Annotated in this window: 56 protein-coding genes, 1 tRNA gene and 5 pseudogenes (1 of these 62 only partly in view); 47 read left to right on the top strand and 15 right to left on the bottom strand. The window is 69.3% G+C overall.

Annotation, left to right across the window (positions count from 1 at the left end; translation table 11 throughout):
- The 9 genes and pseudogenes from ACIDOCELLA78_RS98815 to ACIDOCELLA78_RS98855 form a co-directional block, all read left to right on the top strand.
- A partial coding sequence (locus ACIDOCELLA78_RS98815) for a hypothetical protein (RefSeq protein WP_201727692.1) occupies window positions 1-221 on the top strand: 221 nt, incomplete at its 5' end.
- Window positions 222-519: 298 nt separating this feature from the next.
- The gene (locus ACIDOCELLA78_RS98820) at window positions 520-906 is read left to right on the top strand and encodes a sigma-70 family RNA polymerase sigma factor (protein WP_249675009.1); all 387 of its coding nucleotides are present in this window, start codon (window positions 520-522) and stop codon (window positions 904-906) included.
- Entirely contained in the window at window positions 903-1328 is a 426-nt protein-coding gene (locus ACIDOCELLA78_RS98825; protein ID WP_201727693.1) for a hypothetical protein, read from the top strand. Before ACIDOCELLA78_RS98820 ends, ACIDOCELLA78_RS98825 begins: the two co-directional genes overlap by 4 nt.
- Window positions 1325-2167: a periplasmic heavy metal sensor gene (locus ACIDOCELLA78_RS98830; protein ID WP_249675011.1), complete on the top strand. Its 843-nt coding sequence runs from the start codon at window positions 1325-1327 to the stop codon at window positions 2165-2167. Before ACIDOCELLA78_RS98825 ends, ACIDOCELLA78_RS98830 begins: the two co-directional genes overlap by 4 nt.
- 13 nt (window positions 2168-2180) lie before the next feature.
- On the top strand, window positions 2181-3608 hold the full coding sequence (locus ACIDOCELLA78_RS98835; RefSeq protein WP_307850851.1) for a DUF1800 domain-containing protein: 1428 nt from the start codon (window positions 2181-2183) through the stop codon (window positions 3606-3608).
- Window positions 3609-3613: 5 nt separating this feature from the next.
- Entirely contained in the window at window positions 3614-4831 is a 1218-nt protein-coding gene (locus tag ACIDOCELLA78_RS98840; protein ID WP_201727810.1) for a DUF1501 domain-containing protein, read from the top strand.
- A 64-nt stretch (window positions 4832-4895) separates the two neighbouring features.
- Window positions 4896-5216, top strand: a pseudogene (locus ACIDOCELLA78_RS98845) (deoxyribodipyrimidine photo-lyase); the annotation flags it as partial.
- 365 nt (window positions 5217-5581) lie between these two features.
- Window positions 5582-6439, top strand: coding sequence for an FAD-binding domain-containing protein (locus ACIDOCELLA78_RS98850; protein ID WP_249675012.1), 858 nt, complete (start codon window positions 5582-5584; stop codon window positions 6437-6439).
- Window positions 6440-6839: 400 nt separating this feature from the next.
- On the top strand, window positions 6840-9386 hold the full coding sequence (locus ACIDOCELLA78_RS98855) for a glycosyltransferase (RefSeq protein WP_201727695.1): 2547 nt from the start codon (window positions 6840-6842) through the stop codon (window positions 9384-9386).
- Here the strand turns inward: ACIDOCELLA78_RS98855 and ACIDOCELLA78_RS98860 are convergent.
- The 4 genes from ACIDOCELLA78_RS98860 to bchE all read right to left on the bottom strand — a co-directional run bounded on the left by ACIDOCELLA78_RS98860 (window position 9329) and on the right by bchE (window position 12806).
- Complete coding sequence (locus ACIDOCELLA78_RS98860) at window positions 9329-9472, bottom strand: FAD-dependent oxidoreductase (RefSeq protein ID WP_201727696.1); 144 nt, start codon at window positions 9470-9472, stop codon at window positions 9329-9331. The two genes, ACIDOCELLA78_RS98855 and ACIDOCELLA78_RS98860, sit on opposite strands and share 58 nt — an antisense overlap.
- The gene (locus ACIDOCELLA78_RS98865; protein WP_201727697.1) at window positions 9451-10536 is read right to left on the bottom strand and encodes an NAD(P)/FAD-dependent oxidoreductase; all 1086 of its coding nucleotides are present in this window, start codon (window positions 10534-10536) and stop codon (window positions 9451-9453) included. The genes ACIDOCELLA78_RS98860 and ACIDOCELLA78_RS98865 overlap by 22 nt, the downstream gene beginning before the upstream one ends.
- Before the next feature lie 109 nt (window positions 10537-10645).
- Window positions 10646-11155 carry a bacteriochlorophyll 4-vinyl reductase gene (gene bchJ, locus ACIDOCELLA78_RS98870; RefSeq protein WP_283770810.1) on the bottom strand — a complete coding sequence of 170 codons (510 nt, stop codon included), beginning with the start codon at window positions 11153-11155 and terminating at the stop codon, window positions 10646-10648.
- A gap of 88 nt (window positions 11156-11243) precedes the next feature.
- The gene (gene bchE / locus ACIDOCELLA78_RS98875; protein ID WP_201727699.1) at window positions 11244-12806 is read right to left on the bottom strand and encodes a magnesium-protoporphyrin IX monomethyl ester anaerobic oxidative cyclase; all 1563 of its coding nucleotides are present in this window, start codon (window positions 12804-12806) and stop codon (window positions 11244-11246) included.
- A 507-nt stretch (window positions 12807-13313) separates the two neighbouring features.
- Here bchE and ACIDOCELLA78_RS98880 point away from each other — a divergent pair.
- The 4 genes from ACIDOCELLA78_RS98880 to ACIDOCELLA78_RS98895 are packed head-to-tail and all read left to right on the top strand — an operon-like array spanning window position 13314 to window position 19082.
- The gene (locus ACIDOCELLA78_RS98880) at window positions 13314-13748 is read left to right on the top strand and encodes a MerR family DNA-binding transcriptional regulator (RefSeq protein WP_174502954.1); all 435 of its coding nucleotides are present in this window, start codon (window positions 13314-13316) and stop codon (window positions 13746-13748) included.
- A 24-nt stretch (window positions 13749-13772) separates the two neighbouring features.
- Window positions 13773-14909: a thiolase family protein gene (locus ACIDOCELLA78_RS98885; RefSeq protein ID WP_201727700.1), complete on the top strand. Its 1137-nt coding sequence runs from the start codon at window positions 13773-13775 to the stop codon at window positions 14907-14909.
- Entirely contained in the window at window positions 14909-17269 is a 2361-nt protein-coding gene (locus ACIDOCELLA78_RS98890) for a 3-hydroxyacyl-CoA dehydrogenase/enoyl-CoA hydratase family protein (RefSeq protein ID WP_201727701.1), read from the top strand. The genes ACIDOCELLA78_RS98885 and ACIDOCELLA78_RS98890 overlap by 1 nt, the downstream gene beginning before the upstream one ends.
- 22 nt (window positions 17270-17291) lie before the next feature.
- On the top strand, window positions 17292-19082 hold the full coding sequence (locus ACIDOCELLA78_RS98895; RefSeq protein WP_201727702.1) for an acyl-CoA dehydrogenase C-terminal domain-containing protein: 1791 nt from the start codon (window positions 17292-17294) through the stop codon (window positions 19080-19082).
- A 62-nt stretch (window positions 19083-19144) separates the two neighbouring features.
- Here the strand turns inward: ACIDOCELLA78_RS98895 and ACIDOCELLA78_RS98900 are convergent, their stop codons facing one another.
- Both ACIDOCELLA78_RS98900 and ACIDOCELLA78_RS98905 read right to left on the bottom strand, forming a co-directional pair.
- Complete coding sequence (locus tag ACIDOCELLA78_RS98900; protein WP_201727703.1) at window positions 19145-19858, bottom strand: ABC transporter permease subunit; 714 nt, start codon at window positions 19856-19858, stop codon at window positions 19145-19147.
- 35 nt (window positions 19859-19893) lie between these two features.
- Window positions 19894-20808 (bottom strand): extracellular solute-binding protein, encoded by a 915-nt coding sequence (locus ACIDOCELLA78_RS98905; RefSeq protein ID WP_201727704.1) that lies wholly within the window; start codon window positions 20806-20808, stop codon window positions 19894-19896.
- A 116-nt stretch (window positions 20809-20924) separates the two neighbouring features.
- Here ACIDOCELLA78_RS98905 and ACIDOCELLA78_RS98910 point away from each other — a divergent pair, with 116 nt between their 5' ends.
- From ACIDOCELLA78_RS98910 to lnt, 10 genes are all read left to right on the top strand, one after another.
- A complete protein-coding gene (locus ACIDOCELLA78_RS98910; RefSeq protein ID WP_201727705.1) occupies window positions 20925-21302 on the top strand; it encodes a winged helix-turn-helix domain-containing protein in 378 nt (125 codons plus the stop codon).
- A gap of 120 nt (window positions 21303-21422) precedes the next feature.
- Complete coding sequence (locus ACIDOCELLA78_RS98915; protein WP_201727706.1) at window positions 21423-21902, top strand: TspO/MBR family protein; 480 nt, start codon at window positions 21423-21425, stop codon at window positions 21900-21902.
- A gap of 214 nt (window positions 21903-22116) precedes the next feature.
- Window positions 22117-22740, top strand: coding sequence for an ankyrin repeat domain-containing protein (locus ACIDOCELLA78_RS98920; RefSeq protein WP_201727707.1), 624 nt, complete (start codon window positions 22117-22119; stop codon window positions 22738-22740).
- A gap of 143 nt (window positions 22741-22883) precedes the next feature.
- Complete coding sequence (locus ACIDOCELLA78_RS98925; protein ID WP_201727708.1) at window positions 22884-23435, top strand: acetate uptake transporter; 552 nt, start codon at window positions 22884-22886, stop codon at window positions 23433-23435.
- Window positions 23436-23710: 275 nt separating this feature from the next.
- Window positions 23711-23938, top strand: coding sequence for a twin-arginine translocase TatA/TatE family subunit (locus ACIDOCELLA78_RS98930; RefSeq protein ID WP_201727709.1), 228 nt, complete (start codon window positions 23711-23713; stop codon window positions 23936-23938).
- 10 nt (window positions 23939-23948) lie between these two features.
- Window positions 23949-24209 carry a twin-arginine translocase TatA/TatE family subunit gene (gene tatA / locus ACIDOCELLA78_RS98935; RefSeq protein WP_201727710.1) on the top strand — a complete coding sequence of 87 codons (261 nt, stop codon included), beginning with the start codon at window positions 23949-23951 and terminating at the stop codon, window positions 24207-24209.
- Window positions 24210-24233: 24 nt separating this feature from the next.
- Complete coding sequence (locus ACIDOCELLA78_RS98940) at window positions 24234-24866, top strand: methylthioribulose 1-phosphate dehydratase (protein WP_374223220.1); 633 nt, start codon at window positions 24234-24236, stop codon at window positions 24864-24866.
- Window positions 24863-25405: an acireductone dioxygenase gene (locus tag ACIDOCELLA78_RS98945; RefSeq protein WP_201727712.1), complete on the top strand. Its 543-nt coding sequence runs from the start codon at window positions 24863-24865 to the stop codon at window positions 25403-25405. The genes ACIDOCELLA78_RS98940 and ACIDOCELLA78_RS98945 overlap by 4 nt, the downstream gene beginning before the upstream one ends.
- Window positions 25406-25482: 77 nt before the next feature.
- Window positions 25483-26118, top strand: a complete 636-nt coding sequence (gene mtnC, locus ACIDOCELLA78_RS98950; protein ID WP_249675015.1) for an acireductone synthase — start codon at window positions 25483-25485, stop codon at window positions 26116-26118.
- Between the two features lie 12 nt (window positions 26119-26130).
- On the top strand, window positions 26131-27636 hold the full coding sequence (lnt, locus tag ACIDOCELLA78_RS98955; RefSeq protein WP_249675017.1) for an apolipoprotein N-acyltransferase: 1506 nt from the start codon (window positions 26131-26133) through the stop codon (window positions 27634-27636).
- A gap of 36 nt (window positions 27637-27672) precedes the next feature.
- Here lnt and ACIDOCELLA78_RS98960 read toward each other — a convergent pair whose 3' ends face one another.
- Window positions 27673-27891 (bottom strand): hypothetical protein, encoded by a 219-nt coding sequence (locus tag ACIDOCELLA78_RS98960; protein WP_201727713.1) that lies wholly within the window; start codon window positions 27889-27891, stop codon window positions 27673-27675.
- Between the two features lie 68 nt (window positions 27892-27959).
- Here ACIDOCELLA78_RS98960 and ACIDOCELLA78_RS98965 point away from each other — a divergent pair, with 68 nt between their 5' ends.
- From ACIDOCELLA78_RS98965 to ACIDOCELLA78_RS99010, 10 genes and pseudogenes are all read left to right on the top strand, one after another.
- A complete protein-coding gene (locus ACIDOCELLA78_RS98965) occupies window positions 27960-28445 on the top strand; it encodes a helix-turn-helix domain-containing protein (RefSeq protein WP_201727714.1) in 486 nt (161 codons plus the stop codon).
- A 64-nt stretch (window positions 28446-28509) separates the two neighbouring features.
- Window positions 28510-29180: pseudogene (gene rpe / locus ACIDOCELLA78_RS98970) on the top strand (ribulose-phosphate 3-epimerase).
- 13 nt (window positions 29181-29193) lie between these two features.
- A complete protein-coding gene (locus tag ACIDOCELLA78_RS98975; protein WP_249675019.1) occupies window positions 29194-30648 on the top strand; it encodes a heparinase II/III family protein in 1455 nt (484 codons plus the stop codon).
- Entirely contained in the window at window positions 30645-30767 is a 123-nt protein-coding gene (locus ACIDOCELLA78_RS98980; protein WP_283770804.1) for a hypothetical protein, read from the top strand. Before ACIDOCELLA78_RS98975 ends, ACIDOCELLA78_RS98980 begins: the two co-directional genes overlap by 4 nt.
- 4 nt (window positions 30768-30771) lie before the next feature.
- A pseudogene (galE, locus tag ACIDOCELLA78_RS98985) lies at window positions 30772-31769 on the top strand (UDP-glucose 4-epimerase GalE).
- A gap of 7 nt (window positions 31770-31776) precedes the next feature.
- Complete coding sequence (locus ACIDOCELLA78_RS98990; protein ID WP_249675021.1) at window positions 31777-32250, top strand: glycosyltransferase; 474 nt, start codon at window positions 31777-31779, stop codon at window positions 32248-32250.
- On the top strand, window positions 32226-32900 hold the full coding sequence (locus ACIDOCELLA78_RS98995) for a glycosyltransferase (RefSeq protein ID WP_249675023.1): 675 nt from the start codon (window positions 32226-32228) through the stop codon (window positions 32898-32900). The genes ACIDOCELLA78_RS98990 and ACIDOCELLA78_RS98995 overlap by 25 nt, the downstream gene beginning before the upstream one ends.
- 11 nt (window positions 32901-32911) lie before the next feature.
- Complete coding sequence (locus ACIDOCELLA78_RS99000) at window positions 32912-33379, top strand: CreA family protein (protein ID WP_201727715.1); 468 nt, start codon at window positions 32912-32914, stop codon at window positions 33377-33379.
- Window positions 33380-33394: 15 nt separating this feature from the next.
- Complete coding sequence (purH, locus tag ACIDOCELLA78_RS99005) at window positions 33395-34936, top strand: bifunctional phosphoribosylaminoimidazolecarboxamide formyltransferase/IMP cyclohydrolase (RefSeq protein ID WP_201727716.1); 1542 nt, start codon at window positions 33395-33397, stop codon at window positions 34934-34936.
- A 5-nt stretch (window positions 34937-34941) separates the two neighbouring features.
- Complete coding sequence (locus ACIDOCELLA78_RS99010) at window positions 34942-35499, top strand: carboxymuconolactone decarboxylase family protein (protein ID WP_201727717.1); 558 nt, start codon at window positions 34942-34944, stop codon at window positions 35497-35499.
- 39 nt (window positions 35500-35538) lie between these two features.
- Here the strand turns inward: ACIDOCELLA78_RS99010 and parE are convergent, their stop codons facing one another.
- From parE to aroA, 3 genes and pseudogenes are all read right to left on the bottom strand, one after another.
- The gene (gene parE, locus ACIDOCELLA78_RS99015; protein ID WP_201727718.1) at window positions 35539-37500 is read right to left on the bottom strand and encodes a DNA topoisomerase IV subunit B; all 1962 of its coding nucleotides are present in this window, start codon (window positions 37498-37500) and stop codon (window positions 35539-35541) included.
- Between the two features lie 25 nt (window positions 37501-37525).
- Entirely contained in the window at window positions 37526-38164 is a 639-nt protein-coding gene (locus ACIDOCELLA78_RS99020; RefSeq protein WP_201727719.1) for a d(CMP) kinase, read from the bottom strand.
- Window positions 38161-39497, bottom strand: a pseudogene (aroA, locus tag ACIDOCELLA78_RS99025) (3-phosphoshikimate 1-carboxyvinyltransferase). Before aroA ends, ACIDOCELLA78_RS99020 begins: the two are co-directional and overlap by 4 nt.
- 139 nt (window positions 39498-39636) lie before the next feature.
- Between aroA and ACIDOCELLA78_RS99030 the strand changes: the two are divergent.
- The 9 genes and pseudogenes from ACIDOCELLA78_RS99030 (at window position 39637) to rpmG (ending at window position 47510) form a co-directional block, all read left to right on the top strand.
- On the top strand, window positions 39637-39960 hold the full coding sequence (locus tag ACIDOCELLA78_RS99030) for a TIGR02300 family protein (RefSeq protein WP_201727720.1): 324 nt from the start codon (window positions 39637-39639) through the stop codon (window positions 39958-39960).
- Window positions 39961-40448: 488 nt separating this feature from the next.
- Window positions 40449-41572: pseudogene (locus tag ACIDOCELLA78_RS99035) on the top strand (CaiB/BaiF CoA transferase family protein).
- A gap of 14 nt (window positions 41573-41586) precedes the next feature.
- The gene (locus ACIDOCELLA78_RS99040) at window positions 41587-42426 is read left to right on the top strand and encodes an alpha/beta fold hydrolase (RefSeq protein WP_201727721.1); all 840 of its coding nucleotides are present in this window, start codon (window positions 41587-41589) and stop codon (window positions 42424-42426) included.
- Entirely contained in the window at window positions 42426-43277 is an 852-nt protein-coding gene (locus tag ACIDOCELLA78_RS99045; RefSeq protein WP_201727722.1) for a YihY/virulence factor BrkB family protein, read from the top strand. Before ACIDOCELLA78_RS99040 ends, ACIDOCELLA78_RS99045 begins: the two co-directional genes overlap by 1 nt.
- 185 nt (window positions 43278-43462) lie before the next feature.
- A complete protein-coding gene (gene rnr, locus ACIDOCELLA78_RS99050) occupies window positions 43463-45700 on the top strand; it encodes a ribonuclease R (RefSeq protein ID WP_201727723.1) in 2238 nt (745 codons plus the stop codon).
- The gene (locus ACIDOCELLA78_RS99055; protein WP_249675025.1) at window positions 45697-46242 is read left to right on the top strand and encodes a hypothetical protein; all 546 of its coding nucleotides are present in this window, start codon (window positions 45697-45699) and stop codon (window positions 46240-46242) included. The genes rnr and ACIDOCELLA78_RS99055 overlap by 4 nt, the downstream gene beginning before the upstream one ends.
- Window positions 46243-46265: 23 nt before the next feature.
- Window positions 46266-46877, top strand: a complete 612-nt coding sequence (locus ACIDOCELLA78_RS99060; RefSeq protein ID WP_283770807.1) for a S41 family peptidase — start codon at window positions 46266-46268, stop codon at window positions 46875-46877.
- Entirely contained in the window at window positions 46774-47226 is a 453-nt protein-coding gene (locus ACIDOCELLA78_RS99065) for a S41 family peptidase (RefSeq protein WP_283770808.1), read from the top strand. The genes ACIDOCELLA78_RS99060 and ACIDOCELLA78_RS99065 overlap by 104 nt, the downstream gene beginning before the upstream one ends.
- A gap of 116 nt (window positions 47227-47342) precedes the next feature.
- Window positions 47343-47510: a 50S ribosomal protein L33 gene (gene rpmG / locus ACIDOCELLA78_RS99070; RefSeq protein ID WP_007424241.1), complete on the top strand. Its 168-nt coding sequence runs from the start codon at window positions 47343-47345 to the stop codon at window positions 47508-47510.
- A gap of 103 nt (window positions 47511-47613) precedes the next feature.
- On the opposite strand, the gene lpxB is transcribed toward rpmG, so the two are convergent.
- From lpxB to ACIDOCELLA78_RS99090, 4 genes are read right to left on the bottom strand one after another with little or no spacing between them, the layout of a single operon-like run.
- Window positions 47614-48753 (bottom strand): lipid-A-disaccharide synthase, encoded by a 1140-nt coding sequence (gene lpxB / locus ACIDOCELLA78_RS99075; protein WP_201727724.1) that lies wholly within the window; start codon window positions 48751-48753, stop codon window positions 47614-47616.
- Entirely contained in the window at window positions 48750-49625 is an 876-nt protein-coding gene (locus tag ACIDOCELLA78_RS99080) for a carbon-nitrogen hydrolase family protein (RefSeq protein ID WP_201727812.1), read from the bottom strand. The genes lpxB and ACIDOCELLA78_RS99080 overlap by 4 nt, the downstream gene beginning before the upstream one ends.
- Window positions 49622-50272, bottom strand: a complete 651-nt coding sequence (locus ACIDOCELLA78_RS99085; RefSeq protein ID WP_249675028.1) for a GNAT family N-acetyltransferase — start codon at window positions 50270-50272, stop codon at window positions 49622-49624. Before ACIDOCELLA78_RS99085 ends, ACIDOCELLA78_RS99080 begins: the two co-directional genes overlap by 4 nt.
- Window positions 50232-51941: a cytochrome c gene (locus ACIDOCELLA78_RS99090; protein ID WP_249675030.1), complete on the bottom strand. Its 1710-nt coding sequence runs from the start codon at window positions 51939-51941 to the stop codon at window positions 50232-50234. Before ACIDOCELLA78_RS99090 ends, ACIDOCELLA78_RS99085 begins: the two co-directional genes overlap by 41 nt.
- Before the next feature lie 185 nt (window positions 51942-52126).
- Between ACIDOCELLA78_RS99090 and ACIDOCELLA78_RS99095 the strand changes: the two genes are divergently transcribed.
- From ACIDOCELLA78_RS99095 to ACIDOCELLA78_RS99115, 5 genes are all read left to right on the top strand, one after another.
- Window positions 52127-52202 (top strand) — tRNA-Lys (locus ACIDOCELLA78_RS99095).
- Between the two features lie 98 nt (window positions 52203-52300).
- Complete coding sequence (locus ACIDOCELLA78_RS99100) at window positions 52301-52645, top strand: SH3-like domain-containing protein (RefSeq protein ID WP_201727726.1); 345 nt, start codon at window positions 52301-52303, stop codon at window positions 52643-52645.
- Window positions 52642-52926 carry an SH3-like domain-containing protein gene (locus tag ACIDOCELLA78_RS99105; RefSeq protein WP_201727727.1) on the top strand — a complete coding sequence of 95 codons (285 nt, stop codon included), beginning with the start codon at window positions 52642-52644 and terminating at the stop codon, window positions 52924-52926. The genes ACIDOCELLA78_RS99100 and ACIDOCELLA78_RS99105 overlap by 4 nt, the downstream gene beginning before the upstream one ends.
- Entirely contained in the window at window positions 52923-53516 is a 594-nt protein-coding gene (locus ACIDOCELLA78_RS99110; RefSeq protein WP_201727728.1) for a nitrile hydratase subunit alpha, read from the top strand. Before ACIDOCELLA78_RS99105 ends, ACIDOCELLA78_RS99110 begins: the two co-directional genes overlap by 4 nt.
- A 22-nt stretch (window positions 53517-53538) precedes the next feature.
- Complete coding sequence (locus ACIDOCELLA78_RS99115; RefSeq protein ID WP_201727729.1) at window positions 53539-54603, top strand: oxidoreductase; 1065 nt, start codon at window positions 53539-53541, stop codon at window positions 54601-54603.
- 100 nt (window positions 54604-54703) lie between these two features.
- Here the strand turns inward: ACIDOCELLA78_RS99115 and ACIDOCELLA78_RS99120 are convergent, their stop codons facing one another.
- Window positions 54704-54831, bottom strand: the 3' portion of a protein-coding gene (locus tag ACIDOCELLA78_RS99120) for an Lrp/AsnC family transcriptional regulator (protein ID WP_201727730.1). 319 nt of this gene lie beyond the right edge of the window; only the last 128 of its 447 coding nucleotides appear in the window; its start codon lies beyond the right edge, outside the window — the gene reads right to left on this strand; it ends in the stop codon at window positions 54704-54706.

The raw sequence follows: 54831 nt of genomic DNA on the forward strand, positions 1-54831 counted from the left end.
GATGGCATGGCGATGGCGCTGCACGGGGCGCGGCGCGCCGCCGAGGCGGTGCTGGCCGGCAGGACGCCGTGGCCCATCACCGCCGCCTCGCCGGCGAGCTTGGCGGGCAGATCCGCCTCGCCTCGCTGCTCTATCGCGCGCAGCGCCCGGCGATCGGCCAGCGTCTGCTGTTCGCCGCCCTCGCCGCGCGCCGGCCGGGCTCGGGCCGCTGGTGCGGCTGACCCGGGTGCGGGCGCGGTGAAAAAACCCGGCGCGCCGGCGACGGAAACCCGCCGCCCGCGCGTTGAACGGACCGGATGCCGACCGGATGGCCGGTCGGCGCGGCAACCGGCGCAGGGTGGGCTTCCGCGAGGACATGACAGACCCGGAGGGCGACCCGGATGCGCCGCTGCTGGCGAGGATCGGCATGGGTGAGGAGGCGGCGTTCCGCACGCTGATGGCGCACAAGCTGCCGCGCGTGCACGGCTCGCGCTGCGGCTGCTGCGCGATCCGGCGCTGGCCGACGATATCGCGCAGGAGGTGTTCCTGCGGGTCTGGCGGCAGGCGCGGGCGTGGCGGCCGGGGGCGGCGCGGTTCGACACCTGGCTGCACCGCGTCGCGCTCAATTTGTGCATGGACCGGCTGCGGCGGCGGCGGGAGGTGGCCGTCGCCGATCCGCCGGAACAGGCCGATCCGGCGCCGGGGGCGGATTTCATGCTCGCGCGCGACGCCGAAAGCCGGCGCGTGGAGCGCGCGGTCGCCGGACTGCCTGCCCGCCAGCGCGAGGCGCTGGTGATGCAGGTGTATCAGGGATTGTCGAATATCGAGGCCGCCGCGGCGCTGGGCATCAGCGTCGAGGCGCTGGAAAGCCTGCTCGCCCGCGCCCGCCGCGCCCTGCGCCAACAGCTCGAGGATCTGCGACCATGACGCCCGAACGCTTCGCCGCCCTGGCCGCCGCCTATGGCGGCGCGATCGACCGCTGGCCCGAGGCCGAGCGCGCGGCGGCGCGGGCCTTTCGCGACGCCCACCCCGAGGCGGAGGCGGTTCTCGCCGCCGAGGCGGCGCTGGATGCAGCGCTGGCGCGCTGGGCGGTGCCCGCGCCGGGCGCCGCGCTGGCCGGGCGGATCGCCCGCGACGCGGCACGGCGGCGGCAGGCGCCGCGGCGCCTGCGGCTGTGGCTGGCCGGACTCGGCCTCGCCGGCGCGCTGGCCGGCGGCGGGGCGATCGGCGCCGTGCTGGTCGCCCGCCTGGTGCCGGCGGGCGGGGCGGGCTGTTCGCAATCCCTCACCGTGCTCGGCGCGCCGGTGCCATCCTGCGGCGATGCCGCCAACTGGAGTGATACGCTGTGACCACCAGAAGCTTGCAGATCGGCCTCGTCGCCTCGCTGCTCGTCAACGCCCTCATGATCGGCGCCTTTGGCGGCGGGCTCGCGGTGCTGTCGCGCCGGGGCGGCTGGCACAGGCCGCCGCATCACGGCTCCGGCCCGATCCAGACCGCCGGCCACGCCCTGCGCCCGGCCGACCGCGCCCGCTTCCGCGCCGCGATGCTCGCGGTGATCCGCGACAATCGCGACCTGATCCGCGATGCGCGGCGCAGCCGCCAGCAGGCGGGGGCGCTGTTCATCCGCCCCGAATTCGACCGCGCCGCGATCGCGTCCCTGCTGGCCAGGGCGCGGCGGGATCGCGGCGAGCTGCTGGCGAGGCTCGACAACGCGGCGCTGCGCTTCGCCGCCACCCTGCCGCGCGGCGAGCGGCGGAAACTGGCGCGCGGCCTTGCCGAACATGGCGAGTTGCAACGGCGGGGCGGGGCGTTTGCTCCCCGCCGCGAGGCGGTATTTCTGCTCCCCCGCCGCATGGCGGTATTTCTGCTCCCCCGCCGCAGGAGCAAAAATCCCTGCCGCCGCCGGGCTGAAGGGGCGACGGATATTCGGTGCCCGCGCGTTGAACGGGAAACAGGCCCCGCGCGGTCGACGCGCCACAGATCATCGAGGATCTCACCCATGCTGTCTCGCACGTTCCGTTTTACGCCCCCTCAGGATGTACGGCCGGGCCGGGCCGCGCGGATCGCGCGGCGGGCGGTGGCCGCGATCCTGCTCGCCGGACTCGCCGGCGGGCTTGCGGGATGCGTGGTCTATCCCGCCGGACCGCGCCATGGCTGGTGCTACTGGCACCCCTATCGCTGCCGCTGAGCGGGTGACGGCGATGACCCTCGCATCCGCCCAGGCGACAAGCCTGACGCCTTCGCAGGCATCAAGCCTGACGCCTTCGCAGGCATCAAGTCTGACGCCCTCGCAGGCATCAAGTCTGACGCCCTCGCAGGCGATGATCCGCTTCGGCCTGGGCGGGCGGCCGGACCAGGCGCCGCCGGCCGATCCGCGCGCCTGGCTGCTCGGCCAGCTCGACGGGCCGGACCCGGCGCTGGCGACGCCGGAATTCGCCGCCCTGCCGAGCGGGGCCGCGGCGCTCGCAGCGCTGCGCGAGGACCGGATGAGGCGCAAGCGGCTCGCCCGCGAGGGGGGTTCGCTCAAGGAGCATTTCAAGCCGCGCGGCCGGGAGATGTTCCGCGCCGATGCCGCCGCCCAGCTCAGCTGGGCGCTGCGCACCGACGCGCCGTTCCGCGAGCGGCTGGTCTGGTTCTGGGCGAATCATTTCACCGTGTCGATGCGTCAGGGCGGCACCGCGGCGCTGATCGGCCCGTTCCTGCGCGAGGCGATCCGCCCGCATGTGACCGGCCGGTTCACCGACATGGTGCTGGCGGTGGAGCGGCATCCGGCGATGCTGCTCTATCTCGGCAATGCCGGGTCGGTCGGGCCGGACAGCCGGGTCGGGGCGCGGCGGCATCGCGGGCTCAACGAGAATCTCGGCCGCGAGTGCATGGAGCTGCATACGGTGAGCCTGCGCGCGGGCTACAGCCAGCAGGACGTCATCGCCATGGCGAAGCTGCTCACCGGATGGTCGGTCGACCCGCGGGCGGAGCCGACCGGGTTCCGCTTTCATCCCTTCGCCCATGAGCCGGGGCCGCAGACGCTGATGGGACGCAGCTTTCCGCCGGGCGAGGCGGGCGGCATCGCGGCGCTGCGCTTTCTCTCGACCTATCACACCACCTGGACGGCGCTGGCGACCAAGCTGGTGCGGCATTTCGTGGCCGACCAGCCGCCGGCGGCGGCGGTCGCGCATGTCGCCGGCGTGCTGGCCGGCACGCAGGGCGATTTGCGGGCGGCGGCGGCGGCGCTGGTCGACCTGCCGGAGGCCTGGACGCCGGGGACCAAGATCAAGACGCCGGTCGAGTATTTCCTCTCGGTCGGCCGCGCGCTCGGCGAGACCGAGGCGAAGGTGCCGGCGGCGCTGGGGATGCTGCGCCGGCTCGGCCAGCCGCTCTGGGCGGCGCCGCTGCCCGATGGATGGTCCGATCTCGGCGGCGACTGGAGCGGGCCGGACGCGGTGCTGGCGCGGATCGACTTCGCCTATACCATGGCCGGGCGCAGCCACGACCGCGCGCCCGCCGCCATCGCCACCGCCGCCCTCGGCGCGCGGCTGCGCCCGCAGACGCTGGCGGCGGTGAGCGCCGCCGGCTCGCCGCGCGAGGCGCTGGCGCTGCTGTTCGCCTCTCCCGAATTTCTCAGACGGTGACCGACATGAATCTCTCCCGCCGCGCGACGCTGCTGGGCCTCGCGACCGTCGCGACCCTGGGCCGGACCCGGCTCGCCCTCGCCGCCGCGCCGACGCAGGCGCGCTTCGTCGTTGTGTTGTTGCGCGGCGCGCTCGACGGGATGGAGGCCGTCATTCCCCATGGCGACCCCGATCTCGCGCGGCTGCGGCCGGGGCTGATCCCGCCGGCATCGGCGCGGCACGATCTCGGCGGGTTCTACGCGCTGCACCCGGCGCTGGCGCGGTTCCACGCGCTCTATGCCGCGGGCGAATTGCTGCCGGTGCACGCGATCGCCGGCCCGTATCGGACGCGCAGCCATTTCGAGGCGCAGGACCTGTTGCAGACCGGCGTCGGGCAGATCGGCATGAATTCGGGCTGGCTCAACCGGCTGATCGGGGAATTGCCGGCGGATGGCGATCCGGGCGGAATCGGGCTGGCGGCGGGGATCGGCACGCCGCTGATCCTGCGCGGGGCGGAACCGGTGGGCGCCTATGCGCCGGTCGGGTTCGCGCAGCCGGATCGCGGGCTGTACGCGGCGATCGGCAAGCTCAACGCGGGCGATCCGGTATTCGGCCCGGCGATCGCCCGTGGGCTTGGCGCCCGGCGGTTCGACGCCGCGACCTTCGCCGCCGGGCCGGCGCCGGACATGGACGAGGCGGGGATGCGGGTGCCGGCGGGGCCCGCGCGCCCGGCCGGGGGCTACGGGTTTCCCGAACTGGCGGCGCGGGTGGGCACGCTGCTCGCCGCCGCCGACGGGCCGCGGATCGCGGCGTTCCAGCTCGAAGGCTGGGACACGCATGTCAACCAGATGCAACTGCTGCCCTTCCCGCTCGCCGGCCTCGATCGCGGGGTGGCGGCGCTGAAGGTGGCGCTGGGCGCGGCCTGGGCGAAGACCTGCGTGCTGGTGATCACCGAATTCGGCCGCACCGCGCGGATCAACGGCACGCGCGGGACCGATCATGGCACCGGGACGGTCGCGTTTCTCGCCGGCGGCGCGGTGCAAGGCGGGCGGGTGCTGGCGACCTGGCCGGGGCTGAAGGAGCGGCAGCTGTTCCAGAACCGCGATCTCGCGCCGACGGCCGATCTCCGCGCGCTGGCCAAGGGGGTGCTGGCGGCGCAGTTCGGACTGGGGGGCGCGGCGCTCGGGCGGATTTTCCCCGACAGCGCGGCGGTGGCGCCGATGGGCGGGCTGCTGCGCGCCTGATCCGCCCGCGTCCTCGCGCCGCCCGCGCCTTGTCCGATCGGCGCGGGCGACCATTTCGGGCGGCATGGGAGACGAAATCTCGGTTGTCTGGTTCAAGCGCGACCTGCGGCTCGCCGATCACGCGGCGCTGAGCGCGGCGGCGCGCGCGGGGGCGGTGCTGCCGCTGGTGATCGTCGAGCCGGACTATTGGCGGCTGGCGGATGTCTCGCACCGGCACTACGCGTTTCTTGCCGGCTGCATCGAGGATCTGGCGGCGGCGATCGCGGCGGCGGGCGGGCGGCTGCTGGTGCGCGTCGGCCCGGCGGTCGAGGTGCTGGAGGCGCTGCGCCGGCGGCTCGGCGGGTTCAGCCTGTGGTCGCACGAGGAGACCGGCAATCGCTGGACCCATGCGCGCGACCGGGCGGTGCGGCGCTGGGCGCGCGGGCAGGGGGTGACGTGGACGGAGCTGCGCAATTTCGGCGTGATCCGCGGCCCGGCGCTGAACCGCGACCGCTGGGCGGCGCAGTGGGACCGGATGATGGCGGCACCTTCGTTGCCGCCGCCGCGCGGCATCGCCTGGGCGACGCCGCCGGAGGGGGTGGCGGCAGCTTGTGTTCCGGCGGCGGCGGCGCTCGGCCTCGCGCCGGACGGGTTGCGGCACGGGCAGGCGCCGGGGCGGGCGGCGGCGCTGGAGACACTCGGCTCGTTCCTCGCGCGCCGGGGCGAGGATTATACACGGGCGATGTCTTCGCCGGTGTCGGGCGAGGCGGCGTGCTCGCGGCTGTCGCCCTATCTGGCCTATGGCTGTCTCTCGATCCGCGAGGCGGCGCAGGCGGCCTGGCGGCGGCAGCGCGAGGTGCCGGCGGCCAGCCGCTGGGGGCGGCGCTGCGCTCGTTCATCGCCCGGCTGCACTGGCATTGCCATTTCATCCAGAAGCTTGAGGCCGAGCCGGAGGCGGAGTGGCGGCCTTTCGCGCGGGTATATGAGGGGATGCGGCCGCCGGCCGATCCGGCGCGCCTCGCCGCCTGGGCGGAGGGGCGGACGGGTTATCCCTTCGTCGATGCGGCGATGCGCTATCTCGCGGCGCATGGATGGATCAATTTCCGCATGCGGGCGATGCTGATGTCGTTCGCGAGCCATGACCTGTTCCTGCCCTGGCAGGAGAGCGGCCTGGTGCTGGCGCGGCTGTTCACCGATTACGAGCCGGGAATTCACTGGCCGCAATGCCAGATGCAGTCCGGCGAGACCGGGATCAACACGGTGCGGGTGTATTCGCCGGTCAAGCAGGGACACGACCAGGATGCCGCCGGCGGGTTCATCCGGCTGCACGTGCCGGAGCTGGCGGCGGTGGCGGGGGCGCTGGTGCACGAGCCCTGGCGGCTCGACGCCGCCGAGCGGGCGCGGCTCTGCCCGGATTATCCGGCGCGGATCGTGATCCATGAGGAGGCGGCGCGGGCGGCGAAGGCGGCGCTGTTCGCGCGGCGGCGGCTCGTGGAGGCGCAGCGCGAGGCGGATGCGGTGCAGCTTCGCCACGGCTCGCGCCGGGGACGGGCCCGGACGCCGCCGCGCCGCGCCGCCGCCGCGCCGGGGCAGCTCGCGCTCGATCTGGACGGGGCCGCCGGCGCCTGACGGGCGTGACCCGCCTGTTCGCACGAGATCGGTTCGCACGAGATCGGTTCGCCTGAGGGGCGCGGCGCGGTTTTCGTCCCGCGGCGCAGGATGATGCTCGACAGGGCGGGGCTGGACGCGGCATAGTGCGTCCCTGTTAATAACAAAACGTATTCAAATATTAACTTATTAATTGGACGATATGCAAAAAAGACAAAATCATAACGAAAATATTTCATCTTTATCGAAGAAAAGACAAAAGATTTCGCCACGCGCGGCAAGCGGCGACGCTGGCGGGGCGACGCCGGACCGGCGCCCGGCCGGCGATATCGGGGCGGACGCTAACGGTGGGCCGTCGCCGCCGCCCGGCGACGATGCGTCGCTGCAACCGATCGGGTATCTGGAGCGATGCGATCACGAAATGATTTCCGGCTGGATCTGGGACCCGGCGCGGCCGGGCGAGCCGGTGGATGTCGATCTCGTCGAGGGAGGGGTGATGCTGTTCCGGGTGCGGGCGGATCTCTATCGGCCGGATCTGGAGGAGGTGGGGTATGGTGACGGGCGGCACGGGTTCGCGTTCACGGGGCTCGACATGGTGCTGCCGCATTCGCGGCATCTGGTGAGTCTGCGGCGGGCCTCGGACGGGCTCGATCTGCTGGCGTCGCCGCACTGGATCGTGCGGTCGCCGCCGCGTCTCGACGAGCCGGCGCTGCGGTTCATGACCGAGGCCTTCGTGCAGGCCTCGCTCGCCGCGCGCGCGCCGGAGGAGCTTTCCGGCGGGATCGGCTTTCTGCTCAGGCTGCTGAACCAGTGCATCAACGCGCATGACCGGCTGGCCGGGGCGGCGGGGCGGACGGCGGCGGCGATGCGCGAGGGGCTGGTGCCGCGGGACGAGCTCGACGGGCGGACCGGCGGGATCATCGACGCGCTGAGCCGGGCCTATCCGCTGCTGACCCTGGGACAGGCGGGCGCAGCGGAGACGGCGCCGGAGGTGTCGGTGATCATTCCGGCGCACGATCATTTCGACCATACCTATCGCTGCCTGGAGTCGATCAGGGACCATTTCCCGCGCCGCTCGTGCGAGATCGTCATCGTCGACGACTGTTCGACCGACGAGACCCTGCTCTGCACGCTGGTGTTCGCCGGGCCGGTGCGGGTGGTGCGCACGCCGCAGCAGCTCGGCTTCGTGGGCGCCTGCAATGCCGGCGCGCGCGAGGCGCGGGGGCGCTATCTGCTGTTTCTCAACAACGACACGCTGGTCCGCGAGGGGTGGCTGGACGCGCTGGTGGACACGTTCGAGCTGGTGCCGGGCGTCGGCATCGCCGGGTCGCGGCTGCTGGCCGAGGATGGCACGTTGCAGGAGGCGGGCGGGATCATCTGGCGTCTCGGCGACGGGTGGAACTGGGGCCGCGGGGAAGACCCGGCGGAGCCGCGCTTCCTGCATCTGCGCGACGCCGACTGGGTGTCCGGCGCGGCGCTGATGGTCGAGCGGGCGCTGTTCGAGACGCTGGGCGGGTTCGACAGCCATTACGCGCCGGCCTATTACGAGGATGTCGACCTCGCCTTCCGGGTTCGCCAGCTCGGCCGGCGGGTGGTGGTGCAGCCGGCCTCGGAGGTGGTGCATCTCGAAGGCGTCAGCAATGGCGTCGATGTCGCCGGCGGCGGGCTCAAGCGCTACCAGCTCGTCAACCAGCGGAAGTTCCAGGCGCGCTGGAGGGATGTTCTGGCCGGGCACCGGTTCAACGGCGAGAGCCCCGATCTGGAGGCCGAGCGGCAGGTGCGCCGGCGGGCCTATTTCATCGACGATACCGTGCCGACACCCGACCTCGACGCCGGATCGAACGCGGCGGTCGCGCATATGCGCGCCTTGCAGGCGCTCGGCTACAAGGTGACGTTCATGCCGGCGGACAACATGGAGGATCATCAGCCCTATACCGCCAGCCTCAGGAAAATCGGCATCGAGTGCCTGCACGCGCCCTATGCGCGGTCGGTCGAGCAGGTGTTCCGCGATGCGCTGGTGGCGCCCGACCTCGTTTATATCCATCGCTACTCGAACGCCGCCAAATACGCGATGCTGACGCGGCGTTATTTTCCGAAATGCCGCATCGTCTACAGCGTCGCCGATCTGCATTTCCTCCGCCTCGAACGCCAGGCCGCGGTGGCGCCGGGCGATCCGCACACGGTGGGGCTGGTGGCGCAGAAGGCGGGAGAGCTTGCGGTGATGCGGGTGGTGGACGCGGTGATCGTCCATTCCTCGGCCGAGGCGCGGCTGCTCGGCGAGCTGGTGCCCGAGATCGCCACGCATGTGGTGCCATGGGCGGTCCGGCCGCGCCCGACGCCGGCGCCGTTCGCACAGCGCGCGGGGATCGTCTTTGTCGGCGGTTTCCAGCATCCGCCCAATGTCGATGCCGTGCGGCACTATGCCGACGACATCCTGCCCGCCCTTCGTGCCCGGCTGCCGGCGGCGACGAGCAGCATCGTCGGCAGCCGGATGCCCGAGGCGATCGCCCGGCTGCACGAGCGGGGGCTGGCGATGGTGGGGTATGTGCCCGATCTGGCCGATGTGCTGCACCGGGCGCGCTGCACCGTGGCGCCGCTGCGCTTCGGCGCCGGGATCAAGGGCAAGGTGCTGGAGAGTTTCGCGCACGGGCTGCCCTGCGTGATGAGTCCGGTTGCCGCCGAGGGGCTCGACCTGCCGGCGCCGCTGGACTGGCTGGTGGCCGGGACGGCGGCGGATTTCGCCGCCAAGATCGTCCGCGTGCATGAGGACGAGGCGTTGAACCAGTGTCTCGCGGAGGCCGGTCTTGCCTTTGTCGCCGCGCGATACAGCGAGGCGGCGACGCGCGCGGCGCTGGCCGGCGCGGTGGATCGTGACGCGGCCGAGGCGGCGGCGGCGGCAGACCCGCCCGCTCAGCCGGCGGCGAGACGGGCGAGGACGGCGGCGGCGGCGTCGAGCCCGGAGAGATAGGCGGCCTCGACCTTTCCCTGCGACGTCCAGTCACCGCAGAGGGCGAGGCCGCCTTCGGCGTCGATCAGGTCGGGCCGCGCCGCCACGGCCGGGGCGTTGGCGTAGCGCCAGCGATGCAGGTCGAGATGCACCGGCGCGAGGGCTGGCCGAGGCAGGCGGCGAGAGCGTCCAGCATGGCGGCGCGGATGGTTGCCGGATCGTCCTCGAGATGCGCGTCCGCCCAGGCATTGCGGGAGATCGCGACCAGGCCCGGCCCGCCCTCGTGCCCCGGCCGCGCGGCGCAGAGGGAGATCCAGCTCAGCGCGCCGTCGCGCACCAGCGCGGCATCGAAGCCGGGATCGAGCGGTGCTGCGAGGCCGAGCATCAGCGAGAAGGCGCCCTGCATCCGCGCCGAAGCGGCGGTGGCGTGCAGGGGCGAGGCGGCGGGCAGCAGGGCGGCGGCCTGCGGCGCCGGCACCGCCACGATGACGAAGGCGAAGGGGCCGAACCGCTCGCCGGCCTCGCTCTCCAGCGCCCAGCCCGCCGGCATCCGGTGCAGCGCCGCGATGCGACAGGACTGCCGGACGTCGAGCCCCGCGGCCCAGTGCGCGGTGAGGCGGCTCATCCGGCCGACCGGGACGTAATGCGCCGGGGTTTCGCCCCAGTCGCGCCGGTGGGTGATGGCGGCGGCCTCGATTTCGGCGAAGCGGCAGGCCCAGGGTGTTACGATTCCCGCGGCGCGCAGCCGGGCGAGCTCGGCAAGGAAGCGCGGGTCGCGGGCGGTGAAGAACGGGGCGCCGAAATCGAAGGCGAAGCCCTCGCGGCGGCGATGCGCGAGGCGGCCGCCGGGACCGCGCGCCTTGTCGAACACGGTGACGGCGCAGGCGCCGGCGAGCGCGCGGGCGGCGGCGAGGCCGGCGGCGCCCGCGCCGATGACGGCGACGGCCGGGCGGGTGCCGGCGCCCATGACGGTTTCGGCCGGGCGGGTGCCGGCGCCCATGACGGTTTCGGCCGGGCGGGTGCCGGCGCCCATGACGGTTTCGGCCGGGCGGGTGCCGGCGCCCATGACGGTTTCGGCCGGGCGGGTGCCGGCGCCCATGACGGTTTCGGCCGGGCGGGTGCCGGCGCCGATGACGGTTTCGGCCGGGCGGGTGGTGGAACTGTCGGTCACGTCGTCATCTCCTGCGGTCCGCGCGGCGGTGCGCGGCCGGGTGGGGATTGATTCTGGGCAGCGCCGGTAGAGCATCATCCGCGCCGGCGGTCCACCGGCCGGCGGCGGATCAGCCGCGCCCGATGGTGAAGACGCAGGACGGCGCGCCGGCGGCGCGGCAGGCGGTTTCGCGGACAAGCAGGCGGCGGTCCACCAGCGCCTGGAACAGCACGGCGAACGTGCCGGCGTGAAAGTCGCAGCCGGGGCCGCAGGCGCCGGGTGGGGCGATGGGGTTGGCGGTCAGCGTCAGGCGAAGTCCGCCGCGCCAGGTGGCGCCGAGCCCCTCCGGCATGCCGAAGGTCCAGGCGTGGCGGCGGATGGCGGCGACCAGCAGGCGGGCGGCGAGCGGCGCCGGGGCGGCGCGGAGCGCGAGGCGGACCGGGCGCGGAATCCGGTGCGCGAGGAGATAGCGCCCGGTCGCCTCGCCGGCGGCGCGCAGCACCGCGCCGCCCGGCCCGGCGCCGAGGCAGGCGCGCACCGCGCGGTGCAAAGCGAGCACCTCGGCGGCGGGGACCATCGTGGCCGGCGGGTGGGCGAGGCGGTTTTCGGCCCCGCCGCCCGCGCGACCCGGGCGATGCAGGCCGGACCGCCGGAGGCGGCGAGGGCGGCGAAGACCTGGAGGATCGCGTTTGGCCCGATCAGCGGCCCTGAGGGGTCGGCGCGCGCGGTCAGGGGGGCGGCTCCGCCGCTTCGCGCGTCTTGCGGCGCTGCCGCCCGTTGTCGTGCATGGTGCGCCATTCGACCTGTGCCGCGCCGGCGCGGTCGCGCGCGCCGTCGAAATGGAAATCGACCTTGCGCTTCGATTGCGGCCCCCAGTAGCCGACCCGGCCGAGATCGTAGAATTTCCGCTCGAAGCCGGATTTCATGAACGCCTTGAGGCAGCCGAGCAGGTAGCGCCTTCGCGCGCCGGAGCCGGCCCAGGGGTAGGAGAAGAACGCCTTGCGCATGTAGAAGCGGCGGTAATTGTGCATCACCCGGTCGAGCAGTTCGGCGCGGTCCATCGCCGCGGGCTTGATGATCGGGGTGACGAAATTGTATTTCTCGTAGTCGAACACCTCGACCTTGTCGGCCAGGTCGCGGAACAGGTCGGAGAAGGGCCAGGGCGTGTACATCGACCAGTTGGCGAGATCGGGCGCCCAGTCGCGCGCCATGCGGTAGGTTTCCTCCAGCGTTTCGCGGGTTTCGTTTTCGAGCCCGACGATGAACTGCGCCTCGACCACGATGCCGGCGGCGCGCAGCAGGGCGATCGCCTTGCGGTTCTGCTCGATCGTGGTTTCCTTGTTGAACCGGTCGAGCTTCATCTGCGCCGCCGCCTCGGTGCCGAGGGAGACGTGGATGAGCCCGGCGCGGCGGTAGAGCGGCAGCAGCGCCTCGTCGCGCAGGATGTCGGTGACGCGGGTGTTGATGCCCCAGAGCAGGCCGACATCGCGCGCGATCAGCTCCTCGCAGAAGGCGACGAATTTCCTGCGGTTGATGGTCGGTTCCTCGTCGGCGAGGATGAAGAAGCCGACGCCGTGCTCATCGCGCAGGCGGACGATTTCATCGACCACCTTCGCCGGGTCGCGGTAGCGGTAGTCGCGCCAGAATTTCCATTGCGAGCAGAAGGAGCAGGTGAAGGGGCAGCCGCGCGCCATGTTGGGGATGGCGACACGGGTGCCGAGCGGGATGTAGCGGTAGCGGTCCCACGCGAGGATGCTCCAGTCGGGGGCGAGGGCGTCGAGATCCTTCACTGTGGGGGCGGCTTCGGTGGCGACGACCTTGCCGCCCTCGCGGAAGGCGATGCCGCGAATGGCGTGGCGGGTGGCGGCGAAATCGCCGGCGGCGACGGCGCGGGCGAGATCGACGATGATCCCCTCGCCCTCGCCGCGGACGATCACGTCGATCCAGGGGGCTTCGGCGAGAACCTGGCCATACATGAAGGTGGCGTGCACGCCGCCGAGAACCGTGAGCGCGCCGGGATGTTCCTCGCGCGCGATTTCCAGCAGGCGTTCGGCCTTGTAGATCGAGGGGGTGATCGCGGTGGCGCCGACGATGTCCGGCCGTTCGGCGCGGAGGATGTCGCGCAGCGCGTCGTCCGACAGGTCGTTGGTCATCGCGTCGATGAAGCGGAGATCGGTGAAGCCGGCGGATTTCAGCGCGCCGGCGATATAGGCGGCCCAGGCGGGCGGCCAGTTTCCGGCGATCTCGGCACCGCCTGAATGATAGTTCGGATGCACCAGCAGGATTCGCATCCCGTCCTCCTCTCCGCTTGATGTGTCAAGTTATAGTGACAATTCGACATGTCACTTTGATCTCGATCAAGGGGGAGGGCGGATCGGTCAGGCTGCCGGAAATTCGCGCCGGGTTTCGTCTCCGCTCGGCGTTTTCAGGGCAGATCGGGATATCGCGGGGTGGTCATGGTCGCGTCGCCTGACCGGCTGTGCTGCGGTGGCGATGCCGGACGGGGCATCGCTGTCCTCCGCCCGGGTTGATATGACATTTTCGTGATCGGATTGTTCATTCTGCGGTCGTATCGTGCGCTGTGTAGCACGAATGGCGGGAATTCGGCCGGGATGCCGTCGCTTTTTTGCGCGCGACCCGGGTGGAAAGCCTCGACAACGTATAGAGCATGCCCTATACGTAATGATTATTCGGTTACCGTTAAAGATGGAAACGGGTCATTCATGGTATTGTCCGCGACCGCCCTTCATCATTCGACAGGACGACCAATGACCACACGAACTACCACGGGCCCGGCCATGGCCGCGTTGCATGAGCGTCACCAGCGCGAGGACGAGGCCGCCGGCCAGCAGGGGGATGCGCTCTATTCGGTCAGTCAGCTCGCCCGGCAGCTTGGCGTGACGGCGCGCACCATCCGCTTCTATGAGGACAAGGGGCTGGTGAATCCGAGTCGCGCCGGCACCACCCGGGTCTACACGTCGCGCGACCGCGCCAGGCTGATGCTGATCCTGCGCGGCAAGCGGCTTGGTTTTTCGTTACGCGAGATCAAGGATTATCTCGATCTCTACGATGTCGATCCGACACAGCACGCGCAGCTGCGTCAGCTTCTCGCGGCGGTGCGCAAGCGCATCGCCAAGCTGCAGGAACAGCGCGCGGCGCTCGAGCAGAGCCTCGCCGAGCTGGCCGATATCGAGCGGCAGTCGGAAAACGCCCTGAAACTGTCGACCAAGTAAGACTTGCACAGGAGTCCGAGATCCATGTCCAGCGCCGTCATCGCCGCCTATGCCCGTTCGCCGTTCGCCCTTGCCCGGAAAGGCGGGCTTGCGCGGGTCAGGCCCGACGAGATGGCCGCCGCCGTCGTTCGTGAGCTGGTGGCGCGCAGCGGCGTCGCGGCGGAGGACATCGAGGATCTGATCGTCGGCTGCGCGTTTCCCGAGGCGGAGCAGGGGCTGAACGTGGCCCGCCTGATCGGGCTGATGGCCGACCTGCCGATCGGCGTCGCCGGCGCCACGGTCAACCGGTTCTGCGGCTCGTCGATGTATTCGATCCACATGGCGGCGGGCGCGATCGCGATGGGCGCGGGCGAGGCGTTCATCGCCGCGGGGATCGAGAGCATGACCAGGGTGCCGATGGGCGGGTTCAACCCGATGCCCTCGCCGGCGCTGTATGGCAAGATGCCGGCCGCCTACATGGGCATGGGCGAGACGGCCGAGAACGTCGCGAAGCGCTGGCGGATTTCGCGCGAGGCGCAGGAGGAATTCGCCCTCGCCAGCCACGTCAAGGCGGCGGCGGCGCAGATGGCGGGGAGGCTGGCCGGGGAGATCGTGCCGATCGCGCTGTCCGGCGCCACCGTGTCCGAGGATGGCTGCATCCGCCACGACGCCTCGCGCGAAGGCCTGGCCGGGCTGAAGCCCGCCTTCGATGCCGAGGGCAGCGTCACCGCCGGAACCTCCTCGCCGCTGACCGATGGCGCGTCCGCCGTGCTGGTCTGCTCGGAGGCGTATGCCGCGCGGCACGGCCTCGCGCCGCTCGCGCGGATCCGCTCGGTCGCGGTGGCCGGCTGCGCGCCGGACATCATGGGCATGGGGCCGGTCGCGGCGTCGCGCAAGGCGCTGGCCCGCGCCGGCATCGAGGCCTCGGCGCTCGACGTGGTCGAACTCAACGAGGCCTTCGCCTCGCAGGCGCTCGCGTGCATCGGCGAACTCGGCCTCGATCCGGCGCGGGTCAATCTCGATGGCGGGGCCATCGCGCTCGGCCATCCGCTCGGGGCGACCGGGGCGCGCATCACCGGCAAGGCGGCGCAACTGCTCGGCCGCGAAGGCGGCAAGTTCGCGCTCGCGACCCAGTGCATCGGCGGCGGGCAGGGCATCGCGACGGTTCTGGAGGCGCTCTGATGGGCGCGATCCAGTCCGTCGCCGTCATCGGCGCCGGCGTGATGGGGGCGGCGATCGCGGCCCAGATCGCCAATGCCGGCATCAAGGTGCGCCTGCTCGACATCGTGCCGAAGGAGGGGGATGACCGCAACGCGATCGCGAGGCGGGCGATCGAGCGGTTGAAGACCACGCAACCGGCGCCGCTGATGTCCTCCCGCGCCGCGCGGCTGATCACGCCGGGCAATACCGAGGACGATTTCGCCGCCCTCGCCGAATGCGACTGGATCGTCGAGGCGGTGATCGAGCGGCTCGACATCAAGCAGGCGCTCTATCGCCGCCTGGCCGAAGTGCGCAAGCCGGGTTCGGTGGTGTCATCCAACACCTCCACCATTCCGCTCGGCGAGCTGATGACGGACATGCCGGAAAGTCTCCGGCCCGATTTCGTGATCACCCATTTCTTCAACCCGCCGCGCTACATGCGGCTGCTGGAACTGGTGAGCGGCCCGGCGACGAGCGCGGACGCCATCGCCCGCGTCACCGAATTCTGCGATGTCGCGCTCGGCAAGTCGGTGATTCCCTGCCGCGACACGCCGGGCTTCATCGCCAACCGCATCGGCACCTACTGGATCCAGACGGCGCTCGCGCTCGCGCTCGAGATGGGGATCGAGATCGAGGAGGCGGATGCGATCATGGGCAGGCCGATGGGGTTTCCCTCGACCGGCGTGTTCGGGCTGATGGATCTGGTGGGCATCGATCTCGGGCCGCACGTCAACGCCTCGCTCGCCCGGCTGCTGCCGAAGACCGACGCGTTCCACCGGATGAACCGCGAGGCGCCGTTCCTCGCGACGATGATCGCCGAGGGCTATACCGGCAAGAAGGGGAAGGGCGGCTTCTACCGCTCGACCGGGCGCGGACGGGAGCGGGTGAAGGAGACCCTCTCGCTCGCCGCGGCGGCGCAGGGGCGGCTGGAATGGCGGCCCTCCATCCGCCCCGACATCGCCGAGGTGAAGGACGCGAAGACGGATCTCAAGCGCCTCGTCGGCGCCAAGTCGAATTACGGGCACTATGCCTGGGGCGTGCTCGGCCGCGTGCTGGCCTATGCGGCCTCGCTGATTCCCGAGATCGGTGACGACATCGCCGCCGTCGATGCCGCGATGCGGCTCGGCTATACGTGGAAATACGGCCCGTTCGAGCTGATCGACCGGCTCGGCGCCGACTGGGTGGCGTCGCGCCTCGCCGACCTTGACGAGCCGGTCCCGCCGCTGCTGGCGAAACTCGGCGCGGGCGCGTTCTATCGCGAGGATGGCGCCACGCTGCTGCGGTTCACGCCCGATGGCGGCTATCGGGCCGTCGCGCGCGCGCCCGGCGTGCTGCTGCTGGAGGATGCGAAGCGCGGCCGCAAGCCGGTGCTGTCGAACAAGTCGGCCTCGGTCTGGGACATCGGCGATGGCGTGCTCTGCGTCGAGTTCCATTCGATCATGAACGCGATCGATGGCGACACTCTCGCCCTGCTCGGCAAGACCATCGCGCTGGTGCAGAAATCCCACAAGGCGATGGTGATCTACAGCGAGAACCTGCGCGCCGGGCCGGGCAAGGAGAATTTCTCGGTCGGCGCCAATCTCGGCCTTGCGATGTTCGCCGCCAATCTGCGGATGTGGGGCAAGATCGAGGGTACGGTGAAGGAGGGGCAGAAGATATTGCAGGCGCTGCGCGAGGCGCCGTTCCCGGTGGTCGGCGCGCCTTCCGGCCGGGCGCTGGGCGGCGGCTGCGAGATCCTGCTGCATTGCGACGCCGTTCAGGCCCATGCCGAGACCTATATGGGGCTCGTCGAGGTCGGCGTCGGCCTCGTGCCGGGCTGGGGCGGGTGCGCCGCCATGCTGGCGCGCTGGCAGGGGGCGAAGGATGCGCCGCGCGGCCCGATGCCGGCGGTCGCCAAGGTGTTCGAGATGATTTCCACCGCGAAGGTCGCGACCTCGGCCGCCGAGGCGAGGGAGCTGAAATTCCTCCGCCCCGGCGATGGCATCACCATGAACCGCGAGCGCGTGCTGGCCGATGCCAAGGCCCGGGCGCTCGCCATGGTGGCGGGGTATGCGCCGCCCGAGCCGGACACGCTGCAACTGCCCGGCGCGACCGGCCGCGTCGCGCTCGGCATGGCGGTGGAGGACTTCCGCAAGAAGGGGGTCGCGACACCGCATGACGTGACGGTGTCGACCCATCTTGCCCGCGTGCTCACCGGCGGCGATACCGACATGCTCGATCCGGTGCCGGCCGGCGCGGTGAAGGACCTCGAACGCGAGGCGTTCATGGCGCTGTTCCGCACCAGGGAAAGCCAGGCGCGGATCAAGCACATCCTGGATACCGGCAAACCCCTGCGCAACTGAACCGAGACAAGGGAGATACGACATGCCCGTCTACAAGGCGCCGCTCAACGACATGCGCTTCGTGCTGCACGAGCTGTATGACAGCTCCGCCATCGCCGAACTGCCCGGCAATGCCGATTTCACCCCCGAACTGATCGACAGCGTGCTGGAAGAGGCCGCGAAGATCAGCGAGCAGGTGCTGTTCCCGCTCAACCAGGTGGGCGACCGCGAGGGGTGCTCGTATGAAAACGGCGTCGTCCGCACGCCGAGCGGCTATCGCGAGGCCTATCGCACCTTCTGCGAGGGCGGCTGGACCGCGATTTCCTCCGACCCGGATTATGGCGGGCAGGGCATGCCGCTGACCGCGGCGATGATGGTCGAGGAGATGTTCTGCTCGGCCAATGTCGCTTTCGGCCTGTATCCGGGGCTGAGCCACGGCGCCTATGTCGCGCTGAAGCATTCGGGGTCGGACGAGCAGAAGAAGGCCTGGCTGCCCAACCTCGTCTCCGGCAAGTGGACCGGCACGATGTGCCTGACCGAGCCGCATTGCGGCACCGATCTCGGCATGCTCCGCACCAAGGCGGCGCCGAACGGGGATGGCAGCTACAGCATTACCGGCAACAAGATCTTCATCAGCGCCGGCGAGCACGATCTTGCGGAAAACATCATCCATCTCGTGCTCGCCCGGCTGCCGGACGCGCCGGCCGGGGTGAAGGGCATCTCGATGTTCCTGGTGCCCAAGTTCCTGCCGCGCGAGGATGGCACGCTCGGCCCGCGCAACGGCATGCAGTGCACCGCGATCGAGCACAAGATGGGGCTGAACGGCTCCGCCACCTGTGCGATGAGCTTTGACGGCGCGACCGGCTGGCTGGTCGGCGAGCCGAACAAGGGCCTCGCCGCGATGTTCAAGATGATGAATACCGAGCGCCTGTCGGTCGGTATCCAGGGGCTCGGCATCGCCGAGGTCGCGTATCAGAACGCCGTGGCCTATGCGCGCGAGCGCATTCAGGGCCGCTCGCTGACGGGCGCCAAGGCGCCGGAGAAGCAGGCGGACCCGATTCTCGTCCATCCCGATGTGCGGCGGATGCTGCTGACCAGCCGCGCCTATATCGAGGGGTGCCGGGCGCTGGCCGGATGGGTCGCGCGGGAGCTGGAAATCCTCGAGAAATCGGATGACGACGAGGCGCGGCAGGTGGCCGACGATTTCGCCTCGCTGATGACGCCGGTGGTCAAGGCGATGTTCACCGACCTTGGCTTCGAGATCGCCTCGCTTGCGGTGCAGACCTATGGCGGCCATGGCTATATCCGCGATCACGGCATCGAGCAGTATGTGCGCGACGCGCGGATCGCGATGCTCTACGAGGGCACCAACGGCATCCAGGCGCTCGACCTCGTCGGCCGCAAGCTGCCGCAGGATGGCGGCAGGTTGCTGACCCGCTTCCTCGATCCGGTGCTCGAATTCATCGACGCGCATCAGGATAACGACGCCCTCGCCGAATTCCTGCCCGCGCTGTCGCAGGCGCTGGAGCATGTGCAGGAAGCGACCGGGGTCATCATGGAAGGTGCGATGGCCAATCGCGACGAGGTGGGGGCGGCGTCGGTCGACTATCTCCGCCTGTTCGGCCTCGCCTCGCTCGCCTTCGTCTGGGCCCGCATGGTCGCGGTGGCGGCCCCCAAGGCCGGGGACGATGGCGAGGGCGCGCAATTCTACCGCGCCAAGGTGCGGACCGCGAAATTCTTCATGGACCGTCTGCTGCCGCAGACCGGCGCGCTGCTCGCCGCGATCCGCTCGGGGGCCGCGACGATGATGGAATTCGAAGACGCCGCGTTCTGATCCGCTCGCTGCCGCCCGGTCAGCCGGCCGGGCGGCGGCAGAGCGCGGTCAGCGCATCATTCTCAGCGTTTCGAGCCCCGCCGCAGCAGCCAGAGCGGCAAAGGCAGGGCGGCCAGCAGGAACACCCAGAGCAGCGGGAACGTGGCGGAAAGCCCGCCGTCTTCAAGGTCCACCCAGAGCCGTACCGGCATGCCCTGCGGGAAATAGGCGAAGATCAGCACGATGCCGAGCTCGCCCACCCCGCGCACCCAGGCCAGCGCGAGGGCGGCGCCGAGACCGTCGCGCGCCATCGGCAGGGTGATGTGGCGGAAGATCTGCCGGCGGGAGACGCCGAGGGTGAGCGCGGATTCGGCGAGTTCGGCGGGGATTTCGGCAAACGCGCCGCGCGCCGCGATCACGAAGGTCGGCAGTCCGGCATAGATCCCCGCGATCAGCAGCGCCGGCGGGTTGTTGGAGATGATCCCGCCGACGCGTTCGAGCAGGATGCCGACCGGGCCGATCGGTCCGTAGAATGCCGCGAGCAGGATGCCGAGAGCGAGCGGCGGGGTGAGCAAGGGCAGCAGCAGGAAGAGCTGCGCGGCATCGCGAACCCGGCCCTTGCTGGCGGCGAGCCAGTAGGCCAGCGGCGTGCCGAGCAGGGCGATGACGGCCAGCGCGGCCAGCCCATAGGCCAGCGAGACAACGACGGAGCCGCCATCCGTGGGGGACAGGAAGAAACGGCGCCAGTCGGTCATGCCGACGAGGCCGGCAAACGGCGCCGCCAGCAGCAGCAGCACGAAGCCGCGCAGCAGGGCGCCGAGGCGCGCTGCGGTCAGACCGGTCCGCCGAGCGGCGGATTGTAGCCGTATCGTGCGAACAGTTCCTGTCCCTTGCGGCTTTGCAGCAGTGAAACGAATGCCTGCCCCGCCGCGGGGTTGCGGGCGGTGCGCGGCACGCAGGCATAGAAGACGAGCGGCTGCGTGTGCAAGGTCTGGCTGTGGCCCTTGACCTTCAGCGTGATCGCGGCGCGGGAATACCAGTCCGCCGCCATCGACGGATCGCTGAGGTTGATCTGCCGGGGCAGCTTCAGGAACGGCAGCTTGAGCGACTTCACGGCGCTTTCGTAGCCGATCGTGGCGTCCACCGCGCCGCTGTCGATCCGCGAGAGCAGCGAGGGTTCGGGGAAGATCTGCGCGGGGTTCACCGGTTTGCCGAGCACGCGCCGGATCAGCTCCGGCTTGTGGTAGTAGCGCTGGGCGAGATCGAAGGTGAACAGCACGTTGCGGCCCTGCGGGTCGGTGCGCGGATCGGTGCGGCCGAAGCGCAGGCCGGGTTTTTCAAGGATGTCGAACCAGCGGGCGTCGGCGCCGGCCGCTTCGAAATCGGCGCGGAAGCGGGAGTGGGGCGACCAGGCCAGCACCATCGCGGTGCTGGCGACCGGCTGGGCGTGATCGACCAGCCCGGCCTTCTGGAGAATCTCGATCGGGCCGCGCGTGATCGAGATGAACGCGTCCGCCTGGAGCGTTTTCGCGGCGATGAGATGGGCGAGGCCGAACGCGCCCCGCCCGATGCCATGAAACCGGTCGCCGGTCTGGGCCGTGAACGCGGGGCCGATGGCGTGGTCCATGAGCAGGCCCATCGAGCCGGCATAGGCGATCGTGGCCGTCTGGCCGGCGGCCGCCGCGGCGATGGGACAAAGCGAGGCGGCGCCCGCAAGCGTGGTGAACATCCTTCGGGACAGTGTCATGCGGGATTTCTCCGTGATCGGGGGCGGCTGAACATGCGACCCTCGATATGTTCAAACGGCGATATCGTCAATTGGCCATATCGGAATCGGCGATGTTTTGTGTTTGAACGGGGGGGATGAAGACAGAGAGCGCGATTCCTCCCCTCAGCCTGCGCATTCGCGTCGTGCAGGGCGACGATCTTGTGCTTGGGCCGGGCCGGGCCGATCTGCTCGCGCTCATTCACGAGACGGGCTCGATCGCGGCGGCCGGGCGGCGCATGGGGATGAGCTACAAGCGCGCCTGGCAACTCGCCGAATCGATGAACGCCACGTTCAGCGCGCCGCTGATCCACGCGGCGAAGGGGGGGGTTGCGGGGGGCGGCGCGCAGCTGACCGAGCTGGGCGAGGCGGTGCTCACGGCCTATCGGGAGCTGGAACGGGTGTCCCGGATTGGGGGCGCCGCGGCGTTGCGGGCGCTTGCCGATGCGAGAGGGGCGAGGGCGCACGACGTTTGAGCATGGCGGAGGGTCTGGAAATCCGGAACCCGTCCCTTTTCAGCGGCGTTCGTTTTACCTAAATTCATACGCGAAGGAGTACGTGTCTTCCGGTTGCCAGAACGCCCCGAACAGCACCGCATGTCCAGCGCCCAGATACGGGCTCTGCTGGGGTTTCTCGCGCTGGCGCTTCTGGCGGGCGCGGTCGGCGGGTCGGTCACGGTTCCGAACATCCACAGCTGGTATGCCGTATTGCCGCATCCGCCGGGAACGCCGCCGAACTGGCTGTTCGCGCCGGCATGGACGGCGCTTTACCTCGACATGGCGATCGCGGCGTGGATTGTCTGGCGGAGCCCGGATATCCCGACCCGGCAGCGCCGCGCGCTCAGCCTGTGGGGCTGGCAGCTCGCCGCCAACGCCATGTGGTCGCCGATTTTTTTCGGGCTTCACCGGCCCGATATCGCCCTCGTCGTGATTTGCGCGCTCGATGCGCTGATCGTCGCGACGATCGCCGCGTTCCGGCCGATCAGCCGGGTCGCGGCGGCGATGATGGCGCCCTATCTCGCGTGGTGCCTGTTCGCGACCTATCTCAATGCGGGCTTCTGGTTTCTCAATCGCTGATCGGGTATTGCTTGGTCCGGTCACGACGATTGATGTCGGATTTGAATAAAAATCGGCGAACGTCACCAGACAGGATTTCTGCTCGCGTGCGTATTCAAGCCAGGGTGGCGGGCGCGGGCCGTCCGGGCCGATGCGGGTGCGGCCGGATTGCCGGCCGTATCGTCCTCACCCTCCATCAGACAGGCGGATTGTCCGCCAGGGAACCTTGCCTGCCATGACCTATCGATCGAAGCTCTGTTTTCTCGGATTTGCGACCCTGCTTGGCGGCGTTTTCGGCATCGTTCCCGCCAATGCCCAGATGGCGGGCGCCGGTCCCGGCAACGGCCTCGGCCCGATTGGCGGCATTCCCCAGCCGCGGCATGAGGCGCCAGCCGAAGCGCCGCCCGGATTGCCGGGCGCCTCGTCGGCCGGGAATATTTCGGCGGGGCCCGTCGCCGATGTGGGCGGCGATCCGACCACGCTGCTGTTCAAGGCGATCAATCACGGCGATTATGGTCAGGCGCGGGCGGCGGTGAGTCGCGGCGCCAATCTCGCGGCGCGCAACGCGCTGGGTGAGACGCCGATCGAACTTTCGGTCGAGCTGAACCGAAACCGCATCACGTTCATGCTGCTCTCGGCGCGGGCGGAGGAAGTGCCGGCCGCGACGATGGCGGCAGCCCAAGCCCCGGTGCGATCCGCGGTGAAGCGTTCCGCCCGCCCCACGGCGCGCGCAATCGGCAAGTCTTCAATGATGGTCAAGGCGGCGGGCCGCCCGGCGACGTCATCGGCGCGGGTCGCGCACGATACCGGCCGGCCCGATGCGAATGCCGGCTTTCTCGGCTTCGGGCGCCAGGACTGATCCGTCCCGGTGCAACGACGGTCGGTGCGGGTGCGGTTCGTTTGCCTGAACGTGAAAAGCTGGTAATTGAAATGCGGGGCGACATCCAAGGGCGGATGTCTCCATCAACCAATGACCCGCTCAAAAATTCTTAGGGAGATGACATGAACACCTTCAACCCGGCACCACTGGGACTGTTCGGTTTCGCGCTCACCACATGGCTGCTGTCGATGATCAATGCCGGGCTGCTTCCCGGGGCTGGTCTTGGCATGGTTCTGGCCATGGCATTCGCTTTCGGCGGCACGGCACAGCTCGTGGCCGGGCTGGGCGAGATGAAAGTGGGCAACACTTTTGGATTTGTGGCGTTCACCTCGTATGGCGCCTTCTGGTGGTCCTTTGGCCTGTTCGTCGAATTCTTCGCCAAGGGCGTGCCGGGTCCCATGGTCGGCTGGTATCTGCTGGTCTGGGGCGCGTTCAGCTTCGTGATGTTCATCGGCACCTTTGCCCTGAACAAGGCGCTGCAGCTGATCTTTGGCTTCCTGGTCGCCACGTTCGTGCTGCTTGGTCTCAATGACCTTCTCGGGGCTCCCGCGCTCGGCCAGTTCGGGGGATATCTCGGCCTCATCACCGCGCTGCTCGCGTTCTATCTGGGCGCCGCCGGCGTGATCAACGGCGCCCACGGCAAGGAAATCCTGCCGATCGGCGCGAAGGCCTGACAGTCATAATGCCCGCATGGGCGACGGAGCCGGCGGAAGCCGGCTCCGTTCCTGTTTTCGCGCGGGCCACGAATCGGTGACCGGCCGGCCATTGGCGCGGCAGGGTGTTTGGAGTATTCATATTCTGGACGGATACCGATAGCTCCGGGCGCGTAAGCTCCACCGATCTGTCATCCGCCAATGGTCGGGCGCGAATCGTCGGGCTCGAATCGTCGGGCTGGCCGGATCGTGCCACCCCCTGGCGGGGATCGCTAAAGTGAGGAAGGATACGGATTATGGGTGGTTTGAGCATCTGGCACTGGCTCATCGTTCTCGCGGTGGTGTTGCTCCTGTTCGGAACGGGCCGGGTCGGTAATCTCATGGGTGAACTCGGCAAGGGCATGAAGGCGTTCAAGAACAATATCGCCGACGACCAGCCGTCGAAGGATGCCTCCATGCTGGAGCAGCAGGCCAAGGCGCCGGACGCGCGCAACGAGACGAAGGCCGAGCAGAGCAAGGTTTGAGGCGGCAGCGATGGGGTTCGATTCTCCGGTCCACTGGCTCATCGTCATCGCCGTGATCGCGCTGCTGTTCGGCGGATCGCGCGTCGGCAACCTGATGGGCGAGCTTGGCAAGGGCATCAAGTCGTTCAAGCAGAACATGAGCGATGCCGGGACGACCGGACCCGCGGCGGCCGACAAGGCCGAAACGGGCAGGCAGGGCCAGATTTCGGGTCAGGCGGACGCGCCCGATGCCTCCCGCGTCGACGATACCGCAAACAACGCCCATCGCTGAGCCGGGCCGGGGCGAATGACCGCAATGCCATCCGCCAGCCAAGCGGACGCCGGGTCGGCCCTGGCGTCGCGTGCCGGCGAACTCGTCGCCATCGGCGCCCGCATGGACGGGAAAGGGTGGGTTCCGGCCTCGGCAGGCAATCTTTCCGCGCGCCTCGATGGCGAGCGGATCGCCATCACCCGCAGCGGCGTTCACAAGGGCCGGCTTGCGAGCGGCGATATCATCGAGGTCGGGATGGACGGGGCGGCGCTCCGCGCGGGCGACCGTCCGAGCGCGGAAACCCTCCTTCATTGCCAGATTTACCAGCAGTTTCCGGCCGCTGGCGCGGTGCTGCACGGCCATTCGGTGGCCGCGACCGCGCTGTCGCTGATCGACGGGGCGCCGCTGATCCACCTGGAGGGCTATGAGATCCTGAAGGCGTTTCCGGGGATTGAAACGCATCGGGCGACGGCCGCGCTGCCGGTATTCGAGAACGATCAGGACATGCGGCGGCTGGCGGCGACGATCGCCCCCGCGCTGCGGGCGGCGCCGATCGGGTATGTCCTGCGCGGCCATGGCGTCTATGCCTGGGGCGAGGACGTCGAGCGCAGTTTCTGGCGCCTCGAGGCGCTGGAATTCCTGCTGTCGTGTGAATGCGAACGGAGACGGATCAGATGAGCACGCTGAAAATCTTCAATGAAGCCGATGCCGGGACGCCGCTGGTCGTCACCTCGGACGCGGCCGAGATCGCGTCCGAACTCAAGGCGATCGGCGTGCGGTTCGAGCGCTGGGAAAGCCCGGTCGTGCTGGCGCCGGAGGCCGCGCCCGAGGAGATCCTGCACGCCTATCGCCCTTATCTCGATCGGCTGATGGGAGAGACCGGGGCGGGGTCGGCGGATGTCATCAAGATGACGCCGGACCATCCCCAGGCGGCGGCGCTGCGCGACAAGTTCCTCAGCGAGCATATCCATACCGAGGATGAGGTCCGGTTTTTCGTGCGCGGTTCCGGCCATTTCGTCATGCATCTCGACGGGCGCGTCTACGACGCGCATTGCGCCGAGGGCGATCTGATCTCGGTGCCGGCGAATACGCGGCACTGGTTCGACGCGGGGTCGGCTCCGGATTTCATCGCGTTGCGGATCTTCACGGATACATCGGGCTGGGTGGCGCATTTTACCGGCGACGAGATCAGCGCGCGCTTCCCGGTCGCGGCCTGAGCCGGTCGATCGGTCGTGACCGTCAGACCCGAACTGCTGCTTCTCGATATCGAGGGACGATCGCGCCGATCAGCTTCGTGCACGACGTGCTGTTTCCCTATGCGCGCGACCGGCTCGCCGGCTTCGTCTCGGCGCATGCCGGCGAGGCGGATATCGCGGCGGCGCTCGCCGAACTCGACACGATCGCCCCTGGCGCGCCGCCGGTGGCGACGCTGCTCGAACTGATGGATCGCGACGCCAAGATCGGGCCGCTCAAGCTCATCCAGGGGCGAATCTGGGCTGAAGGCTTCGCCGCCGGCGAGCTGACGGGCCGGCTCTACCCGGATGTGGCGCCGGCATTGCGGGCGTGGCGGGCGGGCGGCTTGCGGCTCGCCATCTACTCGTCCGGATCGGAGGAGGCCCAGCGCCTTCTGCTTCGCCATACGGCGGACGGGGATCTGACGGGGTTGTTCGACCAGTTTTTCGATACCCGGATCGGCGGCAAGCGGGACGCCGCGAGCTATGCGGCGATCGCCCGCGCGCTGGGGCTCGCGCCGGCGCAGGTGCTGTTTCTGTCCGACGTCGCGGCCGAACTCGCCGCCGCCGCGGCCGCGGGGCTGAAGACCACGCAGATCGTGCGCGCCGAGGATCAGACGATCGCCTCCCCCGATCATCCGACGGCACCCGATATCGCCGCGGTCATGGCGTCTCTCGGCTGTAGCGATCTCGTCTAGGAACCATCGGACATGACCTCCATCGACCGACTTGCCGCCCGCGTGCCGGCACGGCTGCGCGGCGATGCCTGGCAGTGTTTCGCGCTGGGCCTGCTCGCCGCAATCGCGTTGCCGCCGTTCCATCTGCTGCCGGTGCTGTGGTTCGTGGTGCCAGCACTGCTGGCGCGGCTCGCGCGGGCGGGCGGATGGCGCCGCGCCGCGTGGCTCGGCTGGTGTTTCGGGGTCGGCTTCAACCTGCTGGGACTGTTCTGGGTGACCGAGCCGATGCTCATCATGGCGTCGGATTTCTGGTGGGCGATACCGATCGCGGCGCCGGCAATCGCCGTCGCCACGGCGGTTTACATGATCCTGCCGGCTCTCGCGGTCTTCGCCGTTCGCCCCCGCAATCGGGCGGGGCGATTGTCCGCCGTGCTGCTGTTCGCCGGCGCGCTGGTGCTGTCGAACCTTGCCCAGGAATTCCTCGTCACGGGGTTCCCGTGGAATTACTGGGGGGCCGACTGGGCGTTTTCCGGTCATCTCGGCCTCGCGATGATCCAGCCGGCGGCGATTGGCGGCATTTTCCTTCTGACCCTGCTGACGGCGATCGCCGCGGGGCTGCCATATGTCGGCCGGGCGGGCTGGATCGGCAGCGCCGTGCTGGTCGCGGCATGGGCGGGTTATGGAGTCGCGCGCACGGCCGCGGGCCCCGCCCCGGCGAGCCGCTATACCGTCGCGCTGCTCCAGCCCGATTTCGCCGTGCCGGGCAGTTTCACCCAGCCCGCGCTGCAGGCGCGCTGGCGGCGCGATCTTGCTCTGACCCGCGAGGCCCTGGCCAAGGCGGGCAAGGGGGATGACATCGTTGTCTGGCCCGAGACGGCGAGCCCGGCGCTGCTCCAGACCGATGCCTCCGCCCGCGCCGCGATCGCCGCGATCGCCGGCGACACGCCCGTGCTCGCCGGCTCGTTCCGCCTCGCGGCCGACGGGAGCATGCGCAATTCGCTGGTCGCCGTGAAGGGGAGTGGCCCGGCCGTTGCCTGGTACGACAAATGGAAGCTCGTTCCGTTCGGCGAATACACGCCGGGCTGGTTGCCGCTGAAGGTGACGCCGGGCGGCGGGTTCACGCCCGGCCCCGGCCCGCGAACGCTGCATGTGCCGGGCGTTCCGCCGGTGGGGCCGATGATATGTTACGAATCGATCTTCGCGGGGCTGATCGTCGACCCGCGCGATCGCCCGGCGTGGTTGTTGAACGTCAGCGACAATGCGTGGTTCGGCGACACGACGGGCCCCTATCAGGATTTCGCCACGACCCGGCTGCGCGCCGTGGAAGAGGGATTGCCGCTCGTTGTCGATACCAATTCCGGAATTTCCGCGGTCATCGGCCCGCATGGCCGGGTCGACGCAACATTGGGGCTCGATCGCGCGGGGTTCTGGTTGATAAACTTCCAGTTGCGCTGCCGCCGACGCCGTTCGGTCGTTTCGGCATCACAATGGCGGGAATCCTGGGCTTTTACACGCTTGTTCTGGGGCTGGTTTGTCTGATCGTATCGATCACCGTGACATGAGACGGGGCTGGTCTCATTGTCTTAAAAATAATTCAAGCTTGTGTATTTGAGGCGCGGTCACTATTGTAGATAGTGGTTGATGGTTGGTGGTGCCGACCTCTGGTAGCGAGGTCCAGCCATCTAGATATTTTCTTAATTTTTGTATCTTAACCGGTTTTGAAGCTTGTGCAGGCATGATGTTTTTCTCGCGGTGGGCTATCGGAACGGCCGATGCGAAACAGACAGGCGTCATCCTCATATCCCCGGCGGCGCGGTTCGTGGCCGTTTGCGGGGCCGGTTGGTGTCGCTGAGGAATAGGAAATGAGTTCAAACGGTGGTGACACCAGTGACCGCAGTGAGCGGGATGGCCGGCCCAGCCCGATCGACGTGCATGTCGGCTCCCGGATTCGGCTGCGGCGGACGCTGCTCGGCATGTCGCAGGAAAAGCTGGGTGACGCGCTGGGGCTGACGTTCCAGCAGGTGCAGAAATACGAGCGCGGGGTGAACCGGGTGGGCGCGTCCCGCCTGTTCGACATTTCCCGCGTTCTGGATGTGCCGATCAGCTTCTTCTTCGACGACATGCCGGAGGGGATGAACGAGATGCCGATGTCCGGCCCGCGCGGCCGCAGCAACGGCCTGTCCGAGGCTCAGGAGCCGTTCGGCATCGGGCTCGACGACCAGATGACCAAGCGGGAGACGCTGGAGCTGGTGCGCGCCTATTACCGGATCACCGAGCCCACGGTGCGCAAGCGCATGTTCGACCTGATCAAGTCGCTCGCGCCGGCCGATTCCTTTCCGACGGAATAAACTTGCGGGCGGCGGTGACGCGTGCGCTTGTGGTTGAGCGAGTCTCCTGGCTACATTACCGTCCATGAGCGCAACGTCCCGCCTTTCGCCGATCATCGCCCCGAGTCTGCTCGCCGCCGATTTCGGCCGGCTCCGTGAGGAGGTCGCCGCCGTCGAGCGCGGCGGCGCGCACTGGCTGCATCTTGACGTGATGGACGGCCACTTCGTGCCGAATATCAGTTTCGGCGCGCTGGTGCTGAAGGCGTTGCGGCCGCATACCCAGCTCGCCTTCGACGTTCATCTGATGATCGCGCCGGCCGATCCCTATCTCGCGGATTTCGCGAAGGCCGGCGCCGATCATGTGAGCGTTCATGTCGAGGCGGGGCCCCATCTGCATCGCTCGCTGCAGACGATCCGCGATCTCGGTCTCAAGGCCGGGGTCGCCATCAACCCGGCGACGCCGGCCGAATCGGTGCGGCATGTGCTGGATCTCGTCGACATCATCAATGTCATGACCGTCAATCCAGGATTCGGCGGCCAGTCCTTCCTCGACAGCCAGTTGTCCAAGATCGCCGAACTCCGCCGCATGATCACGGAGACCGGACGCGAGATCCGCATCGAGACGATGGCGGCATCGACCCGGCATCCGCCCCGCGTGCCCTGAACGCCGGGGCGGACGTGCTGATCGCCGGCAGCGCGATCTTCGGCAAGCCGGACTACGCGGCCGCGATCGCGGCTTTGAGGGCGAGCGGTTGAAGCGGAGGGAATGATGCGCGGCGCGAGACAGTGGGTTGCCCGGCTCGCGACCTTGCGTGGTGGCAACGTGCCCGACGCTCCCTCGGTCGCGCTGCGCGATCCCTGGCCCGGCGAACCGGCTCGCGGCGCGCGCATCATCAAGGGGGAAATCGAATACCAGAATGTGGTGCGGCCGCTCCGCCCCGGACTGTTTCACGAGAATGACGGCTCGCCGGTGTTTGTCGCCCATATCCAGGGGTTCACCTGGCTGCGCGACCTGCGGGCGCTGGGGACCGACGCGGCGCGCACCCGGGCGCGGGCGCTCGTTGCCGACTGGATCCGCTGTGAGGCCCTGCCGCCGCTGGCGGAGGCGCCGGAGGTCACCGGCGCGCGGATCGCCGCGTGGCTCGGCCATTACGATTTCTTCGCCGCCTCGGCCGACGACGATTTCCGCCAGATATTGATGTCCCGCCTGGTGGCGGAGTCGCGGATGCTGTCGGCGAACCTGCCGGCGGAGGCGCGCGACGCGAGAGCCTTCACCGCGATCAAGGGATTGATCGCCGCGGCGGTGGCGCTGCCGGAGCATGGCGGCTTCATGCAGCGGGCGCTGCGCTTCCTCGTGCCGGAAGTCGAACGCCAGATTCTTCCCGACGGGTCTCATGTCGAGCGGAGCCCGGCGGTTCATTTCGCGGTGCTGCAGGATCTGACCGAAATTCGCGCATTGCTGCAACTCGCCCGGGCCGAGGTGCCGCCGCAATTGCCCGGCGCCATCGAGCGGCTGGCCATCGGGTTGCGCGCCTTGCGGCATGGCGATGGCGGCCTCGCCCTGTTCAACGGCACCAGCGAGGACTGGCCGAACCTGATCGACCTGGTGCTGAGCCAGGCGGGGCGCACCGGGCGAAGCGCGTCGGCCCTGACGGGGGCGGGGTTCCACCGGCTTGCCGCCGGCCGGTCGCTCGTGGTTGTCGATGCCGGGCCGGCGCCGGGCCCGGGAGTCGACCGTTTCGCTCATGCGGGAACCCTGTCGTTCGAATTTTCCGTCGGGCGCGACCGGCTGATCGTGAATTGCGGCGCCGCTCCGGCCGCATCGAGCGGCTGGCGCGATGCGCTGCGCAACACCGCCGCCCATTCCACCCTCGTCGTCGCCGACGTGTCCTCGTCGGAACTGGTCGAGCAGGGGCTCGGGCGGCGTCCCGCCCATGTCGAGGTGCAGCGCCAGGAGGCGAATGGCGCGCACTGGATCGAAGCCAGTCACGATGGCTGGCGGAAGGTGCTGGGCGTCGTGCATCGCCGCCGTCTTTATCTCGCCGAGAGCGGCGACGACCTGCGCGGCGAGGACAGTATCGAGGCGGACCAGCCGCAGCCGTTCACGCTGCGGTTTCATCTGCATCCGAACGTCACCGCGAGCCTCCAGCAGGATGGGGAAGGGGCGCTGCTCCGCCTCGCCTCGGGGCAGGGTGGCGGTTGCGCGCGGGCGGCGCGACGATGAGCATCGAGGAAAGCATCTATTTCGGCGGGCCGGAGCCGCGCCGCGCGGAACAGATCGTGCTGACCGGAACGCCCGATGGTCCGCAGCAGGTGAAATGGGCATTGACCAGGATGGGTTGACCGGATGTCACGAATCATGCTCACCGGCGGTGCCGGTTTCATCGGCTCGCATACCGCCGTGGTGTTGCTGGAGCGCGGCCACGACGTCGTGCTGCTCGACGATTTTTCCAATGCGGCCAGGGACGTGCCGGACCGGCTGCACCGGATTACCGGCGTCACCGTTCCGGTCATCGAGGCGGATATCCGCGATCCGGAGGCAATGCGCGCCGCGTTCGCCGCCTTTCCGATCGATGCGGTCGTTCATTTCGCGGCGAAGAAGGCGGTCGGCGAGAGCGAAAGCGATCCGCTGCTCTATTTCGACGTCAACATCCTCGGCACGATCCGCCTGCTCGCGGCGATGCGCGATGCCGGGGTCGGCCGGCTGGTGTTTTCCTCCTCGGCCACGGTCTATGGCGAGCCGGATATCTGCCCGATTTCCGAATCGGCCCCGCTGCGCGTCACCAATGTCTATGGCCGGACCAAGATGGTGATGGAGGGATGATCGAGGATCTCTCGCGCACCGGCGTGCTCGCCGCCTCGGCGATCCTGCGCTATTTCAACCCGGTCGGCGCGCATCCCTCCGGCCTGATCGGCGAGGACCCGCGCGGCGTGCCGGCCAACCTGATGCCCTATCTCTGCCAGGTCGCGGCGGGGCAGCGGCCGCATCTCACCGTGTTCGGCGACGATTACCCGACGCATGACGGCACCGGCGTGCGCGACTTCATTCATGTGATGGACCTCGCCGAGGCCCATGCCGCCGCGGTCGATCGCATCCTCGCGCAGGATGGCGGCTTCACCGTCAATCTCGGCACCGGCACCGGCTATTCGGTGCTCGACCTCGTCCACGCCTTCAAGGCGGCGACGGGGATCGACGTGCCGTATCAGGTCGGCCCCCGCCGGCCCGGCGATGTCGCGGCCTGCTACGCCGATCCGGGGCTCGCGGCCAGCCTGCTCGGCTGGCGCGCCAGCCGCGGCGTGCAGGACATGTGCCGCGATGCCTGGCTCTGGCAGAGCGGGCGCTGAGCCGCACTTGGGTCGCCACGTCGTCTTCCTCATCGGGGAGGACTGGTTTTTCCGCTCGCATTTCCGCGCCCGCGCCCTGGCGGCGCGGGCGGCAGGCTGGCGCGTCACCATCCTCACCCGCACCGGCGATGCCGCCGCGGCGTTGCGCGCCGAGGGGTTCGAGGTGATCGACGTCGACTTTCGCCGCGCCCGCCTCAACCCGCTCGCGGAGTTGCGGCTGCTGCGCTCGATCGCGGGCCATTATCGGGCGCTCAAACCCGATCTCGCGCATCATGTCGCGCTGAAGCCCATTCTTCTGGGCAGTCTTGCCGCCGCGCTCGCGCGCGTTCCGGCCGTCATCAACGCGCCGGTGGGGCAGGGATTCGTCTTCACGTCGACGAGCCTGAAGGCGCGCCTGCTCCGCCCGGCGGTCAGTCTCGGCCTGCGGCTGGCGATGGGGGGCGCGGCGCGCTCGGCGTGTTCGAGAATCGGGAGGATCTGACCGCCATGACCGCCTCGGGCGCGCTCGGGTCCGACCGGGCGTATCTGATCCGGGGCGCCGGCGTCGACCTCGCTGCGTATCGTCCGCATGCGCCGCCCGCCGGGACGGTGCGCATCGTGCTCGGCGCGCGCATGCTGGCGGACAAGGGGGTCAGGGAATTCATCGAGGCCGCGCGGCTTCTGCGTCTACGCGGCGTCGTTGCCGAATGCGTTCTGGCGGGCGGTCCTGATCCGCAGAACCCGGCAAGTCTCGACGAATCGGAGCTGCGGCGCGCCACGGCGGCGACCTGGCTGGGGCCGATCGCCGACATGGCCGGCTTGCTGGCCACCTGTCACGTTGCCTGTCTGCCGTCCTATCGCGAGGGGTTGCCGAAATTCCTGCTGGAGGCGATGGCGTCGGGCCTGCCTTGCGTGGCGACGGATGTCGTCGGCTGCCGGGAGGCGGTGGCGGATGGGCAAAGCGGCGTGCTGGTGCCGCCGCGCGACCCGGTGGCGTTGGCCGATGCGCTGGAGCGCCTCGTCGCCGACCCTGCGCTGCGGGCCCGCATGGGGGCGGCGGGACGTGCGCGGGCGGAAACCCTGTTCGCCGACGAGGTGGTTTGCGCGGCGACGCTCGCGGTCTATGAACGCGCCATTCGACACGACGTTTGACAGGGGATGGCATGATCAGGCGGCTCGCACTTCTCGGCATCATGGCCGGGGCCTGGGCGCTGGCGGCGGCAACGGCGCGGGCGGAGACGCGGATCGGCGCGGTCTCGACCAATTTCCGGCTGCTCGGCGCGAACGACAAGGTGGTGGTCGAACGGCTCGACGATCCGAAAATCCCCCAGATCGCCTGCTATGCGAGTTTCGCGAAGACCGGCGGGGTGAAGGGCAGCCTGGGTGTGGCGACCGATCCGTCGCGCTTCGCCCTTTCCTGTGTCGCCACCGGGCCAATCACGCTGCCGGCCGACCTGCCGGCGAAGCAGCAGATCGCCGCGATCTCGGCCTCCTTCCTGGTCAAGCATTTCGACCTCTACCGCCTGGTCGATCCCGATCACAAGGCGGTCGTCTATGTGCTGATCAGCACGAAAATAATTCACGGCTCGCCGGCCAACGCCGTCTCCGCCGTTCCCGTTTCCGGACACTGACAGACGAGGTTTGCCATGAGCGACAGAGTGAACATCCGACGGGCCCTCATCTCGGTGTCCGACAAGACGGGGCTGGTCGAGCTTGGCCGCGCGCTGGCGGCGGCGGGCGTGGAAATCCTCTCCACGGGCGGGTCCGCCCGCGCGCTGCGCGAGGCCGGGATCGCGGTTGTCGAGGTGGCGGATTACACGGGCGTTCCCGAAATGCTCGACGGGCGGGTGAAGACGCTGGTGCCGAAGATCCATGGCGGGTTGCTCGGCCGGCGCGACCTGCCCGAGCATCTGGCGCAGATGCAGCGGCACGACATCCCGCCGATCGACCTGCTCGCGGTCAATCTCTACCCGTTCGAGGAAACGGTCGCGAAGGGCGCGGATTTCGAAACCTGTGTCGAGAATATCGATATCGGCGGCCCGGCGCTGATCCGCGCGGCGGCGAAGAACCACGATTCGGTGGCGGTTCTCACCGGCCCCGCGCAGTATGACGACCTCATCGCGGCGCTGGCCGCCGGCGGGACGACGCTCGCGCAGCGCCGCCGCCTCGCCGCCGCCGCCTATGCCCGCACCGCCGCCTATGACGCGGCGATTTCCGCCTGGTTCGCGCGGCAGACCGGCGAGATGTTCCCGCCGCATCTGGCCCTCGCCGGCGCCCGCCAGCAGATGCTGCGCTATGGCGAGAACCCGCATCAGTCCGCCGCGTTCTATCGCAGCGGCAACCGCCCCGGCGTCGCCACCGCGCGGCAGGTGCAGGGCAAGGAACTCTCCTACAACAACATCAACGACACCGATGCCGCCTTCGAGTGCGTCGCCGAGTTCGACCGGCCGGCGGTGGTGATCGTCAAGCACGCCAATCCGTGCGGCGTCGCCCTCGGCGCCGATCTGGCCGCGGCCTGGGACCGCGCGCTGGCGTGCGACCCGGTTTCGGCGTTTGGCGGGATCATCGCGGTCAACCGCCCGCTCGACGCCGCCGCGGCCGAGAAGATGGCCAGCATCTTCTCCGAGGTGATCATCGCGCCGGATGCCGCGCCCGATGCGGTGGAACTGCTCGCCCGGAAGAAGAATCTCCGCCTGCTGCTCACCGGCGGCCTGCCCGATCCGGCGGAACCGGGCCTTGCCTGGCGCAGCGTCGCCGGCGGCTTCCTCGCCCAGACCCGCGATGCCGGGCGGATTGGCCGCGACGATCTGAAAGTCGTCACCCAGCGCGCCCCGACCAGCGCCGAGTTCGCCGATCTGCTGTTCGCCTTCCGCGTGGCCAAGCATGTGAAGTCGAACGCGATCATCTACGCGAAGGCGGGGGCGACCACCGGCATTGGCGCGGGGCAGATGAGCCGCGTCGATTCCTCGCGGATCGCGGCACAGAAGGGCGGGGAGGGGATTCCGGGTTCGGTCGTCGCGTCCGACGCGTTCTTTCCCTTCGCCGACGGGCTTGTGGCCGCGATCGAGGCGGGGGCGACGGCGGTGATCCAGCCCGGCGGCTCGATCCGCGACAACGAGGTGATCGAGGCGGCCGATGCCGCCGGGATCGCGATGGTTTTCACCGGCATGCGCCATTTCAGGCATTGATCGACATGACCCACACGCCCCGCCTTGGACTGCCCGACCTCTCGCGGATGAGCGAGGCCCAGCGCGCCGCGCACGACGCCATCGCCTCCGGCCCGCGCGGCCGCGTCGAGGGGCCGCTCGCGGTGTGGCTGCACAGCGCCGAGCTTGCCAACAATGCCCAGGCCCTCGGCGCGTTCTGCCGTTTCGGCTCCTCGCTGCCGCCGCGCCTGTCGGAACTCGCGATTCTGGTGATGGGATCTTACTGGCGCGCCGGGTTCGAATGGTACATCCACGCGCCGATCGCGGCCAAGGCCGGCGTGCCGGAGACGGTCATCGCCGCGATCAAGGCGGGCGAAACGCCGGTCTTCGCCGAGCCGGACGCAAGGGCGGTGCATGATTTCGCCCGCGAACTGCTCACCGCGCGGGAGGTGTCGGACGCGACCTATGCTTTCGCGCGCCGCCAGCTCGGCGATCGCGGTCTCGTCGATCTGGTCGGGATTCTGGGGTATTACGGGCTGATTTCCATGACCATCAAGGCCTTCCGGGTGCCGGTGCCGGAGGGCGAGACCGAGCCTTTCGCCTGACGCCACCCGTCATGCTCATCGAGAGCATGACGGCACGGCTCAGATATCCAGCTCCTGCACGCTCGATGCGTGATCCTGGATGAAGCGGAAGCGCAGCTCGGGTTTCCGCCCCATCAGGCTCTCGACGATGTCCGCCGTTTCCGCCCGTGTCTCGGGCGGGGCGAGAACGCGCAGCAGCACCCGGCGCTTCGGGTCCATCGTGGTTTCCTTGAGGATGGCCGGGGGCATCTCGCCAAGCCCCTTGAAGCGGCTGATCTCCACCTTGGCATTTGCCTTGAACGCCGTCTTGATCAGCCGGTCGCGCTCGGCATCGTCCATCGCGTAGACCGACCTGCCGCCCTGGGTGAGGCGGTAGAGCGGCGGCTGGGCGAGATAGACATGGCCGCCGCGGATCAGTTCCGGCAGCTCGCGGTAGAAGAACGTCATCAGCAGCGAGGCGATGTGGGCGCCGTCGACATCGGCGTCGGTCATGATGATGATCCGGCCGTAGCGCAGCGCGTCGATCTGGAACCGGTCGCCGACGCCGCAGCCGAGCGCCTCGATCAAATCCTTGAGTTCCTGGTTCTGCCGCAGCTTCTCGGTGGAGGCGGAGGCGACGTTGAGGATCTTGCCGCGCAGCGGCAGCACGGCCTGGGTTTCGCGGTTGCGCGCCTGCTTGGCCGAGCCGCCGGCCGAATCGCCCTCGACCAGGAACAATTCGGTATCCTCGCGGCTTTCGCGCGAGCAGTCGGTCAGCTTGCCGGGCAGGCGCAGGCGCCGGGTGGCCGATTTGCGGGGCGTGTCCTTCTGCTCGCGGCGGCGGATGCGCTCCTCCGCGCGCTCGATCACGAAGGCGAGGAGGTTGTCGGCATTCGCCGGGTCGCCGGTGAGGACATGCTCGAACCGGTCGCGCAGCGCCGCCTCGGTCAGTTTCTGCGCCTCGGGCGAGGTGAGTTTTTCCTTGGTCTGGCCCTGGAATTGCGGGTCGCGGATGAAGAGGGACAGCTTGGCGGCGAGCGCGCCGGCCACGTCCTCGGCGGTGATCACCGCGGCGCGCTTGTTGCCGCGCTGCTCGCCGAAGCCGCGCAGGCCCTTGAGCAGGGCGGCGCGGAACCCGGCCTCGTGGGTGCCGCCGAGCGTCGTCGGGATCGTGTTGCAATAGGTCGCGAGCGAGGCCTCGCCGGCGTCCAGCCAGGCGCAGGCCCATTCGATTCGCCCGGCATCGTCCGGCAGGTCGGCCTGGCCGGCCCAGACCGGGGCGACGAGCTTCGGCGCCGCCCCCAGCTCCTCCGCCAGCGAATCGGCGAGGCCGCCGGGGAAGTGCAGTTCCGCCTGCGCCGGCACATCGGCGCCGGCGGCGATCAGCGAGGCGTCGCACGCCCAACGGATCCGCACGCCGCGGAACAGATAGGCCTTCGAGCGGCACATCCGGTAGAGCCGGGCCGGGCTGAACTTCTTGTCGCCGAAAATCTCGGGGTCGGGGACGAACCGGATCAGCGTGCCGCGCCGGTTCGGCGCCGCGCCGGCATTGACCAGCTTGGTCAGCGGCTTGCCGCGGGCATAGTCCTGCCTCCAGAGGGTTTTCTCGCGCGCGACCTCGACTTCCAGCCGCTCGGCCAGCGCGTTCACCACCGAGGAGCCGACGCCGTGCAGGCCGCCCGACGTGGCATAGGCCTTGCCGGCGAACTTGCCGCCCGAATGCAGCGTGGTGAGGATCACCTCGAGCGCCGACTTGTCGCGGAATTTCGGATGCGGGTCGACCGGAATGCCGCGGCCGTTGTCGCGCACCGCGAGCAGGTTGCCGGGGGCCAGCGTCATCTCGATGACCGAGGCGTGACCGGCCACGGCCTCGTCCATCGCGTTGTCGAGCAATTCGGCGGCGAGGTGGTGCATCGCCGTGTCGTCGGTGCCGCCGATATACATGCCGGGGCGGCGGCGAACCGGCTCCAGCCCTTCGAGAACCTCGATGTCCTTGGCGGAATAGCTCGCCTGGCCGGCGCCCTGCTCGAACAGATCGGTCACGCTGTCTCCTCTGGTCCGGGCGGGGTCAGCCCCGCGCAAGTACCTTGTTCACCAGATCGGCCGCCGCGGTAAAGGCATGATCGGCGTCCATCTCGCTGGTATCGAGCAGCAGGGCGTCCTCTGCCTGCATCAGCGGGGCGGCGGCGCGGGCGCGGTCGGCCGCGTCGCGGGCGGCAAGCTCGGCGCGTACGGAGTCGTATCCCGGGTCGATCCCGTGGGCGAGGCGCTCCAGATGCCGGCGCTTCGCCCGCACGTCGAGCGAGGCGGTGACGAAGAGTTTCACGTCCGCCGCGGGGAACACGATGGTGCCGATATCCCGCCCGTCGAGCACAGCGCCGGAGGCGTCGGCGAAGCGGCGCTGGAAGTCGAGCAGCGCGGCGCGGACCGGCTTGATCGAGGCGACGGCGCTGGCCGCGCGGTCGACCTCCGGGGTGCGCAGGTCGCCGCGTTCGAGATCGAGCCGGCCGAGCGTGCGGGCCTGTTCCGCGCTGGCCGCGGGATCGGCCGGATCGCCGCCACGGTCGAGCACGCGCCGCGCCACCGCGCGGTAGAGCAGGCCGGTGTCGAGATAGGGCAGGTTGAAGGCGGCGGCGAGTCGGCGCGCCAGCGTGCCCTTGCCGGAGGCGGCCGGCCCGTCGATCGCGATGACGATCGGCCGGGTCATGCCGCCGCCTCGATCGCCGCGCCGAGTCCGCGCATCAGCGGCAGGAAGCCGGGGAAGCTGGTGTCGATGAAGCGCGCATCGTCGATCGTCACCGGCGTCTCGGTGGCGAGGCCGAGCACGAGCGCGCTCATCGCCAGGCGATGATCCATGTGCGTCGCCACCGTGGCGCCGCCGCGGGCGCCGCCGCCGGCGATGACGAGGTCGTCGTCCTCCACATGCGCCTTCACGCCGTTGGCGGCGAGCATGGCGAGTGTCGCGGCCAGGCGGTCGCTCTCCTTGACCCGCAGTTCCGCGAGGCCGCGCAGCCGCGAGGTGCCGCGCGCCATCGCGCAGGCGACGGCGAGGATCGGGTATTCGTCGATCATCGAGGGGGCGCGGTCCGCCGGCACATCGACGGCGCGCAGGTCGGAGGCGGTGACGATGAGGTCGCCCACGGGCTCGCCGCCGGCCTCGCGGGCGTTCACGATCTCGATCGCAGCCCCCATTTCGCGCAGGGTGAGGAACAGGCCCGTGCGCAGCGGGTTCAGCCCGACGCCCTCGATCGTGACGCGCGAGCCCGGCACGATCAGCGCGGCGACGATCGGGAAGGCGGCCGAGGACGGGTCGCCGGGAACCACGACATCCGCGCCGCGCAGCTCCGGCTGCCCGCGCAGGCGGATCAGCTTGCCGGTTCCGTGGGAGACGACATCGACCTCGGCGCCGAAATGCCGGAGCATGTTCTCGGAATGGTCGCGGGTGGGTTCCGGTTCCTCGATTTCGGTGACGCCGCGGGCGTTCAGCCCGGCGAGCAGCAGCGCCGACTTCACCTGCGCGGAGGCGACCGGCAGGCGATAGGAGAGCGGCATCGCCTCGGCTGTGCCGCGCACCGACAGCGGCAGGCGCCCGCCCTCGCGCGCGGTGAAGACGGCGCCGGTCGCGCCCAGCGGGTCGATCACCCGGCGCATCGGCCGGCGGCGCAGCGAGGCGTCGCCGGTCATGACCGCGAAAATGTCGTGGCTCGCGAGAATGCCGCAGAGCAGCCGCGCGGCGGTGCCGGAATTGCCCATGTCCAGCACGTCGTCCGGGCTTTGCAGCCGCCGATGCCGGGGCCGGAGGCGCGCCACGCGCCCGGGCCGGTGCGCTCCACCGTAGCGCCCAGCGCCCGCATGGCGGCGGCGGTGCGCAGCACGTCCTCGCCTTCCAGCAGACCGGAAATCCGGGTTTCGCCGACGGCGAGGCCGGCGAACATGAGGGCGCGGTGGGAGATCGACTTGTCGCCCGGAACCGTGATCGCGCCGGCGAGCGGCGTGGCGGGGCGGCGGGATGTCTGGGGAAACGCGGCAACAGGTTCCATGGCGCGGCGCTTACCACGAGTGGGCGAATTTGCCAGCCATGATTGTCGACCGCGTTCAGGGTTTGACAAGCGGGGCGATGGGTGGCATGGCGCCCGCCCTGACGGAGTTCCACCGTTCACCCTGCAATGCGAGGCTCTCATGGCGAAGCCTGAACTTGGCGACAAACATACCTGCGTGTCCTGCGGCGCGCGGTTTTTCGACCTCGGCAAGGCCCCGGCCGTCTGCCCGAAATGCGGCACCGAGCAGCCGGTCGAACAGCCGAAGCTCAAACGTAGCGTTCCCGTGCCCGACGACGTCAAGAAGCCCGCCAAGGCGCAGCCCGCCGAGGACGATGTCGATACGGATGACGTCGAGGACGCCGGCGATGACGACATCCTGACGGATGCCGACGATCTTGAGGACGACGACTCGATCGACGCCGATATCGAGGTCGAGCGCGACAACGACGAGAACGAAAGATAATTTTTCCGCTCGGGTCGAATTTGTTTACCGGATTGTAATCGACGGCGGGTCATTTTCGAAGGCGGCCAAAAACGGCTGTTTCCGTTGGACTTCCTCAGAAGGACACTCGCGATGACCCAGTTCGCCCGGCGAAAACCGCCGACCAGCACGAGCCGATCGTCAGCCCGCTGATACTTGTCGATCGGCTCATTTCGCTTGCCCAGGACGCGGAGCGCGCCGGTCTGCCGGCCGTCGCCAATCGGCTCGTCCGCCTGGCGCTGCGCAGCTGCGTTCCTCCGGCCGGCGGGCCGATCGCCCACTGATCCGCCCGCCTCGGTCCCGGACCTCCCGTTTTGACCTGTTCCGGCAGGCTCGCTATTGCCGGTGGCATTGATGGGAGTCCTTGAATGTCTGAACACGAAGCCGCCGCCACCACGCCCTCGGGTCCGCTCGCGGGTTTGACCGTTTTCGATCTGACCCGCGTGCTGGCCGGCCCCACCTGCGTGCAGATGCTGGCCGATCTCGGCGCCGAGGTGATCAAGATCGAGAAACCGGGCAGCGGCGACGATACCCGCGGCTTCGCGCCCCCGCCCTGCCGGGCACCGAGCAGAGCGCGTATTTCGCCGGGGCCAACCGCAACAAGCGCTCGGTGACGCTGGATATCGCGAAGCCCGAGGGGCAGCGGCTTGCGCGCGCGCTGATCGCGAAAAGCGATATTCTGGTGGAGAACTTCAAGGTCGGCACGCTGCCGCGCTACGGCCTTGGGTATGAGGATCTCAAGGGGGATCATCCCGGCCTGATCTATTGCTCGATCACCGGATTCGGCCAGACCGGTCCCTACGCGTCCCGCCCCGGCTATGACAGCCTGATCCAGGCGATGGGCGGCATCATGTCGCTCACCGGCGTGCCGGACGGCCAGCCGATGAAGGTGGGCGTGCCGGTCGCCGACCTGTTCGCCGGGCTTTACGGCGCGATCGGCGTGCTCGCCGCGCTGCGCCATCGCGAAACGACCGGGCAGGGCCAGCACATCGACATCGGCATGCTCGATACGCATGTCGCCTGGCTCGCCAACCAGGGGATGAATTATCTCGCCACCGGCAAGAACCCCCCGCGCCTTGGCAACGAGCATCCGAACATCGTGCCCTACCAGGTGTTCGCGACCGAAGACGGCCATATCGTTCTCTCGATCGGCAACGACCCGACCTTCGCGCGGTTCTGCGCCGCGTTCGGGCTGGAGCACCTGCTCGCCGACGAGCGCTTCGCGACGAACGCCGCCCGCGTCGCCAATCGCGCCTTCGTGACCGAGACCCTCGCCGCGGTTCTGGCGCTTCATCCATCCGCCTGGTGGCTGGAGCGGCTGGAGGAGCTGAAGATCGGGTGCGGCCCGATCAACACGCTGGAGCAGGTGTTTGCCGATCCGCACGTGATCGCGCGGGGCAACCTGATCGAGATGACCAGGAACGATGGCGTGCCGGTGAAGCTTGTCGCCAATCCGGTCCGCCTGTCGGAAACGCCGGTGGATTATCGCCTGGCGCCCCCCATGTTGGGGGAGCATACCGACGAGGTGCTGAACGACATGCTGGGACTCGACGAACCGACCCGCGCCGCGCTGCGCCGGGACGGCATCATCTGAAGGACGGCCGGATCGTGGCGCGGCAGGGTTTCGTCCCCTATCTGCTCGGCAACGATTTCCACCGGCTCGCCTTCGTGGAATTCGGCAACCCGGCCGCGCCGGCGGTGATCTGCGTGCATGGCCTGACCCGCAACGGCCGCGATTTCGACATCCTCGCCGAGAGTCTGGCCGATCGGTATCATGTGATCTGCCCCGACCTGCCGGGGCGCGGACGCTCGGAATGGCTGCGCGACGGGGGGCTTTACCAGCCGCCATCCTATGTCGTCGCGCTCGCGCATCTGCTCGCCTGGCTGAACAAGCCGGTCGCCTGGGTGGGCACGTCGCTGGGCGGGATCTGCGGCATGATGGCGGCGGCGGCGGCGCACACGCCGATCACCCGGCTCGTGCTCAACGATATCGGCCCGCATATCCCCGCCGCGGCGCTTGGCCGCATCCGCGATTACATGGGCGAGGCGCCGGCGACCTTTGCCGATCTCGCGGCGCTCGAAGCCCATCTGCGCGCCGTGCATGCGCCGTTCGGCCCGCTGACCGATCCGCAATGGGCGGCCCTCGCGCGTCATTCGGCGCGGCCGGTCGAGGGCGGCGGCGTCGCCTTGCACTACGATCCGGCGATCGCCGAGCCGATCCGCGCCTCGGTGCCGATCGATGCCGATCTTGGCGCCATCTGGAGGGCGATCCGCGTTCCCGTGCTGGCGCTTCGGGGCGCGACGAGCGACCTGCTGACCGAAGCCACCCTCGCGCGCATGGAGGAGGACGGCGCCGCCACGCATGTCGTGCCGGCCTGTGGCCATGCGCCGGCGCTGATGGACGCGCCCACCATCGCGGTGATCCGGCGGTTCCTGGACGGCGCCTGATGTTGTGGCGGCGGCGCCTTGGGCTCTGGGGCCAGGGGCTGCGCGCCGCCGTGATCGCGTTGATGAGCGGCGAGATGTCGCTCGTCGCCGCCGGTTGCGCCTTCTATGCCACGCTCTCGCTGTTTCCCGCCATCACGGCGCTGATTTCGCTTTACGGCCTGGCGTTCAACCCGATCACGGTCGAGCCGCAGCTGCTCTATCTGAAGCACCTGATGCCGCCGGCGGCCTTTGCGCTGATCGGCGGGCGGATTCAGCAACTGGTGTCCGGCGGCAAGACGACGCTGGGAATCGGGCTCGTGATCTCCCTTGGCTTCACGCTCTATTCCTCGTCATCCGGCACGAAATCGCTGCTCTATGCGCTGAACATGATCCACAAGCGGCAGGAGACGCGCGGCTTTTTCAAATTCCAGGCGGTGAGTCTCGGGATGACGCTGATCGCCATGATCGGGGCGATCATCGCCATCGCCGTGCTGGTCGGCATGCCGCTGGTGCTCGCCTATCTGGGCCTTTCCAACGCGCCGGCAACGCTGACGGTGCTGCCGGGATTCGGCCTGCTCATCGGGTTCATGGGGGTCGCGCTCGGTCTGTTCTACCGCTATGGGCCGGCCTTCGGGCGTGGAGCGGAGCATCCGATCGCGCCGGGTGCGCTGGTGGCGATCCTGGCCTGGCTGCTCGTGTCCTATGGGTTTGCCGTCTATGTCGGCCGGTTCGCGGCCTATAGCCGGACCTACGGGCCGCTCGCCACGCTTATCGGCCTGATGATGTGGTTCTATCTGAGCGCCTACGCCGTGCTGTTCGGCGCGCTCTTCAACGCGAAGCTCGACAGGGCCGCTGTTGCATACAGGCCATAGTTGGAAAACTTGCCACATGCCCGGGCCTGAAAGCCTGAACCGCCGTTGTCGCCGCGCTACATTGGGATTATGCGTTTTAGACTTGTCAGAAATAATGATGCGTGGGGCGCTGCCGTGCACCGAGTCCAGATTGTCGTCTGGGGTTCGGTCGGAAGGATCGTCGTGACGCGCCGACGCGGTTTCGCATGAGTCGGAAGCCGCCACGCCGTTCTGCCGAACTGCCGACCGAATCCGTGCTGCGCGAGTTCATCGCCGAAGCGGGAACGCGCTTGCGCAAGGGCGACATCGCCCGCGCGTTCGGCCTCGGCCCCGACCAGAAGCCGGCGCTGCGGGCGATGCTGCGGGCGCTGGAACGCGACGGCGTGCTGGTGCGTGCCGGCGGGCGGCAGGTGCGCGCGGCGGAGGCGCTGCCGGAACGCTGCGTCGTCGAAATCACCGGCACCGATCGCGACGGCGACCCGCTGGCCCGGCCGGTCGGCTGGGATCGGCCCGGCAAGCCGCCGATCATTTTCATGATGCCGGAGACGCGCGGCCATGCCGCGCTCGCGCCGGGCGCCCGCGTGCTGGCCCGGCTGCGGCGGATCGACGAAGACCGCTACGAGGGGCGCACGATCCGGCGCCTGGACGAGGAGCCGGCCAGCATCATTGGCGTGTTCCGCGCCGAGGGGGAGGGGGGATGGGTCGAGCCGGTCGACCGCAAGAGCCGCGCCGAATGGAAGGTGCCGCCGGGCGAGACCGCCGGCGCTGAAAGCGGCGACGTGGTGCGCGCCATGCCGCTGCCGGCTTTCGGCCACGGGCCGAAGCCGGCGCGGATCGCCGAGCATCTCGGCCGGATGGGCGATGCGCGCTCGATCAGCCTGATCGCCATCGCGGCGCTGGGCATTCCCGCCGATTTCCCGGAGACCGCGATCGACGAGGCGAAGCGCGCCCGCGGCGTTCGCCCCGGCCGGCGGACCGATCTGCGCGAGGTGCCGCTGGTGACGATCGACGGCGCCGATGCGCGCGACTTCGATGACGCCGTTTTCGCCGAACCCGCCGGGCCGGGGCATCGCATCGTCGTCGCGATCGCCGATGTCGCGCATTACGTTCGACCTGGTTCGGCGCTCGACCGCGAGGCGCTGAAGCGCGGCAACTCGGTCTATTTCCCCGACCGCGTGGTGCCGATGCTGCCCGAAGCGCTCTCCAACGGCTGGTGCAGCCTGCGCCCCGGCGAGGACAGGGGGTGCCTGTTCGTCGAGATGATCGTCGATTCCGAGGGCCGCAAGCTCAGCCACAAATTCGGCCGCGGCCTGATGCGCAGCTTCGCCCGCCTCACCTATGAGGAGGTGCAGGGCGCTTTCGAGGCCGGCTGGCAGGCCGACCTGCCGGAGGGGACGATCGGGCATCTCTATGCCGCCTATCGCACGCTGCTCGCCGCGCGGCAGGCCCGCGGCACGCTCGATCTCGATTTGCCGGAGCGCAAGATCACGCTCGACGAGGCCGGGCGGGTGACGGATGTGGCGCCGCGCCCGCGGCTCGACAGCCACCGGCTGATCGAGGAGTTCATGATCCTCGCGAATGTCGCGGCGGCGGAGGAGCTGGAGCGGCTGCGCCAGCCCTGCATGTATCGCGTGCATGCCCCGCCCTCGCCGGAAAAGCTCGATTCGCTGCGCAACCTGCTGGCGACGTTCGAGATTTCGCTCAAGCCCGGCGACCAGCTCCGCCCGCGCGACCTTGACCATGTGTTGCGGCTGGTTTCCGGCACCGATGCGGCGCCGCTGGTGAACGAGGCGGTGCTGCGCAGCCAGAGCCAGGCGGAATACGCGCCGGAGAATATCGGCCATTTCGGCCTCGCGCTGAACAGCTACGCGCATTTCACCTCGCCGATCCGCCGCTATGCCGATCTTCTGGTCCATCGCGCGCTGATCGCCGGGCTCAAGCTCGGCACCGACGGGCTGCGCCCCGAACACGCCGAGGGGTTCGAGACCATCGCGGCGGCGATCACCTCGACCGAGCGCCGCGCCACCGATGCCGAGCGGCAATCGGCCGATCGTTATCTCGCCGCCTATCTCGCCGACCGGATCGGCGAGGATTTCGGCGCGCGGATCAGCGGCGTGACGCGGTTCGGCCTGTTCGTCACCCTCGATGCGACGGGGGCGTCCGGCTTTGTGCCGATGGCGCTGCTGCCCGACGATTTCTGGCATTTCGACGAGGCCGACGGCACGCTGGCCGGCACTCGCTCGCGCGTGGTGTTCCGCCTCGCCGATCCGGTGGTGGTGCGGCTGCGCGAGGCCAAGCCGGTGACCGGCGGGCTGCTGTTCACCCTGATCGAAGGCGGCAGCGCGCCGGGCGAGGGAGGGGGGACGGGACGCCGCCCGCCGGCCCGCAAGGGCGGCAGGAAGCCCGGCCGCGCCCCGTCCAGGCAGAAACGCGGCCGCCGATGAGACGACGGCCGACGCACGCGCGCGCCCGACATTCCGGGGCGTGCCATGTCCGTCGGTCGAGAGTCGCGCGGCTGATCCGGCTCATCGTCGCGATGGTCTGCGTGGTGACGCCGGCACCGGGCGCGCGGGCGGATCAGCGCGGGTTCGACACCGCCCGTGTCGCGGCGGTGTGGGGCGCTGCGCTGGCCTTCATGGCGCCGCGAACGCTCGAGCCGCTGGGCATACCGCAGATGGCGGTGTGGGGGCTCTCGGGCATCACCGCGCTCGATCCCGACATCACGGTGCAGGAGCAATCCGGCAAGCTGGTGCTGTTCGGCCCGAATCGCGTGATCTACGCGACCCCGGCGCCACCGGCGGGTGACGCGGCGAAATGGGGCATGGCCTGTGCCGCGGTCGCGGCGCAGGCCTTCAGGGCGTCGTCCGCCATCGAGCGGGCCGGCACGGGCGGCATGATCCGCAGCTTTTTCGACGAGCTGTTCAATCATTTCGATCCGTATTCCCGCTATGTCGCCCCCGCGACGCGGCCGCCGAACGGGCGCTGAGGCTGGGCCGCGGCGGGGTCGGCATGAGCCTGGCGCGCCAGAACGGGCTTGTCGTGATCACCGGGGTCACACCTTCAAGCCCGGCCGACCGGGCCGGGGTCGCTCCCGGCATGCAGCTGCTCGCGATCGATGGGCGGGAGACGGCCGGTCAGCCCGTCGGCCAGTCGCAAATGGACCTCGCCGGTCCGATCGGCAGTACTGTCGATCTGACGATACGGCCGGGGAACAGCCTGCCGCAGACCATCACGCTGGACCGCGCCCTCGTGCCGACGCAGAGCGTCAGCGGCCAGATCGACGATGGGATCGGCTATATTCGCGTGGCGGGGTTCGATCACGGCACGGCGCAGCAATTCGCGGCCATGCTCGCGCATCTCGTGCAGGCGCAGCCGGCGCCGAAGGGAATCGTCATCGACCTGCGCGGCAATCGCGGCGGCGTGCTGCGTCAGTCGGTGCTCAGCCTGGACACGCTGCTGTCGCGGGGCACCATCATCCGCACGATCGGCCGGGACCCTGTCGCCAACAAGGTCTGGCATGCCGAGGGGGCCGATATCGCGCGGGTTTGCCGGTCGTCGTGCTGGTCGATGGCAGCACCGCAAGCGCCGCCGAGGTGTTCTCGCCGCGATCGCGGACAATGATCGCGGCGTCGTTCTGGGCAGCGCGACGCTTGGCAAGGGGCTGGTGCAGAGCGTCGCCGAATTGCCGGGCGGGGGAGAATTGTTCGTGACCTGGAGCCGGATGATCGCGCCGCGCGGCTGGCCGTTGCAGAGCCTCGGCGTGTTTCCGCAGGTGTGCACCAGCCTCGGCACCGACATGCTGGCGAATCAGATCGCGGCGCTGAGGCGCGGCGATGACCTTCTGCGCAAGCCGCTTGCCGAGACCCGCGCCTCGCGGGCGCCGATGCCGCTTGCCGAGGTGCTGGCGCTGCGCGAATCCTGCCCGGCGGCGATCGGGCGAGTGGCTATGAGCGGGCGGCCAGGGCGCTGATCGACGATCCGGCAGCCTATCGCGCCGCGTTGATCCGGCCGCTGCTCCCAGATATTCGCGCCGGGGGTTGACCGGGCGGGCAAGGTCGATCATATCGGCGCGATCGGAGAATACGCATGGCCAAGACGAACACTGTTCAGATCAAACTGGTTTCCACCGCCGACACCGGCTTCTTCTACGTGACGAAGAAGAACGCCAAGGCGCAGACGGGCAAGCTCGAGTTCCGGAAATATGATCCGGTCGCGCGCAAGCATGTCACGTTCAAGGAAGCGAAGATCAAGTAACTGGCTGCGGCGCTTTCGCGCTGCGGTGACCGGTGACGTGATATCGTGAAAGGCCCGGATCAGATCCGGGCCTTTTCCTGTTTTCGTGACGCGGGCCCGCCCGTCAGAGCAGCTCGAGCACACGCGCCGCCGCGGCTTCGCTGGGGGCGGATGCACCGGGGGCCGCGAGGGTTGCAAGCGCGGTCGCGAATCCGGCGCGCTGTGCCGCGGCCAGCGCCGGATTGCCAAGCAGCGAGCCGATTTCAGCCGCGAGCCGGTCGGGGGTGCATGTTTCCTGCAACAGTTCGGGAACCAGCGCGTCGGCGGCGAGCAGGTTGATCATCGCTGCGTGCTTCACCTTGACCAGTCGCCGGACCAGAAAGGCGCTGATCGGGTTGACCCGGTAGGTTACGGCCATCGGCACGCCGGCGAGGGCGAGTTCCAGCGTCGAGGTGCCGGATTTGGTCAGGGCGGCGGCGGCCGCGGCGAAGGCGTCGTATCGGTCGGCGATATCGGTGACGATGAGCGGCGGGCGCGACCAGCCGGCGGCCTCGGCCTGCAATTCGCCCGCCAGCGCCGGCGCCGCGGCGAGCACCGGCACGAGACCGGGAAACCGCGCGTGCAGACGTTCCACCGTCGCGCCGAAAACCGGCATCAGCCGGGATGTTTCGGTGCGGCGGCTGCCGGGCATGAGGATCAGCGGCCGCGCGGTTTCGGCAAGGTCGAACCGCGCGCGAAACCGCGCCGCATCGCCGGCGCCGGCGCCGGATTCGAGAACCGGATGGCCGACAAAGACCGGGTTCAACCCATGCGGCGCGAAGAAATCCGGCTCGAACGGGAGAAGACAAAGCAGCCTGTCCCACAGGCCGGGGAAATGCCGGACCCGCCCTTGTCGCCAGGCCCAGACCTGGGGGGCGACGTACTGCACGCGGCGCAGACCGAGCGGCGCGATCCGGCGCAGCAGGCGGAGCGTGAAGCCTGGACTGTCGATGGTGACGACGATATCCGGCCGCCTCGCTTCGATATCCGCCACGGCCTGATCGAGACGCCGGCGCAGCCGGACGATCTTGGGCAGCACCTCGGCAAGCCCCATGAGCGCCAGTTCCTGCATCGGGAACAGGGACGCGACGCCCTGCTCCGCCATCCGCGCGCCGCCGATGCCGGCGACCTCGATGTTGCCGGCCTGCGCGCGCATCGCGGCGATCAGCCGCGCGCCCAGCACATCGCCGCTCGCTTCGCCGGCAACGACGTAGATCCGCGTCATGTCAGCCGGACGACCGGGGCGGGCGCCGGATCGTCCGGCCAGTCGGTCCGGTTTCGGACCGCGGGGTCGGCGCGCGTTTCCGCGAGGCGGGCGGGATCGAGCGTCGCGAAGAGCAGGTCCGGCGCATCCAGCGCGCCGCGGGCGAGCAGCCCATCCTCGGGGAACCCGCGATCAACCGGCCCGAAAACGCAGGCGTAACCGCGATTTTCATCGAGAGCGGCCGACCAGGAGGCGGTCCCGGTGGTTGGGGCAACGGCGGTAAAGCACTGATTCTCCAGCGCCCGCGCGCGAGCCGACAGGCGCACCCGGTTGAAGCCGTGCAGCGAGTCGGTGCAGGCCGGCACCAGGATCGTCTCCGCGCCGGCCAGCACTTGCGCGCGCGTCAGTTGCGGGAACTCGGAATCGTAACAGATGGCGATGCCAAGCCGGCCGAAATCGGTCTCGAATACGGAGGGGGAGGCGCCTGGCGCGATCCCCCAGCGTTCGGATTCGAAGCGCGTCATGACCCGCTTGTCCTGGAAGGCCATGCGGCCGTTCCCGTCGATCAGTGGCGCCCTGTTGCGGATCTTGCCGTCGACGCCGCGCATCGGCACCGAGCCGGGCAGGAACAACAGGCCGTGCGCGCGGGCGAGGGCGCGGAACCCGGCCACCAGCGCCTCGGCGCGGCTGACCACGGCATCCAGCTCGGCCGCAACGTCCGGCGCCGCGACAAAGGCGCCGGCGAGCGCCATCGAGGCGTATTCCGGCAGAACGAGCAGATCGGCGCCGCCGGCTTTCGCGTCGTGAACGAGGCGCTCGACCGCCGAGAGAAAATCATCGAGACCCTGCGGGCGGCGGATCGGGAAGGGGGAGAGGGCGAGCCGCATGGTCAGGCGCCGCCCAGTGGCTTCATCCACACTTGCAGCCGGTTTTCCACCTCGCCCGCGCCGCCGCGCTCGCGCCAGCGCATCCTGCAGACGAGATCGGGCACCGGCGCATATCCGCGCTTGCGCCAGAACGCGTCGAGCGTGGTGGCGTCCGCCGGGCGGCGCCGATCGGCCTCGTCGCGGATCACGGCGCAGAAGGCGGCGTAAGCGGCGTCGGAAACCGACCGCGCATGCGCCTCGCGCTCACGGAAGAAGCCGACGCCGATGCCCCGGCCGCGATAGGCCGGCAGCAGCACCGACTCGCCGAAATAGAAGACCGAGGCGGGGTCGATCCCGGCAGCGCGGAAGGGCGCCTGCATCGGCTCGTCCTCGTCGGAGAGCGGCAGGCAGGTGGAGGCGCCGACGATGGTCTCGCCATCGCTCGCGATCACGATCGCGGCGCGCTCGCTCGCGGCGTAGGTCGCGACATAATCGCGTTCATAGGCCTCGTCGCCGTCGTAAAGATAGGGCCAGGCGCGGAAGACCTCGATCCGCAGGCGCGCGAGCGCCGCGAGATGCGGCAGGATTGCCGCACCCCGGAGGGTTCGGGTGGGAAGCGGCGGTCGGATGGCCTCAGCTCCCCTTGTGCGCGGCCGTGTCGATCTTCGCCGCATCGGCGAGGAACCGTTTCAGCGCCGCCTTTTTCTGCGACAGCGACAGCCCGCTCTCCTGCGCGACCACCGGACAATACGCCGTCATCAGGAATTCCGACATGCGCTGCGCGCTGATGCCCGGATAGGCCTTGCGGATCGCGGCGATCAGCAGGCGGGTGCGGTTGCCGAGGGTGGCGGGGGTCGCGCCCTGCATCATGTCCATCACGCCGTGGCCGGGAGACACCAGATCCGGCGTCAGCAGCGGGCAGTTCATCTTGCGCGCGGCGGCGGAGGCGATCGGCGGAAGGTCGAGATAGTCGGCATCCGCCAGAGCGATGTCGTGTGGCGGCGCCGAGTCGCGGATCGCCAGCACCTTGGCGGCGTTGGCATCGGTAACACCCTTGTTGCCCCAGGCGGTGCGGACGTAATTCGCGATCGCGGCGATCTGGGCGTCATTCAGGATCGATCCGAAGGCGGGCATCGCGGGGCCGTTGACGTGCCAGGGAATCATGCCGCCGAGGACGACGCCGATCACGTTGTCGGACGGTCCGTTGGTGACGGAATCGTTGCCCGCGAGGTTGGGGAAGACATCCTTCACGCCCTTGCCGTCCGCCTGGTGGCAGGCGGCGCAGTTTTGATCGTAGAGCGTCTTGCCCTGGGCGAGCTCGCCGGGGGCGAGCGCCACCTTCCTCACCGGGTTCTCGCGCGGCGGCGTCGCTGTCTGGAGGTAGGCGGCGAGATCGTCGATATCCTGACGCGGTAGCTGGCTCAGGCTGTAATTCACGACCGACTGCATCGGCCCGAATGCCGAGCCACGGTTCATGTTGCCGCCCTCATGCAGGTAATCGACCAGGTCGCTGCGGCTCCAGCCGCCGACGCCGTAGGGTTTCGAGGAGGAGATGTTCGGCGCATACCAGGGTTCGCCGAGGATCTGCGCGCCGGCCAGCGTGTCTCCGGACTTGATGGCGAAGAGCAGGTTGCGCGGCGAATGGCACTCGCTGCAATGGCCGAGCGCTTCGGCGAGATAGGCGCCCTTGCGCACCGCGGGCGACCAGTCCTTCCTGTAGTGGACCGGCGCGGTGCTGAAGAACATGATCCGCCAGCCGAGCAGCATCGCCCGGATGTTGAACGGAAAACCGAGCCTGTTCGGCACATGCGGCGCATCGACCGCCGGGATCGCGTCGAGATAGGCCTTGATGGCTGTCACGTCCGGCTTCGTCAGCTTGGCGTAGGACGTGTAGGGCATCGCCGGGTAGAGATATTTCGGAAACACGCCGAGCGAGCTGCCGGGTGAAATGCCGTAATGCAGGGCATCGTAGAACTGCGCTTGCGTCCACTTGCCGATTCCGGTGGCTTTCGCGGGCGTGATGTTCGGTGAATAGATCGTGCCGAAGGGGGTTACGAAGGACAGCCCGCCCGAAAAGGGCTTCGCGCCGGGGGCCGTGTGACAGGGCATGCAGTCGGCCGCGGCGGTGAGATATTCTCCGCGCTGCACTTCGGCGATCTGCGCCTGGCTCATCCCGCTGGTATTCGGTTTCGGCATGGCAGGAAACGCTCCCGGCGGCGCCGCGGTCGGGGCGGGAACATAGCCGCCGGAACCCTGGCCGAAGGCGGCCTCGACGCCGAACACGCCAGCCAGCACAGCGATCATCGTTGCTGCGGTCCAGAGCGGGGCGCGTCGGAAAGTCATTTTCCTTGAGTGCGGCATCGGATTCTACCTGTTCTGTGCATTGCGGGAGCCTGCATGGCCGATCCTGTTTCTAATTCGCCATATCCGCCGATTGATCAAGTGGTGGATCGGCCTCTTCACAGACCGGGCCGATCTTGCTAGACGGCCTCTGTCGACGCGGTGCGACGCGGACGATCATGTGTGATGGGCGCATAGCTCAGTTGGTAGAGCAGCTGACTCTTAATCAGCGGGTCCAAGGTTCGAGTCCTTGTGCGCCCACCATCCCACTCGAAATCGTGTTCAGGCTGATCCGCGGCGCGGCGTGCGGTCAGGCCGCGGTGGTGGCTTGTGCTGCGGTGGTCCTGCGCTAGACTGTTTCCATGACCGAGGACAGCGAAACATCGACGAGCGGGCGGTTGCCGGAAAACCGGCCACGGGCGCATCACGATCTGGGCGGTGTTTCGGCGTTCATGTGCTCCGGCGTCGATACCGAGCCTCATGTGCTGACCGATTTCGATCGCGAGGTCGATGCGCTGCGGCAGTTGCTCAGCCTGAAGGGGTTGATGAGCGTCGATGAACTGCGCCGCGGGATCGAGGCGATTCCCGAACCGGAGTATCACGCTCTGGGGTATTATCAGCGCTGGATCCGCTCGATCGCCGATAATCTGCTGCGGCGCGGCGTCGTCACCGAGGCGGAGTTGCGCCGCGCCCTGGCGGCGGCATGAGCCTGTTCTCCGCCGGCGACCCTGTTCGCGTGCGGGATGACTGGCCGGAGACAGGCGGGGCCGTGCACATACGCACGCCGCACTACGTTCGCGGCATGCCGGGTGAGATCCGCGCCTATCTCGGGCGGTTTCCCAATCCGGAGGATCTGGCCTTCGCCCGGCCGGCGCGCGACCTCGCGCTTTACCATGTCGCCTTTCCGCGGCAGGCGATATGGCCCGAGGGGCAGGGAGACGACGAGATCCTCATCGAGATTTACGAAACCTGGCTGGAGAGAGCATGAGCGCGCCGGACGACCTGCTGCGCGTTTCCGCCGAGCGGCTTCTCGTCGCCATCCGCGATATCCTGGCGGAGAAATCCATCGTTTCGCCGGCCGAGATCGCCGACCGGATCGCGATTACCGAGGCGGCGAGCCCGGCCCAGGGGGGGGGCATCGTCGCGCGCGCCTGGGTTGATCCCCTGTTCCGCCAGCGCCTTCTCGGGGACGGAACCCGTGCGGTGGAGGAGCTGGGGGTGGTCATGCGGGGCGCGCCGCCGCTCGGCGTCGTCGAGAACGACGGGTCGGTGCATCATCTCGTCGTCTGCACGCTGTGCAGCTGCTACCCGCGGGCGGTTCTGGGCTATCCGCCGTTCTGGTTCAAGTCGGCGTCCTACCGCGCCCGCGCCGTGCGCGATCCGCGCGGGTTGCTGGCGGAATGGGGGACGATCGTTCCGGCCGGCGTGAAGCTTCGCATTGTCGACTCCACGGCCGATTACCGGTGGATGGTTCTGCCGCGGCGCCCTGAAGGAACCGATGGCTGGGACGAGGAGAGGCTGGCGTCGATCGTCACGGCGGGTGACATGATCGGCGTCACGATCCCGAAGATCGCATGAGGTCCGGCACCCGGTCGGGCACATGATGGCGGGAGGTGGCGAAATTCGTGTCGGCCTGATCGGCTATGGCTATGCCGGCCGCACATTCCACGCGCCGCTGATATCGGCAACCGGGGGCTATCGGCTGACCGCGATCGCCTCGCGCGATGCGGCGAGGGTTCACGCCGATCTGCCAGGCCTGGCGGTGGAGGCCGACCCGCTCGCGCTGATCAATCGCGACGACATCGATCTGGTCGTTCTGGCCTCGCCCAACGAGACGCATCGTCCTCTCGCCGAAGCGGCGCTGGCGAGCGGGAAACACGTTGTTGTCGACAAGCCCTTCACGCTGGACCTCGCGGACGCGCGCGCCGTCGTCGCGGCCGCGCGGCGTGCCGGCCGGATTGTTTCCGTTTTCCAGAACCGGCGCTGGGACAGCGATTTTCTGGCGGTTCGCAAGGCCATCGCGGATGGGCTGATCGGCGAAGTCCGCCATTTCGAATCCCATATCGACCGGTTCCGTCCGCAGGTGCGGCCGCGCTGGCGGGAGCAGGCCGTTCCGGGGGCCGGATTATGGCTCGATCTCGGCCCTCATCTCGTCGATCAGGCGCTTTGCCTTTTCGGGATGCCGCACCGCGTGCAGGCCAATTTCGCCGCCCAGCGGAAGGGCGCCGTGGTTGAGGACTGGGTGCATGTGATTCTCGATTATGGCCCGCGGCGGGTGATTCTGCATGCCGGAATGCTGGCGTGCGGCGGCGGGCACCGCTTCGTCGCGCATGGCGACAAGGGAACGCTGGTCAAACGTTTCGCCGATATCCAGGAAGACCAGCTGCGGGCAGGCATGCGGCCGGGGGCGACAGGATGGGGCGAAGATCCCGATGCCATGCTGCATTTCGACCCATCCGGCACGATTCGGGACATTCCCGTTCCGGCCGGAGATCATCGCAGGTATTACGCCGAACTGCGCGACGCTTTGCCCGGCGGCGGCGATGGCCCGGTGCCGCCGGGCGCTGCGCTGGCGGTGATGGCCGTGATCGAGGCCGCGTCACGCTCGTCGCGCAGTGGAAGCGCGGTTGTTCCTCATATCGACGGGCCGGACAAGGCGGACTGAGCGGGCGAGGTTCGCACTGCGGTGACCGCCCCGGCGCGCGGCCGGGCATCGCAGCGGGATATCCGGCGCGTCGAGCTTCCGGCGCTGGATGGATGATGCTCTAAAGCCTCGCCCGCGCGCTGCGCGGGGTGGCGAGGAGCAGGTTGGTTTCGCTGCCGGTTATGCCGGGGATCAGCCTGATCCGCCGCAGAGTCGCGTCGAGATCGGCGAGGCTTGGGGCGGCGAGTT

The organism is Acidocella sp. C78, assembly GCF_907164655.1.

Coding starts and splice junctions, on each gene's coding strand:
- ACIDOCELLA78_RS99090 (WP_249675030.1), bottom strand. CDS start 51,941: ATGACTTTCCGACGCGCCCCGCTCTGGACCGCAGCAACGATGATCGCT.
- rnr (WP_201727723.1), top strand. CDS start 43,463: ATGAGTCGGAAGCCGCCACGCCGTTCTGCCGAACTGCCGACCGAATCC.
- ACIDOCELLA78_RS98910 (WP_201727705.1), top strand. CDS start 20,925: ATGAAGACAGAGAGCGCGATTCCTCCCCTCAGCCTGCGCATTCGCGTC.
- ACIDOCELLA78_RS98835 (WP_307850851.1), top strand. CDS start 2,181: ATGACCCTCGCATCCGCCCAGGCGACAAGCCTGACGCCTTCGCAGGCA.
- ACIDOCELLA78_RS98930 (WP_201727709.1), top strand. CDS start 23,711: ATGGGTGGTTTGAGCATCTGGCACTGGCTCATCGTTCTCGCGGTGGTG.
- rpmG (WP_007424241.1), top strand. CDS start 47,343: ATGGCCAAGACGAACACTGTTCAGATCAAACTGGTTTCCACCGCCGAC.
- lpxB (WP_201727724.1), bottom strand. CDS start 48,753: ATGACGCGGATCTACGTCGTTGCCGGCGAAGCGAGCGGCGATGTGCTG.
- ACIDOCELLA78_RS98925 (WP_201727708.1), top strand. CDS start 22,884: ATGAACACCTTCAACCCGGCACCACTGGGACTGTTCGGTTTCGCGCTC.
- ACIDOCELLA78_RS99110 (WP_201727728.1), top strand. CDS start 52,923: ATGAGCGCGCCGGACGACCTGCTGCGCGTTTCCGCCGAGCGGCTTCTC.
- tatA (WP_201727710.1), top strand. CDS start 23,949: ATGGGGTTCGATTCTCCGGTCCACTGGCTCATCGTCATCGCCGTGATC.
- ACIDOCELLA78_RS99010 (WP_201727717.1), top strand. CDS start 34,942: ATGACCCACACGCCCCGCCTTGGACTGCCCGACCTCTCGCGGATGAGC.
- ACIDOCELLA78_RS98975 (WP_249675019.1), top strand. CDS start 29,194: ATGCGCGGCGCGAGACAGTGGGTTGCCCGGCTCGCGACCTTGCGTGGT.
- ACIDOCELLA78_RS98940 (WP_374223220.1), top strand. CDS start 24,234: ATGCCATCCGCCAGCCAAGCGGACGCCGGGTCGGCCCTGGCGTCGCGT.
- ACIDOCELLA78_RS98885 (WP_201727700.1), top strand. CDS start 13,773: ATGTCCAGCGCCGTCATCGCCGCCTATGCCCGTTCGCCGTTCGCCCTT.
- ACIDOCELLA78_RS98905 (WP_201727704.1), bottom strand. CDS start 20,808: ATGACACTGTCCCGAAGGATGTTCACCACGCTTGCGGGCGCCGCCTCG.
- ACIDOCELLA78_RS99000 (WP_201727715.1), top strand. CDS start 32,912: ATGATCAGGCGGCTCGCACTTCTCGGCATCATGGCCGGGGCCTGGGCG.
- ACIDOCELLA78_RS99020 (WP_201727719.1), bottom strand. CDS start 38,164: ATGACCCGGCCGATCGTCATCGCGATCGACGGGCCGGCCGCCTCCGGC.
- ACIDOCELLA78_RS99055 (WP_249675025.1), top strand. CDS start 45,697: ATGAGACGACGGCCGACGCACGCGCGCGCCCGACATTCCGGGGCGTGC.
- ACIDOCELLA78_RS98945 (WP_201727712.1), top strand. CDS start 24,863: ATGAGCACGCTGAAAATCTTCAATGAAGCCGATGCCGGGACGCCGCTG.
- ACIDOCELLA78_RS99105 (WP_201727727.1), top strand. CDS start 52,642: ATGAGCCTGTTCTCCGCCGGCGACCCTGTTCGCGTGCGGGATGACTGG.
- ACIDOCELLA78_RS98920 (WP_201727707.1), top strand. CDS start 22,117: ATGACCTATCGATCGAAGCTCTGTTTTCTCGGATTTGCGACCCTGCTT.
- ACIDOCELLA78_RS98960 (WP_201727713.1), bottom strand. CDS start 27,891: ATGACGCCTGTCTGTTTCGCATCGGCCGTTCCGATAGCCCACCGCGAG.
- ACIDOCELLA78_RS99060 (WP_283770807.1), top strand. CDS start 46,266: ATGAGCCTGGCGCGCCAGAACGGGCTTGTCGTGATCACCGGGGTCACA.
- ACIDOCELLA78_RS98825 (WP_201727693.1), top strand. CDS start 903: ATGACGCCCGAACGCTTCGCCGCCCTGGCCGCCGCCTATGGCGGCGCG.
- ACIDOCELLA78_RS99085 (WP_249675028.1), bottom strand. CDS start 50,272: ATGCGGCGAAGATCGACACGGCCGCGCACAAGGGGAGCTGAGGCCATC.
- ACIDOCELLA78_RS98840 (WP_201727810.1), top strand. CDS start 3,614: ATGAATCTCTCCCGCCGCGCGACGCTGCTGGGCCTCGCGACCGTCGCG.
- ACIDOCELLA78_RS98980 (WP_283770804.1), top strand. CDS start 30,645: ATGAGCATCGAGGAAAGCATCTATTTCGGCGGGCCGGAGCCGCGCCGC.
- ACIDOCELLA78_RS98965 (WP_201727714.1), top strand. CDS start 27,960: ATGAGTTCAAACGGTGGTGACACCAGTGACCGCAGTGAGCGGGATGGC.
- ACIDOCELLA78_RS98880 (WP_174502954.1), top strand. CDS start 13,314: ATGGCCGCGTTGCATGAGCGTCACCAGCGCGAGGACGAGGCCGCCGGC.
- ACIDOCELLA78_RS98895 (WP_201727702.1), top strand. CDS start 17,292: ATGCCCGTCTACAAGGCGCCGCTCAACGACATGCGCTTCGTGCTGCAC.
- ACIDOCELLA78_RS98855 (WP_201727695.1), top strand. CDS start 6,840: ATGATTTCCGGCTGGATCTGGGACCCGGCGCGGCCGGGCGAGCCGGTG.
- purH (WP_201727716.1), top strand. CDS start 33,395: ATGAGCGACAGAGTGAACATCCGACGGGCCCTCATCTCGGTGTCCGAC.
- ACIDOCELLA78_RS98915 (WP_201727706.1), top strand. CDS start 21,423: ATGTCCAGCGCCCAGATACGGGCTCTGCTGGGGTTTCTCGCGCTGGCG.
- ACIDOCELLA78_RS98890 (WP_201727701.1), top strand. CDS start 14,909: ATGGGCGCGATCCAGTCCGTCGCCGTCATCGGCGCCGGCGTGATGGGG.
- ACIDOCELLA78_RS99045 (WP_201727722.1), top strand. CDS start 42,426: ATGTTGTGGCGGCGGCGCCTTGGGCTCTGGGGCCAGGGGCTGCGCGCC.
- ACIDOCELLA78_RS99100 (WP_201727726.1), top strand. CDS start 52,301: ATGACCGAGGACAGCGAAACATCGACGAGCGGGCGGTTGCCGGAAAAC.
- bchE (WP_201727699.1), bottom strand. CDS start 12,806: ATGCGAATCCTGCTGGTGCATCCGAACTATCATTCAGGCGGTGCCGAG.
- lnt (WP_249675017.1), top strand. CDS start 26,131: ATGACCTCCATCGACCGACTTGCCGCCCGCGTGCCGGCACGGCTGCGC.
- ACIDOCELLA78_RS99030 (WP_201727720.1), top strand. CDS start 39,637: ATGGCGAAGCCTGAACTTGGCGACAAACATACCTGCGTGTCCTGCGGC.
- ACIDOCELLA78_RS99115 (WP_201727729.1), top strand. CDS start 53,539: ATGATGGCGGGAGGTGGCGAAATTCGTGTCGGCCTGATCGGCTATGGC.
- ACIDOCELLA78_RS99065 (WP_283770808.1), top strand. CDS start 46,774: ATGCCGAGGGGGCCGATATCGCGCGGGTTTGCCGGTCGTCGTGCTGGT.